At 68.7% G+C, this 57,671-nt stretch carries 48 protein-coding genes, 1 tRNA gene and 1 pseudogene (1 of these 50 running past the window's edge); 19 read left to right on the forward strand and 31 right to left on the reverse strand.

Annotated elements, in window-relative coordinates; translation table 11 throughout:
- Positions 1 to 554, forward strand: a pseudogene (locus tag C3E87_RS11980) (hypothetical protein); the annotation flags it as partial.
- Here the strand turns inward: C3E87_RS11980 and C3E87_RS11985 are convergent.
- On the reverse strand, positions 547 to 1,245 hold the full coding sequence (locus C3E87_RS11985) for an SOS response-associated peptidase (protein ID WP_076063208.1): 699 nt from the start codon (positions 1,243 to 1,245) through the stop codon (positions 547 to 549). The pseudogene C3E87_RS11980 and the gene C3E87_RS11985 overlap by 8 nt on opposite strands.
- A gap of 26 nt (positions 1,246 to 1,271) precedes the next feature.
- Here C3E87_RS11985 and C3E87_RS11990 point away from each other — a divergent pair, with 26 nt between their 5' ends.
- The 4 genes from C3E87_RS11990 to C3E87_RS12005 are packed head-to-tail and all read left to right on the forward strand — an operon-like array spanning position 1,272 to position 4,876.
- Positions 1,272 to 1,832 carry a DoxX family protein gene (locus C3E87_RS11990; RefSeq protein ID WP_076063210.1) on the forward strand — a complete coding sequence of 187 codons (561 nt, stop codon included), beginning with the start codon at positions 1,272 to 1,274 and terminating at the stop codon, positions 1,830 to 1,832.
- Entirely contained in the window at positions 1,829 to 3,085 is a 1,257-nt protein-coding gene (aroA, locus tag C3E87_RS11995) for a 3-phosphoshikimate 1-carboxyvinyltransferase (RefSeq protein WP_076063213.1), read from the forward strand. The genes C3E87_RS11990 and aroA overlap by 4 nt, the downstream gene beginning before the upstream one ends.
- Positions 3,082 to 4,065: a ribosome small subunit-dependent GTPase A gene (gene rsgA, locus C3E87_RS12000; RefSeq protein ID WP_076063215.1), complete on the forward strand. Its 984-nt coding sequence runs from the start codon at positions 3,082 to 3,084 to the stop codon at positions 4,063 to 4,065. Before aroA ends, rsgA begins: the two co-directional genes overlap by 4 nt.
- A 22-nt stretch (positions 4,066 to 4,087) precedes the next feature.
- Complete coding sequence (locus tag C3E87_RS12005) at positions 4,088 to 4,876, forward strand: inositol monophosphatase family protein (RefSeq protein WP_076063217.1); 789 nt, start codon at positions 4,088 to 4,090, stop codon at positions 4,874 to 4,876.
- Here the strand turns inward: C3E87_RS12005 and serA are convergent, their stop codons facing one another.
- From serA to C3E87_RS12045, 8 genes are all read right to left on the reverse strand, one after another.
- Positions 4,877 to 6,067: a phosphoglycerate dehydrogenase gene (gene serA, locus C3E87_RS12010; protein ID WP_076063219.1), complete on the reverse strand. Its 1,191-nt coding sequence runs from the start codon at positions 6,065 to 6,067 to the stop codon at positions 4,877 to 4,879.
- 90 nt (positions 6,068 to 6,157) lie between these two features.
- Entirely contained in the window at positions 6,158 to 6,931 is a 774-nt protein-coding gene (locus C3E87_RS12015; RefSeq protein ID WP_143571030.1) for an ABC transporter ATP-binding protein, read from the reverse strand.
- Positions 6,928 to 7,755 carry an ABC transporter ATP-binding protein gene (locus C3E87_RS12020; protein WP_076063222.1) on the reverse strand — a complete coding sequence of 276 codons (828 nt, stop codon included), beginning with the start codon at positions 7,753 to 7,755 and terminating at the stop codon, positions 6,928 to 6,930. Before C3E87_RS12020 ends, C3E87_RS12015 begins: the two co-directional genes overlap by 4 nt.
- The gene (locus C3E87_RS12025) at positions 7,752 to 8,561 is read right to left on the reverse strand and encodes an ABC transporter permease (protein WP_076063224.1); all 810 of its coding nucleotides are present in this window, start codon (positions 8,559 to 8,561) and stop codon (positions 7,752 to 7,754) included. Before C3E87_RS12025 ends, C3E87_RS12020 begins: the two co-directional genes overlap by 4 nt.
- On the reverse strand, positions 8,558 to 9,517 hold the full coding sequence (locus tag C3E87_RS12030; RefSeq protein WP_076063226.1) for an ABC transporter permease: 960 nt from the start codon (positions 9,515 to 9,517) through the stop codon (positions 8,558 to 8,560). Before C3E87_RS12030 ends, C3E87_RS12025 begins: the two co-directional genes overlap by 4 nt.
- 6 nt (positions 9,518 to 9,523) lie before the next feature.
- Positions 9,524 to 11,029, reverse strand: a complete 1,506-nt coding sequence (locus tag C3E87_RS12035; RefSeq protein ID WP_076063228.1) for an ABC transporter substrate-binding protein — start codon at positions 11,027 to 11,029, stop codon at positions 9,524 to 9,526.
- A 66-nt stretch (positions 11,030 to 11,095) separates the two neighbouring features.
- Positions 11,096 to 12,094: a LacI family DNA-binding transcriptional regulator gene (locus tag C3E87_RS12040; protein ID WP_076063230.1), complete on the reverse strand. Its 999-nt coding sequence runs from the start codon at positions 12,092 to 12,094 to the stop codon at positions 11,096 to 11,098.
- 177 nt (positions 12,095 to 12,271) lie between these two features.
- A tRNA-Met gene (locus C3E87_RS12045) sits at positions 12,272 to 12,345 on the reverse strand.
- 160 nt (positions 12,346 to 12,505) lie between these two features.
- Between C3E87_RS12045 and C3E87_RS12050 the strand changes: the two genes are divergently transcribed.
- Complete coding sequence (locus C3E87_RS12050) at positions 12,506 to 13,390, forward strand: alpha/beta hydrolase (RefSeq protein ID WP_076063232.1); 885 nt, start codon at positions 12,506 to 12,508, stop codon at positions 13,388 to 13,390.
- A gap of 89 nt (positions 13,391 to 13,479) precedes the next feature.
- On the opposite strand, the gene C3E87_RS12055 is transcribed toward C3E87_RS12050, so the two are convergent.
- Complete coding sequence (locus C3E87_RS12055; RefSeq protein ID WP_076063234.1) at positions 13,480 to 14,481, reverse strand: aldo/keto reductase family protein; 1,002 nt, start codon at positions 14,479 to 14,481, stop codon at positions 13,480 to 13,482.
- Between the two features lie 53 nt (positions 14,482 to 14,534).
- Here C3E87_RS12055 and C3E87_RS12060 point away from each other — a divergent pair, with 53 nt between their 5' ends.
- Together C3E87_RS12060 and C3E87_RS12065 are read left to right on the forward strand one after the other, a co-directional pair.
- Complete coding sequence (locus C3E87_RS12060; RefSeq protein ID WP_076063237.1) at positions 14,535 to 15,809, forward strand: pitrilysin family protein; 1,275 nt, start codon at positions 14,535 to 14,537, stop codon at positions 15,807 to 15,809.
- Positions 15,806 to 17,119, forward strand: a complete 1,314-nt coding sequence (locus C3E87_RS12065; RefSeq protein WP_076063240.1) for a pitrilysin family protein — start codon at positions 15,806 to 15,808, stop codon at positions 17,117 to 17,119. Before C3E87_RS12060 ends, C3E87_RS12065 begins: the two co-directional genes overlap by 4 nt.
- On the opposite strand, the gene C3E87_RS12070 is transcribed toward C3E87_RS12065, so the two are convergent.
- From C3E87_RS12070 to C3E87_RS12080, 3 genes are read right to left on the reverse strand one after another with little or no spacing between them, the layout of a single operon-like run.
- A complete protein-coding gene (locus C3E87_RS12070; protein WP_076063242.1) occupies positions 17,116 to 20,034 on the reverse strand; it encodes a UPF0182 family protein in 2,919 nt (972 codons plus the stop codon). The two genes, C3E87_RS12065 and C3E87_RS12070, sit on opposite strands and share 4 nt — an antisense overlap.
- Entirely contained in the window at positions 20,031 to 20,543 is a 513-nt protein-coding gene (locus C3E87_RS12075) for a PPA1309 family protein (RefSeq protein ID WP_233120798.1), read from the reverse strand. Before C3E87_RS12075 ends, C3E87_RS12070 begins: the two co-directional genes overlap by 4 nt.
- Entirely contained in the window at positions 20,536 to 21,582 is a 1,047-nt protein-coding gene (locus C3E87_RS12080) for a PDZ domain-containing protein (protein ID WP_076063245.1), read from the reverse strand. Before C3E87_RS12080 ends, C3E87_RS12075 begins: the two co-directional genes overlap by 8 nt.
- Positions 21,583 to 21,693: 111 nt before the next feature.
- Here C3E87_RS12080 and C3E87_RS12085 point away from each other — a divergent pair, with 111 nt between their 5' ends.
- The 3 genes from C3E87_RS12085 (at position 21,694) to C3E87_RS12095 (ending at position 24,103) form a co-directional block, all read left to right on the forward strand.
- Complete coding sequence (locus C3E87_RS12085) at positions 21,694 to 23,031, forward strand: zinc-dependent metalloprotease (RefSeq protein ID WP_076063247.1); 1,338 nt, start codon at positions 21,694 to 21,696, stop codon at positions 23,029 to 23,031.
- Positions 23,032 to 23,231: 200 nt separating this feature from the next.
- Positions 23,232 to 23,393 (forward strand): DUF5679 domain-containing protein, encoded by a 162-nt coding sequence (locus tag C3E87_RS12090; protein WP_182764892.1) that lies wholly within the window; start codon positions 23,232 to 23,234, stop codon positions 23,391 to 23,393.
- Between the two features lie 185 nt (positions 23,394 to 23,578).
- Positions 23,579 to 24,103 (forward strand): hypothetical protein, encoded by a 525-nt coding sequence (locus C3E87_RS12095; RefSeq protein ID WP_076063249.1) that lies wholly within the window; start codon positions 23,579 to 23,581, stop codon positions 24,101 to 24,103.
- Here the strand turns inward: C3E87_RS12095 and C3E87_RS12100 are convergent.
- On the reverse strand, positions 24,091 to 26,181 hold the full coding sequence (locus C3E87_RS12100) for an ATP-dependent DNA helicase UvrD2 (protein WP_369819272.1): 2,091 nt from the start codon (positions 26,179 to 26,181) through the stop codon (positions 24,091 to 24,093). The genes C3E87_RS12095 and C3E87_RS12100 overlap by 13 nt on opposite strands.
- On the opposite strand from C3E87_RS12100, the gene C3E87_RS12105 reads away from it, so the two are divergent.
- The 3 genes from C3E87_RS12105 to recD are packed head-to-tail and all read left to right on the forward strand — an operon-like array spanning position 26,180 to position 34,030.
- Positions 26,180 to 29,185, forward strand: a complete 3,006-nt coding sequence (locus C3E87_RS12105) for an exodeoxyribonuclease V subunit gamma (protein WP_076063253.1) — start codon at positions 26,180 to 26,182, stop codon at positions 29,183 to 29,185. The genes C3E87_RS12100 and C3E87_RS12105 overlap by 2 nt on opposite strands.
- Positions 29,182 to 32,292: a UvrD-helicase domain-containing protein gene (locus tag C3E87_RS12110; protein WP_143571032.1), complete on the forward strand. Its 3,111-nt coding sequence runs from the start codon at positions 29,182 to 29,184 to the stop codon at positions 32,290 to 32,292. Before C3E87_RS12105 ends, C3E87_RS12110 begins: the two co-directional genes overlap by 4 nt.
- Positions 32,285 to 34,030, forward strand: a complete 1,746-nt coding sequence (gene recD, locus C3E87_RS12115; protein WP_076063255.1) for an exodeoxyribonuclease V subunit alpha — start codon at positions 32,285 to 32,287, stop codon at positions 34,028 to 34,030. The genes C3E87_RS12110 and recD overlap by 8 nt, the downstream gene beginning before the upstream one ends.
- A gap of 6 nt (positions 34,031 to 34,036) precedes the next feature.
- Here the strand turns inward: recD and C3E87_RS12120 are convergent, their stop codons facing one another.
- Positions 34,037 to 35,230 (reverse strand): amino acid aminotransferase, encoded by a 1,194-nt coding sequence (locus C3E87_RS12120; protein WP_076063257.1) that lies wholly within the window; start codon positions 35,228 to 35,230, stop codon positions 34,037 to 34,039.
- 112 nt (positions 35,231 to 35,342) lie between these two features.
- Between C3E87_RS12120 and C3E87_RS12125 the strand changes: the two genes are divergently transcribed.
- The 3 genes from C3E87_RS12125 to C3E87_RS12135 all read left to right on the forward strand — a co-directional run bounded on the left by C3E87_RS12125 (position 35,343) and on the right by C3E87_RS12135 (position 38,290).
- Positions 35,343 to 36,485 (forward strand): YbdK family carboxylate-amine ligase, encoded by a 1,143-nt coding sequence (locus C3E87_RS12125; protein ID WP_076063259.1) that lies wholly within the window; start codon positions 35,343 to 35,345, stop codon positions 36,483 to 36,485.
- Positions 36,482 to 37,225 carry a glutamine amidotransferase gene (locus tag C3E87_RS12130; RefSeq protein ID WP_076063261.1) on the forward strand — a complete coding sequence of 248 codons (744 nt, stop codon included), beginning with the start codon at positions 36,482 to 36,484 and terminating at the stop codon, positions 37,223 to 37,225. Before C3E87_RS12125 ends, C3E87_RS12130 begins: the two co-directional genes overlap by 4 nt.
- A 75-nt stretch (positions 37,226 to 37,300) precedes the next feature.
- Complete coding sequence (locus tag C3E87_RS12135; RefSeq protein WP_076063263.1) at positions 37,301 to 38,290, forward strand: hypothetical protein; 990 nt, start codon at positions 37,301 to 37,303, stop codon at positions 38,288 to 38,290.
- Between the two features lie 59 nt (positions 38,291 to 38,349).
- On the opposite strand, the gene C3E87_RS12140 is transcribed toward C3E87_RS12135, so the two are convergent.
- Positions 38,350 to 39,723, reverse strand: coding sequence for an RNA polymerase sigma factor (locus tag C3E87_RS12140; protein ID WP_076063266.1), 1,374 nt, complete (start codon positions 39,721 to 39,723; stop codon positions 38,350 to 38,352).
- Between the two features lie 219 nt (positions 39,724 to 39,942).
- On the opposite strand from C3E87_RS12140, the gene C3E87_RS12145 reads away from it, so the two are divergent.
- Entirely contained in the window at positions 39,943 to 40,875 is a 933-nt protein-coding gene (locus C3E87_RS12145; RefSeq protein WP_076063267.1) for an RNA polymerase sigma factor RpoD/SigA, read from the forward strand.
- Between the two features lie 63 nt (positions 40,876 to 40,938).
- On the opposite strand, the gene C3E87_RS12150 is transcribed toward C3E87_RS12145, so the two are convergent.
- From C3E87_RS12150 to C3E87_RS12195, 10 genes are read right to left on the reverse strand one after another with little or no spacing between them, the layout of a single operon-like run.
- On the reverse strand, positions 40,939 to 41,787 hold the full coding sequence (locus C3E87_RS12150; RefSeq protein ID WP_255698367.1) for an acyl-CoA thioesterase II: 849 nt from the start codon (positions 41,785 to 41,787) through the stop codon (positions 40,939 to 40,941).
- 15 nt (positions 41,788 to 41,802) lie between these two features.
- On the reverse strand, positions 41,803 to 45,603 hold the full coding sequence (hrpA, locus tag C3E87_RS12155) for an ATP-dependent RNA helicase HrpA (RefSeq protein WP_076063269.1): 3,801 nt from the start codon (positions 45,601 to 45,603) through the stop codon (positions 41,803 to 41,805).
- Positions 45,600 to 46,475: a universal stress protein gene (locus tag C3E87_RS12160; RefSeq protein ID WP_076063271.1), complete on the reverse strand. Its 876-nt coding sequence runs from the start codon at positions 46,473 to 46,475 to the stop codon at positions 45,600 to 45,602. Before C3E87_RS12160 ends, hrpA begins: the two co-directional genes overlap by 4 nt.
- A gap of 3 nt (positions 46,476 to 46,478) precedes the next feature.
- Positions 46,479 to 46,880, reverse strand: coding sequence for a pyridoxamine 5'-phosphate oxidase family protein (locus C3E87_RS12165; protein ID WP_076063273.1), 402 nt, complete (start codon positions 46,878 to 46,880; stop codon positions 46,479 to 46,481).
- Between the two features lie 20 nt (positions 46,881 to 46,900).
- A complete protein-coding gene (locus C3E87_RS12170) occupies positions 46,901 to 47,815 on the reverse strand; it encodes a hypothetical protein (RefSeq protein WP_076063275.1) in 915 nt (304 codons plus the stop codon).
- Positions 47,816 to 47,868: 53 nt separating this feature from the next.
- Positions 47,869 to 48,621 (reverse strand): pseudouridine synthase, encoded by a 753-nt coding sequence (locus C3E87_RS12175; protein WP_076063277.1) that lies wholly within the window; start codon positions 48,619 to 48,621, stop codon positions 47,869 to 47,871.
- Positions 48,605 to 49,207: an SMC-Scp complex subunit ScpB gene (locus C3E87_RS12180; protein ID WP_076063279.1), complete on the reverse strand. Its 603-nt coding sequence runs from the start codon at positions 49,205 to 49,207 to the stop codon at positions 48,605 to 48,607. Before C3E87_RS12180 ends, C3E87_RS12175 begins: the two co-directional genes overlap by 17 nt.
- Positions 49,204 to 50,034 (reverse strand): ScpA family protein, encoded by an 831-nt coding sequence (locus tag C3E87_RS12185; protein WP_076063281.1) that lies wholly within the window; start codon positions 50,032 to 50,034, stop codon positions 49,204 to 49,206. Before C3E87_RS12185 ends, C3E87_RS12180 begins: the two co-directional genes overlap by 4 nt.
- Entirely contained in the window at positions 50,031 to 50,408 is a 378-nt protein-coding gene (locus C3E87_RS12190) for a hypothetical protein (protein ID WP_076063284.1), read from the reverse strand. The genes C3E87_RS12185 and C3E87_RS12190 overlap by 4 nt, the downstream gene beginning before the upstream one ends.
- Positions 50,405 to 51,328, reverse strand: coding sequence for a ParA family protein (locus tag C3E87_RS12195; protein WP_369819273.1), 924 nt, complete (start codon positions 51,326 to 51,328; stop codon positions 50,405 to 50,407). Before C3E87_RS12195 ends, C3E87_RS12190 begins: the two co-directional genes overlap by 4 nt.
- Before the next feature lie 460 nt (positions 51,329 to 51,788).
- On the opposite strand from C3E87_RS12195, the gene C3E87_RS12200 reads away from it, so the two are divergent.
- Positions 51,789 to 53,057, forward strand: coding sequence for a GNAT family N-acetyltransferase (locus tag C3E87_RS12200; protein ID WP_076063286.1), 1,269 nt, complete (start codon positions 51,789 to 51,791; stop codon positions 53,055 to 53,057).
- 11 nt (positions 53,058 to 53,068) lie between these two features.
- Here the strand turns inward: C3E87_RS12200 and xerD are convergent, their stop codons facing one another.
- The 5 genes in view from xerD to recN are tightly spaced (at most 47 nt apart) and all read right to left on the reverse strand, a layout consistent with a single transcriptional unit that may run on beyond the window.
- Positions 53,069 to 53,983: a site-specific tyrosine recombinase XerD gene (xerD, locus tag C3E87_RS12205; protein WP_076063288.1), complete on the reverse strand. Its 915-nt coding sequence runs from the start codon at positions 53,981 to 53,983 to the stop codon at positions 53,069 to 53,071.
- On the reverse strand, positions 53,980 to 54,603 hold the full coding sequence (locus C3E87_RS12210; protein ID WP_076063290.1) for an NUDIX domain-containing protein: 624 nt from the start codon (positions 54,601 to 54,603) through the stop codon (positions 53,980 to 53,982). The genes xerD and C3E87_RS12210 overlap by 4 nt, the downstream gene beginning before the upstream one ends.
- Positions 54,604 to 54,606: 3 nt before the next feature.
- On the reverse strand, positions 54,607 to 56,244 hold the full coding sequence (locus tag C3E87_RS12215) for a CTP synthase (protein WP_076063293.1): 1,638 nt from the start codon (positions 56,242 to 56,244) through the stop codon (positions 54,607 to 54,609).
- Positions 56,245 to 56,291: 47 nt separating this feature from the next.
- Positions 56,292 to 56,732 carry a hypothetical protein gene (locus C3E87_RS12220; protein ID WP_076063295.1) on the reverse strand — a complete coding sequence of 147 codons (441 nt, stop codon included), beginning with the start codon at positions 56,730 to 56,732 and terminating at the stop codon, positions 56,292 to 56,294.
- An 11-nt stretch (positions 56,733 to 56,743) separates the two neighbouring features.
- Positions 56,744 to 57,671: the 3' portion of a DNA repair protein RecN gene (gene recN / locus C3E87_RS12225; RefSeq protein WP_076063297.1), read on the reverse strand. It continues 743 nt past the right edge of the window; the window shows 928 of its 1,671 coding nt (coding positions 744-1,671); its start codon lies beyond the right edge, outside the window; it ends in the stop codon at positions 56,744 to 56,746.

The raw sequence follows: 57,671 nt of genomic DNA on the forward strand, positions 1-57,671 counted from the left end.
CCGTGACCCCGACCCCCAGCTCGTCGCCAACGCCTCCGGCGGAGCCCAGCCCAGCGCCCTCCGTCGTGCAGAGCCCCCCGTCGACCGCTCCGAAGCCCCCCGCGACCACCCCGCCGGCGAAGAAGCCGTTCCTGCGCACCGCCCCCTACACCCAGGCGGGCACGCACCTCTTCAACGGCCGCCGGTGGTTCACCTCGTGTGAGCCCTATTCCGCGACCGAGCGCTGCCGCACCGACATCTGGGCCACCGTGGTGGTCATCGAGGACGGGGAGTTCGTCAGGAGGGACGGCTGGGCGTTCAACAACCTGACGTACCTGCCGCTCATGACGCGCGCGGCCTGGGGAGCCAACCCGCTGGCCCACTACGACATGGAGGGTTTCGCCTCCGGCGGCCGACAGTGGCGCACCGAGTGCGACACCGCCCGCACGGGCCGCGGCGCCTGCCGTTCGTACACGCTGACGACGGTGTACGCAGCCACTCCCGGAGCAACCGGCGGTTACGCGTTCACGCAGAGCAGCCAGTGGGTGTTCAACAACATCGTCATGTTCAGCTGACCGGCTCGATCAGTTCGGGACCCTCGGTCCCCACCTTGTTCACCGCCCGCGACACCTTCCGGTGCCCCATGTCCAGCGGTGCGGTCAGCATCGCGACGGCGGCCTGCGCATCTGTGAAACCGGGGTCGAGCCAGTCGTCCCAGCTGTCGCGCGGCACCACCATGGGCATCCGGTCGTGCACCCACCCCAACTCGTCCGTCGCCTCGGTGGTGATGATGGTGGTCGTCGAGAGCCAGCCGTCCGGCCCCTTCCAGAACTCGTAGAGGCCGGCCATCACCATCAGCCCGGACGGCGGGCTGAGGAAGTACGGCTGCTTGACGGGCTTCTTCTCCCCCGCCACGTCCTCGGAGCGCCATTCGTAGTAGCCCAGGGCCGGGAGGAGGCAGCGGCGAGCGGCGGCGGCCTTCCGGAACGACGGCTTCTCGGCGACCGTCTCCACCCTGGCGTTGATCAGCCTCGCGCCGCCGTCGGGCGACTTCGACCAACTCGGCACCAGTCCCCACTTCAGCGGCACCAGCTTCCTGGTGACCCCGTCGTCCTCCGCCCTGTCGACGACGGCGGGCACCACGTCGGTGGGTGCGATGTTGAAACGGGGCGTGGCCACCTCGGCCATCTCCTCGTCGATGAAGGAGATCTCGAACTCCTCCACCAGCTCACTGGGATGAGCCGTCGCTGCATACCGTCCACACATGACAGCAAGGCTAGTAGGGTTGCTCCATGAGTCTCTTGCGATTCGTAGCCCGAAGCCTGTTCGCCAGCTACTTCATCTCAGAAGGTGTCAAGGCGGTCACCAAGCCTGCCGACACCGCGCCAGATGCCGAAGCGTTCACCCACACCTTCACCCCGCTCGTGCAGCGCATCGTGCCGGCCGACCTTGCGTCCTACGTGCCCGAGAAGGCCGAGACGTGGGTGCGCATCTCCGGCGTGGTCCAGATCGTGGGCGGCGCCATGTTCGCCACCGGTATCGGCCGTCGTCTCGGCGCAGCCATGCTCGCCAAGGCCAGCGTCCTGAACCTCGCCATCTCCATGCCCGGCAAGCAGGCCACCCAGGAGGCCAAGGAGCATGCGCGCCCGGAGATGCTGCGCAACGCGGCCCTCCTCGGAGCCGCGGTGCTCGCCACGCAGGACCTGCAGGGCAGGCCCAGCCTCGGCTGGCGTTCCGCGCACGCCGCCAAGGTCACGGAGAAGAAGGTCTCCGCCCTGAGCAACGACGTGAGCCGGAAGGCCCGGAAGCAGGCGAAGAGGATTGGTAAGAAGCTCGAGGCTGTCACTCCTTGACCAGCCATTCGCTTCCCTCCGCCTCCTCCCCCGTCATCGGGGAACTGATCGTTCCCGGTTCCAAGTCGGAAACCAACCGCGCCCTGGTTCTTGCTGCCCTCGCAGACGGGCCCAGCACGCTTCGCGGCGTGCTCGACTCGCGTGACTCGCAGCTGATGATCGACGCGCTGCGCGCGCTCGGCGTTTCCCTCGAGGCCCGGGGCGACGCGCTGCGCGTCACCCCACCGGTCCGTTTCCGCGGTGCAGCCGACATCGACTGCGGCCTGGCAGGAACCGTCATGCGCTTCGTGCCGCCCATCGCGTTGTTGGCGGACGGGCCCAGCTCCTTCGTGGGAGACCCGCACGCCTCGGAGCGCCCCATGGGGCCCCTACTTGACGGTCTGCGCCAGCTCGGCGCCATCATCTCGGCGGATGCCATCCCGTTCCGGATGGTGCCGCCCGCGTCGCTGGGGTCAGAGGCGGTGATCGACTCCTCCGGGTCCAGCCAGTTCGTCTCCGGCCTGATGTTGATCGGCGCGCTGCTGCCGCAGGGGCTGACCATCCGCCACACCGGGAGCACGCTGCCGTCACGTCCGCACATCGCCATGACCGCGCAGATGCTGCGCGACCGGGGTGTCGCCGTCAGCGAGCCTGACGAGCGCACCTGGGTGGTGGCACCGGGCAGCATCCAGGCCCGCGACACCACCATCGAGCCGGATCTCACCAACGCCTCGGTGTTCCTCGCGGCGGCCGCGGCCACCGGCGGGCAGGTGACCGTGCCCGGCTGGCCGCAGCAGTCGCTGCAACCGGGTGCCCTGTTCCTGGAGGTCGCCGAACGCATGGGCGCCACCGTCGAGCGTCACGGGGACAAGGTCACCGTGACCGGCCCCTCGCAGCTGCAGGGGATCGACGTTGACCTCACCACCGCGTCGGAGCTGACACCGTCCATCGCCGCGCTGGGGGCCCTGGCAGAGGGCACCACCCGCGTACGCGGCGTGGCGCACATCCGGGGCCACGAGACGGACCGCCTCGCTGCGCTGGTTTCGGAACTCCGCAAGCTCGGCATCCGGGCCGAGGAGACCGACGACGGCCTCACCATAGAGGGCGGCACCGGGCTCAACCGGGCCGAGATCGAGACCTACGCCGACCACCGGATGGTCCACTTCGCCGCCCTGGTCGCGCTGAAGCAGCCCGGCATCACCGTGACGGACCTGCAGTGTGTCTCCAAGACGATGCCGGCCTTCCCGCAGGACTGGGCGAGGCTGGTCGGTTGAGCAGCCGCTGGGACAAACACGACCGCGACGTCGAGGACTTCGACAGGCCTCGTCGCCGCACCCGTCCCCGCACCAAGGAGCACCCGGACTACTCGGCGCTCCCCGTCGCCCGGGTGATCTCCGTGGACCGCGGGCGCTACCGCTGCCTGCTGGAGGGCCGTCCCGTCACCGCGGTGCGTGGCCGCCTCATCAACCGCAAGGGCGGCATCATCGTCGGCGACAACGTCCGCCTCGACGGCGATGTCACCGGCGACGAGGGCAGCCTCAGCCGCATCGTCGAGGTGATCGAGCGCTCCACGGTGTTGCGCCGCAGCGCCGACGACGCGGATTCCTTCGAGCGGCCCATCGTCGCCAACGCCGATCAACTGTTCATCGTGACCGCGCTGGCTGATCCGCCTCCGCGGACGGGCATGATCGACCGCATCCTGGTGGCGGCCTTCGACGCCAAGATCAGGCCGGTCCTGTGCCTGACGAAATCAGATCTCGCCTCGCCGGACGAACTGAAGCGTGCCTACGAGCCGCTCGGCGTGCCCATCGTCGTCACGGAGCCGGACGCGGACCTGACGCAGATCCGGGAGGCCATCCAGGGCAGGGTGACTGTGTTCGTGGGCCACTCGGGCGTGGGGAAGTCGACGCTGGTGAACCGGCTCATTCCTGACGCGAACCGCGCCACGGCAGAGGTCAGCGAACTCACAGGCAAGGGCCGCCACACCTCCACCTCCGCGGTGGCGATGGAGGTCCCCGGCGGCGGCTGGATCATCGACACCCCCGGCGTGCGCTCGTTCGGCATCATGCACGTCTCCCCGGAGTCGCTGGTGGGCGCCTTCACGGACCTCAGGGAGTTCGCCGAGGACTGTGCGCGGGGCTGCAAGCACGAGACAGGGGCCGTGGACTGCGCGTTCGACGATGCCGTGGCCGACGGTCGGCTCTCCCAGGAGCGGCTCGCGTCCTTCCGCCGGATGGAAGCGGCGTTCATCTAGCGGTTGCCGCTACGGTGGTGCCATGGCACAGACTAAGGACCTCACGGACGACGTGCGCCTCGCGCATCTCATGGCCGACGACGCCGACTCGCTCTCGATGAGCAGGTTCAAGGCGCTGGACCTCCAGGTCCGGTCCAAGCCGGACGCGACCCCGGTCACAGAGGCGGACACCGCCGTCGAGGAATCCATCCGCCGCACCCTGGCACGCACCCGGCCCCGCGACGCGGTGCACGGCGAAGAGTTCGCCGACAGCGGCGACTCGCCGCGGCGCTGGATCATCGACCCCATCGACGGCACCAAGAACTACCTGCGCGGCGTACCGGTCTGGGCCACGCTCATCGCGCTCGAGGTCGAGGGTCACATCGTCGCCTCCGTCGTGTCGGCGCCCGCCCTGGGGCGGCGCTGGTGGGCGACGCTGGGTGGGGGCGCCTACACCGGCCGCTCCATCCTCAACGCCACCGAACTGCGGGTGAGCAAGGTGGAGGACATCGCGGACTCGTCGTTGTCCTACTCGGACATCGCGGAGTGGGTCGATTCAGGCAAGGGCCAGGGATTCATCGACCTCATGCGCGAGTCATGGCGCACCCGCGCCTACGGCGACTTCTGGAGCTACATGCTGGTGGCCGAGGGGTGCGTCGACGTGGCGGCGGAGCCGGATCTGGAACTGTACGACATGGCGGCGCTCGACATCATCGTGCGCGAGGCCGGCGGCCGCTTCACGAACCTGAGTGGCGAGGACGGCGTGAAGGGCCCTGGTGCACTCGCCACCAACGGGCTCCTCCACGACGCCGTCCTCAGCTACCTCAGCTGATCAGAGCACGCGGACGCGCAGCGTCTCGTCGAGCGCCTCGAGTTCGGAGAGCAGCCCGTTGACATCCGCCGCGGCGATGTCGGTGATGGCGTAGCCCAGCGCACCCTTCGTCGACAACGTCTGCGACAGGATGTTGATGTCGTGCTTGGCCAGCAGGGAGTTCAGGCGGGCCATCACGCCGGGCACGTTGTGGTGCAGGTGCACGATGCGACGCTCGCGCACCGGACCTGCCGCGACCTCCGGCAGGTTGACGCTCATCGACGTGGAGCCGGCGTTCTGGTAGTCGTTGATCTTGCCGGCCACGTAACGGCCGATGTCCTCCTGCGCCTCCTGCGTGGAGCCACCGACGTGCGGGGTCAAGATCACGTTGCTGAGGCCCTGCAGCTTCGAGACGAAAGGCTCGTCCTTGCTCTTGGGTTCCGTCGGGTAGACATCGACGGCAGCGCCGGCCAGATGCCCGGAGACCAGCGAGTCGTGGAGCGCGTCGAGGTCGACGACGTGACCGCGGCACAGGTTCAGGAACAGCGAGCGGGGGCGCATCTTGGCGAACTCCTGCGCGCCGAACAGGTCCTTGTTCTCCGAACGGCCGTCCACGTGCACCGAGATCGTCTCGGCCTGGGCCAGCAGGGCGTCGAGGCTCTCGACGCGCCGGGCGTTGCCCAGCGCGAGCCTGTCGGCGACATCGTAGAAGAGGACCCGCATGCCCAGCGCCTCCGCGACGATCGACAGCTGCGAGCCGATGTTGCCGTAGCCCACGATGCCCAGAGTGCGGCCACGCACCTCGTGCGAACCGATGGCGGACTTGTCCCAGACACCGTTGTGCATGTCGCGGTTGCGGTCCGTCAGCCTCCGCGCCATCGCGATGATCTCGCTGATGGCGAGTTCGACGACCGAGCGGGTGTTGGAGTAGGGCGCGTTGAACACGGCGACACCGAGCTCCGTGGCGGCCTCGAGGTCGATCTGGTTGGTGCCGATGCAGAAGGCGCCGATCGACTTCAGCTGGGGCGCCGCGTCGAGCACCTTCCGGGTGACATGGGTGCGCGATCGGATGCCGAGGTAGTCAACGCCGTCGAGCGCCGCGACAAGGTCGCGCTCTGCGAGGGCGCCGGGGCGGAGCTCCACCTCAAAGCCCTTGGCTTCGAGGGACTTCACGGCGTCTTCATGGATGTTCTCAAGGAGGAGTGCCTTCACGATGGGACACTTTACGCGCCCGCACCCGTGGAGGTCGCGCCCGTCCAATCAGCCATGAGCGAATCGCCCCGTCCTGAGCGGCGGAAACCCTTACAACGTCAGGGTGGCGTCCACCAGCGCCCGGGTGTACGGCTGCTGCGGGTGGTCCAGCACGTCGGCGACAGCGCCCTCCTCGACGATGTGGCCGCGCTCCACCACCAGAACCCGGTCACACATGTGGCGCACGATCGCCAGGTCGTGCGAGACCAGCACCAACGCCAGCGAGCGTTCCCGCACTTCGTCGGTGAGCAGGTTGAGCACCTGGGCCCGCACCGAGACGTCCAGCGCCGACACCGGCTCATCCGCCACGAGGAACGCGGGATCAGAGATCAGCGCGCGGGCGATCGCCACCCGCTGGCGCTGACCGCCGGAGAGCTGGTGCGGGAACCGGTCCAACGTGTCCGCGCTCAACCCGACGCCCTCCAGCGCCCGGGCCACCACCTCGACGGAGGGTTCAGGCACATCGCCCCTCCCCCGCAGCACCGGTGAACGCAACGGTTCGGCGACGATGTCGCGCAGCTTCATCCGCGGGTTGAGCGAGGAGTTCGGATCCTGGAACACCATGGAGGCGGAGGCCCGCAGCCAGCCGCGTTTCCGTTCCGGGAGGCCGACGATGGAGCGGCCGTCGAACAGCACGTCCCCCTCCGACGGCGGCACCAGGCCGAGCATCAGCCTGGCCATGGTCGTCTTGCCGGAACCGGACCCGCCGACGATCCCGACGCGCTCGCCCGGCGCCACCACGACGTCCGACGGGTGCAGCGCGACGAACGGCCGCCGGGCCCTGCGGTAGGTCACGGCTGCGCCACGGAGTTCGACGATGTTCATGCCTCCTCCACCCGGTAGAAATCCGCCACTGAGGGGAGCCGCTCGCCGGGCGGCACCGCGTCGATGCGCGCAGAGGCGATGAGGCCCTGGGTGTAGGGATGCTGCGGCTGGGCGATCACGGAGTTGATGGGCCCCTCCTCGACAATGCGTCCGTCCAGCATGACGATCACGCGGGCGGCGATCTGCCGCACGACGGCGAGGTCATGGGAGACGAAGAGCGCGGAGCGGCCCTCGAGTTGCTCGGCGAGCAGGGCGAGGATCTGGCGCTGGACGAGCACGTCGAGGGCGGTTGTGGGCTCGTCGCAGAGCACCAGACCGGGCCGGTTGGCCAGCGCCATGGCGATCAGCGCCCGCTGGCGCTGGCCACCGCTGAGCTCGTGCGGGAACGAGTCGGCGATGCGTTCGGGATCCGTGATGCCCACCCGACCGAGCCAGGCGAGGACTTCGGGGCGGATCCGGCCACGGCGGTCGCCGTGGTGCAGTGCGACGACCTCACCGATCTGGCGGCCCACCCGCATCGTCGGGTCCAGCGCGGTCATGGGTTCCTGGAAGATCATCGCGATGTCGTCGCCGCGCAACGCCCGGTATTCCCGTTCGGGCAGGCCCACCAGTTCACGGTCGTCCAGCCGGATGGAGCCGGTGACCTGGGCATGGTCCGGCAGCAGGCCCATGATGGCCAGTGCGGTGACGGACTTGCCGGACCCGGACTGGCCGATGATGCCGAGGCTTTCGGCGGCGTCGACGGTGAACGACACGCCGTCGACCGCCTTCCGCTGGTGTCGCCCGAACGTGACCGTCAGGTCCGTGACCTCGAGGTAACTCACCGGATCTCCGTCAGCCGCGGGTCGAGGAGGTCGCGGAGACCGTCTCCCAGCAGGTTGAAGCCCAGCGTTGCGACCGCGATCGCCAGGCCGGGCCACAGCGCCTGGATGGGCTCGCTGAAGATGTAGTCCTGGGCCTCCCGCAGCATGCGGCCCCACGTGGGCTCGGAGGCCCGTGAACCGAGCCCCAGGTAGGAGAGGCCGGCCTCCGCGAGGATCGCCACGCCGAAGCTCACTGACGCCTGCACCCCGAGCACCGGTGCGATGTTCGGCAGCACGTGGCGCACGGCCACGGCCGTGCCTGGGGTGCCGCTGAGGCGGGCGGCCTCGACGTAGCCCTGCGACATCACCTGCAACGTCGCCGCCCGTGCGATGCGCACGAAGGCGGGGATGGTGGCGATGGAGATCGCGAGCATCGCCGTCCAGGTCGATCCGCCCAGGGCGGCCGCGAACAGGATGGCCAGCAGCAGCGCCGGAAAGCCGTAGAGGATGTCTGCCAGGCGGGCGGGGATCTCCCCCATCCAGCCGCGCTTCATGCCGGCGAAGATCCCGGCCGGCACTCCCACGACAGCCGCCCCGGCCACCGACACGATGCCCACCAGGAGCACGATCTTGGCGCCGTTGATGATGCGCGAGAAGATGTCGGCGCCGAACCCGTCCGTGCCCAGCAGGTGCGGCCAGCCGGGGTCGGCCAGGCGCTTGCCCACCATCGCCGTGGGGTTGTACGGCGTCCAGAAGACGCCGACCACGGCGAGGACCACCACCGCGCCGATGAGGATGAGACCCGTGTAGAGGGTGGCGCGCTTCATGCTGCGTCCGCCGCGCGTCGGAGCCGGGGATCGATGAGCTGATAGGCGACGTCCACCACGAAGTTGATCACCAGCACGCTCCACACCAACAGCAACACGATGGCCTGGACGACGGCGAGGTCTCGCTGCGATACAGCCAGCAGCAGCGCGGAGCCCAGGCCGGGCAGCGCGAAGACCTGCTCGATGATGATGGCGCCCACCAGCAGGGTCGCCAACTGGAGGCCGATGACGGTCAGCAGCGAGATGGCGATGTTGCGCAGCCCGTGCCTGAACAGTGCCCCTGCCCTGGACCAGCCGACGGCGCGCGCAGTGCGGAAGTAGTCCTCCTGCATGACCTCGATCACCGACGAGCGCACGTAGCGCGAGATGACGCTGCCCTGCACGAGTGCAAGCGAGACGACGGGCAGGACGAGCCGCGTGAGCCACTCGCCGATGGAGTCCCAGTACGACACGTAACCGCCGGCGGGTAGCCAGCGCAGCTGGATCGCGAAGATGATCACCAGCCAGATGCCCGCCCAGAAGGCGGGCACGGCCAGCCCCACCTGCGACAGGGCGGAAACGGCCGCTCCGTCGGCGTGCCGCCGTCGGACCGCCGCGTACGCCCCCACCGGAACCGCCACCAGCACGGCGACGAGCATGCCCAGGATGGCCAGCGACAGCGTCACCTCCAGGCGCGCGGCGATCAGGGGTGCCACCGCGCGGCCACTGATGTAGGAGGCGCCGAAGTCGAACCGGAGCACGCCCCAGAGCCACTCGACGTACCGCAGACCGAACGGCCGGTTGAGGCCGAGCCGTTCCCGCAGCGCCTCCGCTTCACCCGGCGCCGCGTTGGAGCCGAGGATGATCTGGGCCATGTCACCCGGGAGGGCGTTGGCCACCACGAAGATCAGGAACGAGGCCAGCAGCAGGCTGGCGAACAGCCACGCCGCCCGCACCAGCACCCGTCGCAGGGCCACGCCCGATCAGCCCCTGGCGAGCATCGTCAGGTCGAACGACAGAGAGATCTGGTTGACCTGGACGCCCGAGATGTCGGGTGTGGTGATGATGATGCTGGGCAGCAGGAACAGCCAGTCGGCGGCCGCGTCGTCGGACAGGAGACGGGCGGCTTCCTTCAGCTTCTCGGTCTGCTCCTCCGGGGTGAGTGAGGCGTCGGCCTCCTTCAACAGCTCGTTGTACTCGGGGTTGTTGTAGGCCCAGTAGTTGCCCTCGAACGAGAACGCCGTCATGTCGCGCGGTTCCACGTGGGCCACGATCGTCATGTCGTAGTCGTGGTTGCCGTAGACCTGCTCGAGCCAGCGGCCCCATTCGAGTTCCTCCACCACGACGTCGATGCCCACGGCCTTGAGCTGTTCGGCGATGAACCGGGCCGAAGGCGGCGCGTAGGGCAGCACCGGGACGCGCAGGCGCAGCGTGAGTCCGGTCTCGTGTCCCGCTTCCTTGAGCAGTTCGCGCGCCTTGGCCGGGTCGAACGGGTAGGCCTGCGAGAGATCCTCGTACCAGGGGTCTGTGGGCGGCACGTGCGAGCCGATCAGCGGGCCCATGCCCGCCCAGACGGCTTCGACGAGGGCTTCGCGGTCGATGGCGTGGTTGATGGCCTGGCGGACCTTGAGGTCCTTCAGCGGTTCGGATCCGTGGTTGAAGCCGAGCACCACCTCGCCCGTGGTGGTGCCCTCATGGATGGTGTAGCGCGACTCGTCGCGGAACTGCTCGATCGACTGGGGCACGGTCAGGTTCGAGATGATGTCGAGCTGTCCCGAGAGCATCGCCGCGTTCATGGCGTTGGGGTCCGAGTAGTAGCGGAAGTACACGTCGGAGAAGCGGCCGGGGGTGCCCCAGTAGTTCGTGTTGGGCTTGAGCTGGATGTAGGAGCCCTCTTCCCACGCGCCGAAGACATAGGAGCCGGAGCCCACGGGCACGGTGTTGATGGTGCCGAAGCCTGCGGGATCGGCCACGATCCCCATCGGGCCGCTCAGGTCGTACAGCCAGGCATGCGACGGCTGCTTCAGCGTGATCTCGACGGTGGACTCGTCGATGGCCTCGATGGTGTCGACAGGTCCCCACTTGTCCCGGATCTGCGCCGTGGCGGTGTCGCCGCGGTTGCGCTCGAAGTTGGCCACGACCGCCTCCGCGTCCAGCGCAGCACCGGAGGCGAACTGGGCGCCGGACTCCAGCGTGAAGGTGTACACGAGCGAGTCTTCGGAGATCCGCCACTCGTTGGCCAGCAGCGGCTTGATGTTGCCGTCCGAGTCCACCTTCACCAGCGTCTCGTAGACGTTGTACAGCAGCACGAACGGCGTGCCGGCACCGGCCACGGTGATCGGGTCGAGGCCGTCCGGCCGGGTGGTGACGCCGATGTTGAGCGTCGACTCGGCTGTCTCGGGGGCAGGGTCTGGGCGGGCGCAGGCGCTCAGCACCACCGACGCCACGAGGGCCAGGATGACGGCCACCGACAGTCTGCTACGGCGCATGAGGGGTTCCCTTCGAGGGTCTGTCTAAAGCGTCATCAGTGTAACCAGTAGGTTTTCGGTGCGTGCTCACCCGATCGCTCCAGAGCCGTCGCGGGCGATCAGGACCGGGGGGATGGTGACGCCCGTGAGGTCCACCCCGGGGTCTGCGATCTGCGCCAGCACCATGTCCAGCACCGTCGCCGCCACCTCTTCCACGGGTTGCACCATGCTGGAGATGCCGAGTTCACGCGCCACCGGGGTGTTGTCGAAACCGATGATCCACCGGCCGGATTCCCCGCGTCGGCGCAGCACGGTGAACGCGCCCAGCGAGAGGGTGTCCGAGGCACAGACCACCGCGGTCGCCCCCCTGGCCAGCAGTTCCTTCATGCCGGCTGCACCGTCGTCGACGGTGTCCTCCACCTCGACGGCCAGTTCGTGCTCCGCTTCGGGCGTGAGCCCAAGGGCCTCAGCCCAGCCGGCACGCCGGTCCTTGCCCACCGGGGAGCCGTCGGACCAGCCCAGGTAACCGATGCGCTCGTGCCCCTGGCTGCGCAGGTGGGCGGCCGCCTCGGCTGCGCCGGCGCGGCCGTCGACATCTGCCCAACGGCCGTGATCGGGCGCGCCCCAGGGCCTGCCGAAGGCCGCGAAAGGCACGCCGGCCTCCATCAGTTGTTCCGGACGACGGTCGTCGAGCCAGGTGTCGGTGAGGATGCAGGCGTCGATGGCCAGCGTGCGGCGCAGCTCGACGAGCTTGTCCACCTCCTCGTCGTTGGTGCGGGCCGGGAACAGCACGACCCGGTAGCCGCTCTGATCGGCCCGTTCGACGAGTGAGTGGGTGAAGGCGTCCATGATGGATCCGCTGATGCCGTTGCGCGGGTTGCTCAACCTGAGGCCCAGCGACATGGCCCGCTGGTTGCGCAGCGCGCGGGCCGCGGCCGACGGACGGTACCCGGAGCGTTCGATCGCCTCCTGGACCCTTGCCCGCGTCTCCGGGCGCACCCTGTCTGGGAAGTTGAGAACGTTGGAAACCGTCTGCCGTGACAGGTTCAGCTCGGCGGCCAGGCTCGCAAGCGTCGGCTTGTTCATCTAACCCCCTGGATCGTTCAAGTTGCAGCAATCGTGCTCTGCAAAGACGCGCGGGTCAAGCGACGCGGCCAAGGCTTCAGCGTCCGACTGGTTGAGTAGGGATCCCACATCGTCGGCGGTGCGGTTCGGACATGAAAAGACTCCCGGCCAGATACCTGGCCGGGAGTCTTCCGGTAGTAGCGGGGACAGGATTTGAACCTGTGACCTCTGGGTTATGAGCCCAGCGAGCTACCGAGCTGCTCCACCCCGCGTCGCTTCGATAACTATACGGAAGCCCTTCCCAGAACACAAATCGAGGTCGGTGTTCGAGTTGGGGCATGGGTTCTGGGGTGGTTCGTGTCACCCCTGACACCGGCAACGCCGCCTGGGCGAGATGTGCTGGGCGGGCGCTGTGCGGGTATGAATGGACTCATGAAATGGTTGCGGAACGCGGGCTGGGTGGCAGCGGGCATCGGCCTGGCTGGGACCGCTCTCGGAGTTTTCGGTGCACGGTCCCTGAACGGGCCGAGGCGCGAGTGGCCGCCCTACGGCTTCACACCGTTCGAGGTGGGGCTGCAAGCCGACAACGTCACCTTCACCGCCGACGACGGGGTGCGGATCGCCGGCTGGTGGTTCGACGTGCCGGGGTCGCGCAGCGTCGTCGTCATCGCCCACGGGCACCGGGGCAACAAGTCAGACCTGCTCGGCATCGGGCCGGGCCTGGTGCGCCGGGGCCACAGCGTGCTGCTCTTCGATTTCCGGGGCTCCAGCGACTCCGGCGACGGCGCTCTTTCGCTGGCGTTCCACGAGCAACGCGACCTGCTCGCGGCCCTGGACCATGCAGCGGCACGCCGTCCGGACGCCCGGCTGGCCGTCGTGGGCTTCTCCGGGGGTGCAGCCACCGCCATCCTCGCGGCCGCCAAGGATTCCCGCGTCGGGGCTCTGGTGCTGGACTCCCCCTTCGCCACGCTGACGGACGTGGTGGCCCAGGCCTTCCGGGGCCACAGGCTCCCTGCCGCGCCGTTCGTGCCGCTGGTGGCTCTCGCCAACCGGGTGCTGCACGGCTACAGGTTGCACGACGTGCGCCCCATCGACGCCATCGCCGAGCTTCCGCCCCGGCCGATCCTGCTGCTGCACGGCACCCGGGACGAGGTCATCCCGTACCGGCACGCGCTGGACCTGAGGGACGCGGCAGGGCGCGACGCCGTCGAACTGGTGACCTTTGAAGGTGCGTACCACTGCGGCGGCTACTTCTCCGACAGGCCCGGCTACATCGCGCTGGTCGACGACTTCTTGCAGCGTTGGCTCAACAGCTGAGCCGCTGATCACACCACGCCGTGAAGCCATCCCGCCGAAGGAATTCGGCGGGACGGCTCCAGGAACTGCAGGGGCACCGGCCCCCGGGGTCAGGGGCGCTGCGGAAGCGGCTGGGTCTTCGCCGGATCCCGCTGGACGAAGCCACCGAGGACTGCGTCGATCCGGGACATGACGTCAGCGGGTAGTTCGACGCCGCTGGCCTTGACGTTCTCGGCCACCTGCTCCGGGCGCGAGGCACCGATGATCGCCGCCGCCACGTTCTCGTTCTGCAGCACCCATGCCACGGCGAGCTGGGCCATGGTCAGGTCCACCTCTTCGGCGATGGGGCGGAGGTCCTGGACCGCGGCGAGCAGGTCGTCCTGCATCCACCGGCTGATCATCTGTTGGCCGCCCTTGGCGTCGGTGGCACGCGAACCCTCCGGCGCACCCTGGCCGGGCAGGTACTTGCCGGTCAGGACGCCCTGGGCGACCGGGGACCACACGATCTGTGACAGACCCGCCTCCTGCGAGGCCGGGATCACCTCGTCTTCGATGACCCGCCACAGCATGCTGTACTGCGGCTGGTTCGACACGAGCGGAATGCGCAACTCCCTGGCGTACCTGGCAGCCTCCAGTATCTGCTCACCGCGCCATTCGGACACGCCGATGTAGAGCGCTTTGCCCTGGCGCACGATGTCGCCGAAAGCAACCATCGTCTCCTCGAGCGGTGTCTCCACATCGAAGCGGTGCGCCTGGTAGACGTCCACGTAGTCCATCTGGAGCCGCTTCAACGAGCCGTCGATGCCTTCCATGATGTGCTTGCGGGAGAGGCCTGCGTCGTTGGCGCCCTTGGGCCCGATCGGCCAGTAGACCTTCGTCAGGATCTCCAGAGACTCGCGGCGCTCACCCTTCAACGCCTCGCCCAGCACCTGCTCCGCGACGGTGTTCGCGTAGGTGTCCGCGGTGTCGAACGTGGTGATGCCGTTGTCCAGGGCGGCGCGCACGCACGCGCTCGCCGCGTCGTTCTCCACCTGCGAGCCGTGGGTGAGCCAGTTGCCGTAGATGATCTCCGTGACCTTGAGACCCGAATTGCCGAGATAGCGGTATTTCATGGCCCACAACCTACTCTCCGGAGCACCGCGGCGGGCACGCTAGGCTCGCCGGTATGACCCAGGCGGACCTCCACTACGAACTGAGCCAACACGAACTCGACAACGGATTCCGGGTCGTCGTGGCGCCCGACGATGCGGCACCCGGCGTCGCGGTCAACATCTGGGTGGAAGTGGGCTCCGCCGACGAGGTCGCCGGCCGCACCGGTTTCGCCCACCTCTTCGAGCACCTCATGTTCCAGGGTTCCGCCAACGTCGCCAGCGGTGAGCACATGGCCACCGTCGAGGCCCTCGGCGGCACCGTCAACGCCACCACGTCGTCGGACCGCACCAACTACTTCGAGACCGTCCCTCGCGGCGCCCTGGACCTGGCCCTCTGGCTGGAGGCGGACCGGTTCGCGTCGCTCGCCATCACGCCGGAGAACTTCGAGGCCCAGCGCCAGGTGGTCAAGGAGGAGAAGCGCCAGCGCTACGACAACCAGCCCTACGGCGACCTCCTCGAACTCCTCACCGCTCAGCACTTCGAGGCCGAGCACCCGTACGGGCACCTCACCATCGGGTCCATGGAAGATCTCGACGCCGCCTCGCTCAGCGACGTGGCCGCGTTCTTCAGCGCCTGGTACCCGGCGAGCAACCTCCGCCTGGTGTTGTGCGGCCCCGTCGGCGTCGACGAAGGGCTGAGCCTCGTGGAGCGCCACTTCGGTCACCTCCCTGCGCTGCCGAAGCCTGCCCGTGGGGCGATGCCTGTCGGCGGTCTCGTTGCGCCGCAGACCGACGTCGTGACCCGTCAGGTCCCCCACTCGCTCAGCTACCTTTCCTGGGCCACCCCGGACGCGGCGCACCCCGACGTACCCGCCCTCGACATGGCGCTGGCGGTGCTCGCCGACGGGAACACCAGCCGCCTGCACCGGGCCCTGGTCAAGCGCTCCGATGTCGCCTATGAGGTGCACAGCGGCATGTTCACCAACCGCTCCGCAGCGTCGCTGACGACGTTGGTGGGACGCCCTGCAGACGACGTGTCGCTGGAGCAGCTCTCCGACGCGGTCACCGGGGAACTCGCCACGTTCCTGGTGGAGGGACCGACGGAGGCGGAACTGGCCCGCGCCGTGGCGCAGTTCGAGCGCGACTGGCTGTGGGATCTGGCCACCACGAGCGGCCGGGCCGACGCCATCAATGAGGCCTGGCTCCTGCACGGCTCCCCGAAGTACGTGAACAAGTATCTCGGCGAGGTCCTCGCCCTCACGCCTGACGACGTCCGTGCCGCCGCCGCAAGATGGCTCCAGCCCGACGCGTGCCACACACTCCTCTACCGTGCGGAGAACGCCCGATGAAAAGACCAGCCGTCCAACTCGCCACGCCCTGGCACTTCCCCACCCCCACCGTCGTGCGCCTGGACTCGGGCCTCAGCGTGTGGCATTTCCACCTGCCGGGCCAGCACGTGGCCACGTTCGAAGTGGTCCTGCCCACCCAGCTCACCTATGAGCCCCGCGACAAGGAGGGCGTGGCCAACGTCGCGCTGCACGCCATTGACGAGGGCACCCACCTGCACCCCGACGGCGGGATCGGCGAACTGCTGGAGGCGCAGGGGGCGACCCTCCACGGCGGCACGCATCACCGCTACACCACCTTCGGTGGGCAGGCCCCCTCGCGGCGGCTGACTGCCGTGCTGCCACTGTTCTCCGAGGTACTGACGCAGCCCGCCTACAGCGAACGCGACGTCGCCCACCATGTGGAGGCCCAGATCGCCTCCCACGAGTCGCGGCTCGCCTCGCCCGGTGCCGCGAACCGGCTCGCACTGCGCGCAGCGCTGTACGACCCGACCCACCGCGATTCCCGGCCCACGAGCGGCCTCCCGGAGACACTTCAGCGCATCACGGCCGCCGATGCGGCGCAGTGGCACCGGAGCCACTTCTCCCAGGTCGGCGCCACCCTCGTCATCGCCGGTGCCGTCACCCTTGCCGAAGTGCTGGAGGGCATCGGAAGCTGGCAGTCGGGACAGCCCGCGGCGCAGGGGCTCCGGCCCGCGTCGCCGCTGCAGGAGCCCACCGTGGTCGTCGTCGACCACCCGGACTCCGTGCAGGCCACCGTCACGCTGGCCAGCCGCACCGTGACGCGCAACGACCCCAGGTGGCCGTCCCTGCGCGTCGCCGGTCATGCCGTGGCAGGAGCCTTCGCGAGCCGCCTCAACCTCGAACTGCGCGAGCGGCTCGGCTACACCTACGGCATCCGCGGAGGCTTCTCCCCCGGCGTCGACGAGGGCCAGTTCAGCGTCGGCGGGAGCGTGCGCACAGAGGTCGCCGGCGACGCGGTCGCAAGGATGCTCGACGGTCTGGCGCTGGGTGAGCCCCTGTCGGCCGCGGAGACGGACGATGCCCGGGACTTCCTGGTCGGGATCGCGCCGCTGGCCAACGAAACCTCTGCGGACATCGTCGCCCAAGGCTCCGCGTTGGCAGGCTCAGGCATCGGCCCGGACTACCTCAATGAGCACTTCGCGGCGCTCAAGCTCGTGACGGCCGAGGGCGCGACGGCCGCGTTCCGCGAGGTCGTTGACCCCACACACCTGACGATCGCCGTCACCGGGGCCGCGGCCGAGTTGGTCCCCGCTCTGGAGCTACTCGGCCTGCGGCCGCAGGTGGTTTAGCCCCCGTCGAGCGCCTTGATCGCCTCGTCGACCTTCTCCTCGGCGCTCTTGGTCTTGGCCTGGAATTCGCCCAGGTTGCCTTCCTTCAGTGCGACGTCGGCGCCCTCGTAGAGCGCCTGCGCCTCAGTCAGCAACTGCCTGGCCCGCGCCTCGGCACCCGTGGCGGGCGTGACGCTCGGCGCCGGCGTCGGCTCTTCTCCCTCGACCTCGCCTCCGGGCTCGACGACGGGCGGCACGCCCTCCGCGCCACCCTCTCCCGTTTCAGCGCCGGCGTCGCCCTGGAACACCTGGTCCAGCGCGGCCTGCAGGGTGTCGCCGATGCCGATGTGTTCACCGAAGCGCACCACGATGAAGCGCAGCGCCGGGTAGGAACCTGACGTGACGGCCTGGGTGTAGATGGGCTGGACGTAGAGGAGTCCGCCGCCCAAGGGCAGCGTCAGCAGGTTTCCGTGAATGGCGGTGGCCGAGGCGCCCTGGCGGTTGAACGGCAGAAGACGTTCTGCCACCACCGGATTGGTCGAGATGAAGTTGAACGTCTGGCCGGGGCCGGCGATCTGCTCCGCATCAGAGAGTTTCAGCACCCGCATGCGGCCGTAGTCGTCAGAGTCGGCATCCGAGTTGACCGCCAGGTAGACCGACAGGTTCTCCCGGTCCTTGGGCACGAACACCGTGGTGTTCGAGTAGACCGGCTCATCGTCGCCGGGCCAGCGGATCGTGAGGAAGTACGGCGGCTGCTTCTGCCGGGACTCCGAGCCGCGGATGGGGTCGTTGGGAACCTGCCACACGTCTGACTGCTGGTACCAGGTACCGGGGTTGGTGGTGTGGTAGCGCCCCAGGATCTCCCGCTGCGCCTTAAACAGGTCCTGCGGGTAACGCAGATGGGCCAACAGTTCCGGCGAGATCTCGTCTTTCGGCGTGATGGCGCCAGGGAAGGCCTTCGACCAGGTCTGCAGCAGCGGGTCCTCTTCGTCCCACTCGTAGAGCGTCACGGAGCCGTCGTAGGCATCCACGATTGCCTTCACGGAGTTGCGGGCGTAGTTGACCTGCTGCCCCAGCAGCAGGCGGTCCGCCGACGTGTGCGAATCCGAGATGGCCTGGGTCCAGTCCAGCCGGGTGGCGTTGGGGTACGAATCCGTGGTGGTGTAGCCGTCGATGATCCACACCATGCGGCCGTCGACCATGCTGGGGAACGGATCCGAGTCGATGGTCAACCAGGGTGCCGCCTCGTGCACGCGCTGCACCGGGATGCGGTCGTGGAGTACCCGGGACTGCTCGTTGACCCGGTCCGACAGCATCAGGTTGATGTCGCCGAAGCGGATCGCGAACGCTGCCTTGGTGAACCAGTTGCCGATGGGGACACCACCGGAGCCGGTGTAGGTGTACAGGGACTCCGAGCGGCCCTCACCACCGGACGGGGTGTCCAGCTCCACCGGGTCGCTGCCCTCAGGGGCTCCCACGACGACGTAGTAGTCCGTGCGCTCACCGAAGTAGATGCGCGGTTCGTGCTCCTCGAGCTTGCCCATCGTGGGAATGCCGCCGGAGAAGAACACCGGCTCGCCGTTGGCTTCGCGCTGGTTGCCGTAGGCGGCCACCATGCCGTAGCCGTGGGTGTAGACAGTGCGACGGTTGTTCCACGTGTCGCCGCCCTCGATGGATTCGAGGTTGAGTTCCCGCACCGCCACGACGGAATCCGTGGGCTTGCCATCGATCACATAGCGGTCGACGTCGAGCGTGCGCGGGAAGGCGTAGTAGCCACGCACCTGCTGCAACTGCTCGAAGGTGGGCGGCACCACCGTGGGGTCGATCAGGCGGATGGCCGGCAGCGCCGCGGCATCCTGGCGCAACTGGCCGGCGCTGGCGCTGGTGGTCGCCTCGTAGTCCTCGATCTCGACTTTCTCGATGCCGAAGGCGTAGCGCGTCGCCTCGATGTTGTTGGCGATGTAGGGACGTTCCTTGTCCTGCGGGCTGGGATCCACCTCGAAGGTCTGGATCATCCACGGGTAGGCCATGGACAGCAGGAGTCCCGAGACGATCAGCAGGGCGATCGAGGCGCCGGGCACGCTCCAACGCACCCGCCACGCGTTGAAGAAGCTGGCCAGCGCCGTGATGACCGCGATCGCCGCCATGATGATGGCGACGGGCATGCGGGTGTTGGCGTCGGTGTAACCGATACCGGTGAAGAGCGTTGACGGTGTCACGCTCAGCGAGTACCGCTCCAAAAGCGTGTTCACCGCGATGACGAGCAGTACGAGGCCGAGCATGATCGACAGGTGCCGCTGGGCACCCACCATGGCGGGGCTGTTGCCACGCCCGCGGAACGCCGCTGTGTTCAGCGCTCCCGTCATGAAGTGCACGGACGCTGCGGCGATGCCGCCCACGATGAAGGAGAACAGCACAAAACCGGTGACGAACTGCAGCCACGGCAGCGTGAACACGAAGAAGCTGGCGTCCATGCCGAAGTACGGGTCGGCCTTCCCGAACGGCGTGCGGTGCCACCAGGCGAGGAAGGTTGGCGTGACGCCCGCGGCGGTGAGCCCGCCCAGGATGCCGAGGACGCCGGCCGGGACGGCCATCAGCGCCTTGGAACGCCGGTCCAGCGCGTCGCGCAGCTGCACCAGGAACTCGGAATCGAGGTTGGCCCGACGGACCTTGGGCCGCAGCTTGTAGGCGATCAGCTGGCTGAAGAACACCACGGCGAACAGGAACAGCCCGAAGACCAGCAGCAGGCCGATGCGGGCCGCGAGCTGCGTGGTGAACACCGTCTGGAAGTCGATGCTTCGGAACCACAGGTAGTCGGTGCCCACGCGGGCAGCGATGACCGTGAGGAAGATCAGGCCGCCGACGATGAGGACCGTCCACAGGAGGGGTCCTCGTCGGGGCTCGGCGTGGGTATCGGTCCGTGTCTCGGTGCTCACGAGTCCTCACTCCTGAAGGTATCGAGCAGTGCGTCGGCGAGTCCGGGCACCAGGTCTTCGGCGCCCAGCAGATCCTCCGGGTTGTCCTGGAGCCGGGCGAGCCCATGCCGGGCTCCGTCGCGGAGCACGCCCACCACGACGCGCACGTCGGTCTTGGCGGGGTGCTTCATCACGAACATGGCCGCCTCATCCGGATCGTCAGGGATGTCCTTCTCATACTCCGGCGGCAGGAAGGCCCGCTCGAGTGCCAGGGCGCAGCCCTCGACGGTATCGGGCCAGTAGATGCCCGCCAGCCTGGTGAACAGGTCGTCGGTGGCATGGAACTCGTCCTGCTCGATGGCGGTGAGCGCGTCCGGTGCCGTGTCCGGCACCCTTCCCCGGAGATGTGGTTCCACATCCAGCAGCGTGCCGGTGGTCACCAGCGCGAACAGCCGCGCCGGCTGGTCCCATCCGGCGCCCGAGACGTGTCTTTCGACGTCCATGAGGCAGGCGATAAGTCGGTCAGCCACAGGTAGGCACCTCCGCAGTGTTTCCTTCATTGATGAGTTGCAGGGCGGCCACCGCGTCCTTGAACGTGGCCACCTTGATCAGGGTCAGTTCAGTCCTGAGGTCCCCGATGTCCTGACAGTTGCGCTCCGGGACCAGGAAGATCTCGGCACCACCGCGCTCGGCGCCGGTGATCTTCTCGCGGATGCCGCCGATGGGCCCCACCCGGCCGTCCGCGTCGATGGATCCTGTGGCGGCGACCACACGGCCGCCGAGCAGGTCGCCTTCGGTGATGCGGTCGTAGATGCCCAGCGCGAAGACGAGGCCGGCACTGGGGCCGGTCACGGCCGCATCGATCCCGAACGTGATCGTCGGTGAGTACTGGTAGCCGATGGCCCAGCGCACGCCGAGATCCGGCAGGCGCGGGTTGGTGGTGTTCGGCTTGGTGGTGACGGTCTCATTGCGCTGCTGCCCGTCGCGCAGGATGGCGAAGGTGAGGGTGTCCCCCACTGAGCGCCCCGCGATCAGGTTCGCCAACTCGTCGATGTTCTCGACCGGTTGGTTGTCCACCTGGCGGATGATGTCGCCAGGCAACAGCTTCTCTGCGGCAGGGCCGGTGAGCGACACGGCACCGACGCTGGGCACCTCTGAGACGGGTACCCCCTCAGCGCGGAGCGCAGCGACGATGGCGAGGGTGCGGGAGTTGTCCATCTGGAGGGTGGCCTCTGCGCGCACCTGCTCGATGGTCTTGCCCGGGGGGTAGTAGATCTCGCGCGGAATCGCGTCGGAGCCGGTGGCCATGTGCACATACAGGGCTTCGGGGAGACTGATCGTTGACTCCACCCTCGTCGCCGACACCGTCGTCATCAGGAGGCGACCTTCTGACGGGTAGGTGGGAAGACCCCCGGAGATTTCGATGACCGGCCCGGAATCCGTGTTGCCCAGCACGTCCACGGTCTGGCCTGGCCGCCAGGCCACGTAGGGCACCGGAGTGAGCACCAACAGGGCTGCCAGCGCGGCGAAGAGCAGGGAACTGACAATGGCGACGGCATTGCGTGACATGGCGGCTCCCTTCTGCGCGACTGCCGTCACACTACCAACCGTCGGCAAGCGGTCGCGCGGCGCTTGCCCCATGCGGAACAATGGCCTGTATCGGTGCACAGGAGGAAACTGATGTCCAACCCCTCGTTCGGTCCTTTCGACTTCGAGCAGCTGCGCAAGATGCTGGAGCAACTCGGGCTGGGTGATGCCGACAACCTGAATCTTGAAGACCTGGTGGCGCACGTTCAGAAGATGCAGGCTTCCGGCGGTGGCTTCATGTTCGGCATGACCGCCGCGGACCGCGATCCGGACGCCGCCTGGCGCACCACGCTCACCGCGGCCAAGCACCTGGCTGCGGAGGCGGGCGGGGACCCGGAGCTGCGGCCGGAGGAGCGCTCCGCCATCGTCGACGCTGAGCGGCTCGCCCAGAACTGGCTCTCGCCCATCACCACCTTCTCCGAGACGGGCCGCCCTGCCCGGGCGCTGACCAAGGGCGCGTGGCTCGACGAGACCGGTGACGGCTGGCGTGCGGTGATAGATCCCATCATCGACGGCCTGGCGGATGCCCTGCGCCGCGGTAGCGGGGCCGAGCAGGACGAAGACCTCCAGCCGCTCGCCCAGATGATGGGCCCCATGATGAAGCAGTCGGCCTCCCTGATCTACCGCGACCGCCTGAAGCGGGAACTGGCCCGAGTAGCCGGCGACATCCTCACCGGCACGGAGATCGGCTTCAACCTTCTGGGCTCCAACGACGTGGTGATGGTGCCGGTCAACGTCGCCCAGTTCACCCAGGACCTCGACGCCAGCGACACCGACGTGACGCTGTACCTGCTGCTCCGTGAGGCAGCCAGGCAGCGGCTCTTCCACGCCGTCGGCTGGTTGTCACCCCAGCTCAGCGCGCTGCTCGCCCACTACGCGCGCGAGATCACCATCGACTTCGACGCGATCGCGGAATCCCTGCGGCCGGAGAGCCTGGAGCAACTGACCATGGAGGACATGGTGGCAGTGGGCGAACAGGTCCGCGGTTCCTTCTTCCAGCCGGCCAGCACGGCCATCCAGGTGGAGATCCTCGAGCGGCTCGAGGTCCTGCTCGCACTGGTCGAGGGATGGGTGGACCACGTGGCCGGACGCGCCGCCGCGCCCTGGATGCCGAACGCGCCGCAACTGGAAGAGGTGCTGCACCGCCGTCGCGGTTCCGCCGCACCCGTCACCGGTGTCTTCACCGAGCTGTTGGGCCTGGATCTCCGCCCCCGGCTCGTCCGGGACGCGAAGAACCTGTGGGCCGCCGTCGAACATGCACGGGGCATGGACGGGCGCGACGCGGTCTGGGGCCATCCCGATCTGCTGCCCACGCGGGCGCATCTGGAGGACCCGCTCTCCTTCACGGCCGGCACCGCTCACGCAGAGCCGGAAGAGGACGAGATGGACGCGGAATTGCGCAAGTTGCTGGGCGGGGACTCCCCGCGCTGACACTTGCTCCTTGACGCGGCTCACCGTCGCACGGTTAACTCAGCACAGGAGTCCCGGGGTCGAATTCGCAGGGGAAGGCGGATCACGAACCCGGGATTCCGCTTCTACAGGCGCGGTGTGTCATACCAACAGAGCTTGTCGCCCCGCTACAGTGATCAGGGTTGCTGAACCCATCAGCGCCCCAAACAAGGAGGAAATTCATGGCTGCAGAGACCTGGGAAGGTTCTTTCTACTGCGTCAAGTGCAAGGACAAGCGCGACGCGAAGGGCGAGGTCGTCGTCAACGCCAAGGGCACCAAGATGGCCAAGGGCAAGTGCCCGGTGTGTGGCACCAACCTGAACCGCATCCTCGGCAAGGCCTGAGCCCGAACACAGCTTGACGGGGCGGCAGCGTGACGCTGCCGCCCCGTAGCTTTGCCCCCGGGTGTTGTCCGTCGGCGTCCAGGTGTTGTCCGACGGGGTCCAGGTGTTGTCCGTTGCCTCCCCGGTGTTGTCCGTTGGCACCGACGCCAGGGTGATGGCCGCTGCCGGCCACCAGAGTGTCCTCCATGACCTTCAGCACCCCTGTCCTCACCGTCCTCGGGTCCCCCACCCGGACCGCCGCGATCGCCGCCGGGCTCCAGCGCGCGGGCCTGTTCACCCGGACCGTCACCCCCAAGGCAGCCCACCGGTCGCCCGGCACCACGTCCGCCTCCGCACTGGCGATCCTCACCTGGGCACCGGGCCGCCATCCGGTTCTCGAGTCAGAGATCTATGGCGCCGAGACGGGGGCCCTGCATGTGTGGTGGCACGCGAGAGGGGCCGCGGTGGGGCCATACGTCGCACCTGGCTTCGGCCCGTGCCCCGCCTGTCTGTCCTCTGCGGAGCGCACACCATCCGAGCGGGGGGCCCTGACGGAGTTGACCGCCTGGGCTTCGGCATGGACCGCCCTGCAGGCCGTGGCGCTGCTGCGGCACGGCACGACGGACCTCATGGGCTCCACGTGGATGTGGAACATCGACGAGCCGGGTCTCAGCCTGTTCACCTGGCCTTGGCGGGCCGAGTGCCGCACCCGCGGCTGTCACGACTCCTGATGTTGGCGCACGATGGTCAGGGCGCCCTCGCCGTACTTGGTGAGCTTGGACTGGCCGATCCCCGGCAGCTTCAACAACTGCGCAGGGCTTGTGGGTGCCGCTTCCGCGATCGCCTGCAGCGTCGCGTCGGTGAAGATCACGAAGGCCGGCATGCGTGTCTCCTCCGCTACCTGCTTGCGCCAGGTGCGCAACGCCTCGAAGAGGGCCTCGTCGTAGGACACCTCGCAGTCGGTGTGACGGTTCAGTTTCCGCTCCGCCGCTGTGTGGAGCGGATTGCCGCACACACGGCAGGTCCGGGAGCGCACGGAGGTGGTCTTGCGCGCGGTGGTCGTCTCCACGGGGCCGCTCACCTGGTCTCCGATGAAGCGGGAGCGGGTGGCCTTGCCCCTCGACGCCGCCCAGCTGATGCGCAGGTCGCGCCTGGCGCGGGTGAACCCGACGTAGAGCAGACGACGTTCCTCTGACAGCGCAGGTTCCTCCTGGGCGAGCACGAACGGGATCATGCCCTCGCGGACTCCGACGATGGCCACGGCGTCCCACTCGAGACCCTTGGCTGCGTGCAGCGTGGAGAGCGTGACGGCATCCGCCACCGGTGCGGCCTGCCAACTGGCCCTCTCCTGCAACCAGGTGGCGGCATCTGCCCCGGACCAGGCCTCCCGCTTGCCCGTCTCCTCCGCCACCATCGTGCGCAGCGCCGTCAACGACTCCCACCGCTCGCGCTGTCTGCCCTGTCCGGACGGGGCCTCCGGCTTCCATCCCAGCCCGCGCAGAACGGTGTCCATGATCGCGCCGGGCGGGGCTTCCTCGTCGCGCTGGGAGGAGCGACCGAACTCCACGATGGCCTGGCGAACCTCCGCCCTGTCGTAGAACCGCTCCGTGCCGCGCACCGTGTAGGGGATGCCGCGTTCGGTGAGCGCCGCTTCCAGTGAAGGCGACTGTGCGTTGATGCGGTACAACACCGCCATCTCCGCCCACCTCGTGCCGGCGCCGTGACGGACCTTCAGCCAATCGGCGACATCGGCCGCCTCAGTCGCCTCATCCGGTGCCGCATGGAACGACGGCGCCGGCCCGGTGTCCCTGGTGGCCTTGAGCGCCCCGGGCGCGCCGCCGCTCACCCGGAGGATCTTGTTGGCCGACGCCACCACCTCAGGGCTGGAGCGGTAGTTGCGCACGAGGCGCACCGTCCGGGCGGAGGGGTACTCATTGGCGAACCGGAGCAGGTAGCCGGCATCGGCACCCGCGAAGGAGTGGATGGCCTGGTTCGCGTCGCCCACCACGCACACGTCCGGCCTGCCGTCCACCCACAACTGGATGAGGCGGTGTTGCAGTGCGGAGACGTCCTGGTACTCGTCCACGACGAAGTGGCGGTAGGTGGCGCGGATGGTCTCTGCGATCTCCGCATGCTCGCTGAGGAGCACCGCGTTGCACAGCAGGATGTCGTTGAAGTCCACGGTGCCCTCGGTGAGCTTGGCCTTCTCGTACAGCGTCATCACGTTGGCCACCTGGGACGGGGCGGCGCCGTTGACGGAACGTCCCTCTGCCATGTCCACGTACTGCGCCGGGGCGACATTGCTCGTCTTGGCCCAGCTGATCTCCGCGTCGAGGTCTCGCACCAGCGCCGTGTCCGAGCTGCCCAGCACCTGGTGGGCGGCGCGCGCCACCAGACCGAACGTGTTCTGTGCGACGGAGGGGAAGGCGACACCGTAGGCCTGCGGCCAGAAGAACTGGCACTGCCGCAGCGCCGCCGAGTGGATGGTGCGCGCCTGCGCACCCCGGACCCCGAGCCCTGCCAGACGGGAACGCATCTCGCCGGCCGCCCGGGTGGTGAACGTGACTGCGAGCGTGGCCGTGGGCGAATAGCGGCCCTCGCTCACCGCGTGCGCGATGCGATGCGTGATGGCGCGGGTCTTGCCGGTGCCGGCTCCGGCGAGCACCACCACCGGTGAATCCAGCAGAGTCGCGACGGTGCGCTGCTCGGGATCAAGGGCGTCGAGGATGTGGTTGCTCACGGCGTCATTCATACCGTCCCGGGCGGACAAAACGGAATTGTCGGGAGCCGCCAGTAGGGTGAACGACATGACGGTGAGACTGGTGAGAGGCGCCCGGTGGGCAACCCTGGTGGACCATCTCGCACGGGAAATCTCGGCGGTGGCAACAGATCCTTTCATCACCCTGCGCGTCGTGGTTTCCACTCGGGCCACGGGTCGCGTCCTCGGCCAGGAGGTGGCGGCCCGCCTGGGCATCTCGGCAGGCATCAGCTACCTCTCCCCCGCAGATCTCATGCGGCAACTGGCCCAGCAGGCCAGCGAAGAGCGCAACCGTTCCCGCTGGCTGGGCACCCCGCTGGATCTGGCGGTGGCAGAGGCGCTCGCGCAGGTGCAGCACCCGCTGGTGGCACGTGCCCTCGCCCCAGATGACACGCGCCCCGGGCGGCGTCGGGCCACCGCCATCCGCATCGCGCGCCTGCTGCGCGGCTATCTGGACCACACGCCCCAGCTCCTTGCCAGCTGGACAGCCGGGGCGGACACGGGCCTCGGAGGGGCCACCATCCCGGACGCGTTGTCCTGGCAGCCCGCACTGTTCCGCGCCGTGACCGACGCGCTGGAACTGGACCCGCTCGTCACGCTCGAGAAGACCTACGAGGCGGCCCGGGCCGACACGGTGCCCACCTTCGTGATCGCGGTGGACGACCTGACCAGGCCGCAGCTGCAGGCCCTCCGCGCACTGGGGGACGGCCCCGGGCTCACCGTCCTGCAACCGGCGGGCTCCGCGGGCGACGGCTGGGCAACCGAGCTCGCCGACGCCGTGGAATCCCTCCCGGACGGAGCCGCTCCCCCGCCCATCGTCTCGGTCCATGATTCCCACGGTGAGGCCAGGCAGGTAGAGGTGCTGCGCGACGAGCTCACGCGCGCCTTCGCCGAAGACCCCTCTCTCGAACCCAGGGAGGTGGCCATCCTCTGCCCACAGCCGGAGCGCTACTCCGCGCTGCTGGATTCCGCCTTCGCCGCCGTCGACGACAAGGCCCATCCCGGCCGCACTCTGCGGGTACAGCCCATCGGCTCGCTGGACGCCAACCCCGTCCTCACCCTCCTCGTCGCGTTGCTGCGCCTGGGCAGGTCCCGGGCCACCGCCAGACAGATCGTGGGGCTGCTCCTCAGCCCTCCCATCGCGCACCGCTGGCATCTGACGGAGCGCCGCGCCGTGGTCGAACTGATCGCCGGTGCGGGCATCCGCTGGGGTCTGGACACCGAACACCGTGCCCTATTCGAGCTGTCCGGCGTCGAACAGAACACGTGGGTGCGCGGCATCGACAGGCTCCTCATCGGTCTCGCCGTCGCGCCCGGGACCGACGTGGGGCTCGGCCTGTCCGGGTCCGAAGCGGTCACCGCGTCGGATCTGTCTGTCGTGGGCGCGCTCGTGGAGGTGTTGGCGCGCCTCCGGCGCATCGTCGCAGCCACTGCGTCGCCGGCCACGGTGCCGGAGTGGGTTACGCGGTCCAGGGACGCCCTCGGCTCGCTGGTCGGGCTTCCCCGCACGGAGCAATGGCAACTGCTCCACGCGCTGGCGGTGCTCGCCCGTTTCGAGTCGGACCACCAGGGCAACGCCACCGTGCTCACGCCCCACGAGTTCGCCCACCTCCTTGAAGACGCCGCCCGCCCGCCGCGCGCCCGTGTCGCGGCGGGCAACGGCACCCTGCAGGTGATCCCCCTGGGTGAACTGCAGCACGTCGAATTCCGGGTGCTCGCCATGCTGGGCGTCACAGACGACGTGGTGCCCGGGCGCGGCGGCGTCCTGCCTGATTCCGTGGACCTCGGTGATCACGCGCCGGACGTGCGCGCCAGGCGGCTGCGCCAACTCCTCACCCATGCCCGGTCCACGGAGAAACTCCTGATCGTCAGGCAGGCCTCCTCGCAGCGCACCAACCGCAGCACGGCCAAGCCGGTGGCGGTCAGCTGGCTGCTCGAACAGCTCGGCGGGTCCGCCGCGGCGTTCACGCATCCACCCACGGCCACGTCGGAGGCCAACTTCCTCAGCCGGCCCAGCTTCGACCTGCCGGCCCTCGGAGGGGCCGAGTCCCGGCGTGCCAGTGGCTCTGGGGCGCTCACCATCACGGCCCGCCGCCGAACGGAGGCGCGCTCACGGGAGGTGGGCCCTTCCCCGGCCCAGCTCACCCTCACGCAGCTGGAGCGGTTCCTTCTGGACCCCGCGAAGACCTTCCTGCGCTCGGCCGGTGGGATCACGCTCTACGCAGAGCCACAGGTGACGGACGAGATGCCGCTGGAGGCGGGGGGCCTGGAGAAGTGGCAGGTCGTCAACGCGCTGGTGGATTCCTGGAAGAGCGGCACAACCCTTGAATCGGTGGAAAGCTACTTCCGGCAACGGGAAGACCTTCCGCCCCAGCGCATCGGTGACGCGCTGTTCCAGGCCGCAAAGGCGGATGCGGTCCTCCTGTGGAAGAGCGCGTGGGGCGAATGGTCCGGTCCCGTCGCCCGGCACGCGGTGGACCTCGAGCTGGATCTCGGTGGCGCCGGCACGGTCAGGGTGGTGGACGAGGTGTGCACCCGCAGCGGCTTCGCTCTCGTCGCCACGCCCAGCAGGGGCGACCAGAACATCCTGCGGCCATGGCTGGACAGCCTGGCCCTGGCCGCCCAGGGGATCGCCGCCCCCGCCAGATTCCACCGGTTCGTCAAGACGCAGGCCACCCGGTACGCCATTGCTGCAGAAGCCACCCAGGTTGATCCGCCCACGGCACAGGATGCGCTCACCCACCTCACCACCCTGGCCGGTGCCTATGCGCAGGGCCAGCACCGGCTCGTCACCGTGCCCTGCGGGCCGGCCCTCACCTACGCACGCGAGTTCATCGCCGGCAAGTTCCGGGCCGCAGACTGGGGTGGTCCCGTCGGCCACTGGAAGTCCAAGTGGGCGAAGCCCGGCGAGGCCTGGCCGCTGTTCTACGCGGACGACGTGCGCGAACTCCTCACAGACGAGTTGCTCCCGGGAGACCCGGTCAACGGGCAGGTCAGCCCGTTCCAGGCCTGGGCCTGGGAACTGTATGCCCCGCTCGCGAAAGGCTGGTCGTGACCACCTTCGACATCACCGCACCCCTGCCCACCGGCACCGTGCTGCTGGAGGCCAGCGCGGGCACCGGCAAGACGTACACCATCGCCGCGCTCACGGCCCGCTACCTGGCCGAGGAGGGGCTTGACGTCGCTGATCTGCTCCTGATCACCTTCGGCAACCACGCCGCCGGGGAGATGCGTACCAGGGTGTTCGCCCGCCTGCAGCAGGTCATCGCCGACATGGACCGCATCGAGGCCGGGCTGCCGCTCTCCGGAGAGGCCGCCGAAGATCCGGTCGCCCGCCTCCTGAGCACGGCCGACGCGGCGCTCCACCGCGCACGACTGGTGGCCGCCGTCGCCCGCTTCAACGAAGCCACCATCCTGACCACCCACTCCTTCTGTCAGGCCATGCTCCTCGAGCTCGGCATCCTCGGAGACTGGGACCCGGCTGAGACGGTGGGCGCAGACCCGGTGGACCTCGCCCGGGAATGCGCCACGGACATCTACCTGAAGCTCTACCGCGACGAGGAGACGCCGCCCATCACAGCGCAGCAGGCGCTCCTCATCGGGGAGGCCGTCTGCACCAAGAGCCTGCCGCTGCTGCCCACCTCCGGGCCGTACTTCGACTATGCGGAGGCGGTGCGCGAGCTGTATGCCCGCCGCAAGGCCGTCCTGGGCCTCTGCTCCTTCGACGACGTCACCACCCGGTTGCGCTGCCTCCTCTCGGATACCGTGACCGGGGCGGCCGTCGCCTCGGAGTTGCAGCGCCGTTTCCGGGTGGTCCTGGTGGACGAGTTCCAAGACACAGACCCGGACCAGTGGGCCATCCTCAAGGCCGCTTTCGTGGGCCCGGACCGGCCCACCATCCTCATCGGTGACCCCAAGCAGTCCATCTACGGGTTCCGAGGAGCAGACCTGGGCAGTTACCTCGCCGCCCGCGGGCACGCTGAGTTGGCCAGTCTCGGCACCAACTACCGCACGGACCGGCCGCTGGTGGAGGGGGTGGTCGAGCTGTTCGGCACCACCACGCTCGGCGAGGAGACCGTGACGGTGACCCCTGTGGGCGCCCACCACGGCCCCCGGCATGATGAACTGCCCGCGCACGCCCGCCTCTGGCTCCGAACCGCCGTCTCGGACCAGCTCGGCGACATCGCGGCAGACAGCGCCATCGAGCACGACGTCATCCGGCAGGTGCGCCAGATCCTGGCCCGGGGTTTCGACCCGGCGGACATCGCCATCCTGGTGCGCACCACCGCCCGCGGCAGGGCCATCCGCACCGCGCTCGGGGACGCGGGCCACCCCGCGGTGCTCACCGGCACCCAGTCGGTGTGGTCCCAGCCCGCCAACCGGCACTGGATCACCCTCCTCCGGGCGATGGACGACCCCACCCAGGCCCACATCAGGCTCGCCGCCATGACGCCCCTGATCGGCTCGCCGCTGACGGACCTCCTCTCGGACCGTCCGGAGGAGGCAGCCCGTGTGAGCACCCTGGTGCGGGAACTCGCGCAGCGCTGGCGCGACGGTGGGGTGGCCGCCGTCCGCACCCACCTGCGCACGCACACCGCCCTCGACAGCCGGCTACTGGCAGAACCGGACGGCGACAGGCTGTTGGCAGACGTGGCCCATCTGGCCGAACTGTTCGACGCGGCCGGAGAAACCACGTTGAGTGCGTTGATCGCCCTCGGCGAGGCGCGCGGCATCCCGGACGACGAATCGGATTCGTTGAGGGTGGCCACCGACGAGCCGGCCATCCGGGTGATGACGATGCATGCCGCGAAGGGTCTCGAGTTCCCCATCGTGCTGCTGCCGGAGACCGGAGGCGCCCAGGCCCAGCGGCACCGGCCCTTCAGCATCGTCGAACAGGGTCGTCGCCACCTGTACATCGGCCCCAAGCCGCAGTGGAACGACGAGATCACCAGGGATCTCCAGGCGCAGCACCGCGACGAAGAGTTGCGTCTCCTGTACGTCGGGTTCACGCGCGCAGAGCATCTCGCCATCGCGTGGCACATCGCCAAGCCTAAGGGCGCCCGTTCCGACAGCCCGTTGGACGTGCTCCTCACCCGGCTGCCCGCCATCGGCACCGGACGCATCCTGACCACCCCGCTGGATCCGGCGCATCCCGGTCGCGTGGCGGCCCCGGCCCCGTCGAACGCCACGCTGGCGGCAGCCAGATTGCGCCGCAGCATCGACCAGACGTGGCGCCGCACGTCGTACTCGGGTCTCACCCAGGGTCTGCACGAGACGGCGGTGCGCGTCATCACGGATGAAGCCGTTGAGCTCGACGTGGCCCCGCCAGCGGCGTCAGACCCGGCGCTCAGCGCGCCGTCGCCCATGTCCGGCCTTCCCGCGGGTGCAGCCTTCGGCACGTTGGTGCATGAAGTGCTCGAACTCCTGGACTGGACCCCCGGTCGGCTGGAGCCCCACGCTGCGGAACTCCTCCGCGTCATGGGCCCTGCGCACAACCTCGATGAGCAGCAGTCCGCGCAACTGGCGGCGTCGCTCGTGCAGTTGTGCCGCACCCCGCTGCTGCCCCTGTCGCCAGCCGCACTGACGGACGTTCCGCTGGCCAAGCGGCTCCCAGAGCTCGACTTCGACCTGCCTCTGGCAGATGGGGGCACCCCCGCCACGCTGCGTGAACTGGCCGCGTTGATGGCTGAGCACCTGGCTCCTGAAGACCCACTGGCGGCCTACCCGGAGAGGCTGGCCACTTCGGAAGCCGCGGGCGCCGTGCTCAACGGGTTCCTCACCGGATCCATCGACGGTGTCCTCCAACTCGGCGACAGGTTCGTCGTCGTGGACTACAAGACCAACCGGCTCGCACCCACGGCCGGCGACGAGTTGACCCTGGGCCACTACACAGGGCCCGCCATGGCGGAGGCCATGATGCAGGCCCACTACCCGCTCCAGGCCATCCTGTACTGCGCCGCCCTCCACCGCTACCTCGGTCAACGCCTCCCCGGCTATTCCCCCCACACCCATCTGGGCGGCGTGGGCTACCTGTTCGTCCGTGGCATGGCAGGGCAGGACACGCCGGTGGTCGACGGCGCCTCCTGCGGGGTCTTCGGCTGGTTCCCTCCGGCAGAACTGGTCATCGCGGTTTCTGATCTGCTCGGAGGTGCCCATGCGTGAAGTCCCCGTGGCCGCCACCGGCCTGCTGCGCACCTTCTGCGAGGCTGGTTGGCTGGGGTTGATCGATTTCCACCTGGCCAAGCGGCTGGGCGCTCTCAGCGGCGAAGCCGAACCGCAGGTCCTCCTGGCGTTCGCGCTGGCCGCCCGCGAGTTGCGGCTCGGTTCGGTGTGCCTCGATCTGGCGACGGCCGCCTCTGATCTGCGTCCCGAGTCGGACGACGACTCAAACGCCGAAGCCGGGGAGGCGGTCGCCCTCCCCTGGCCCGAGCGCGAGCACTGGATCGAGGCGGTGGCCGGCTCCGCAGCGGTTGCTGACGCCGAGGGTGACGAGAACCGGCCCTTCCGGTTGGATGGCACGTTGCTCTACCTGGACCGGTACTGGCGGCAGGAACGCAGGCTGGCCCAGATCCTGCGACGCCGCAGCTCCCTGCCTGCGCTCGCCTCGCACTCGGAGCCCCCCGCCCCGTTGCCCCGCCCGGACGGCACGGAGCAGGAGGCCGACGCGCACCAGAACGCGGCGGTGCTCGCGGCCCTCAACCACGGCACCACGGTGATCACCGGCGGCCCCGGCACGGGCAAGACCACCATCGTTTCGCGCATCCTGCACGCCTTGGCGCCGCAATCCCCCCGGATCGCGCTCGTGGCGCCCACGGGGAAGGCCGCAGCAAGGCTCCAGCAGGCGGTCCGCGAGCAGGGGCAGGAGCACGGCAGGCTGTGGGGTGGCACCATCCACAAGTTGCTCGGCGCCCGCCCCCGCACCACCCAGATGGAGTTCAACGCGCACAATCCGGTTCCCTATGATCTGGTGGTCGTCGACGAGACCTCCATGGTGTCCCTCGAGCTCATGACGTCGCTCCTGGAGGCAGTGGCGCCCACCACCCGGCTGGTGATGCTGGGAGACCCGCACCAGTTGCGCTCCGTGGAGGCCGGCGCCGTGCTGGCAGACATCGAGCGTGCCCATGATCTGGTGACCGCACCTGGCGGCGCCATCGTCCGGCTGGTGCACAACTACCGCTCGAGGGCGGACATCAACGAGCTTGCAGATGCCATCCTCACCGGCGACTCTGCCCGGGCGCGCCACCTCGTGGAAGAATCTGAGTCCCTGCGTTTCGTCGAGTTCAGCGGTTCGGCAGACCCGGCGACGCTGACGGAGGTCCGGCACGACGCGCTCGCCACGGCGACGCTCGTCCAGGCGGCAGCCAGGAAGGGCGAGGGCACCGTCGCGAACCGTGCGCTGGAGCGCCACCGGATCCTCTGCGGCCACCGCGAGGGCCCGTTCGGGGTGTCCCACTGGGCGCGTTCCGTGCGCACCTGGCTGGCCACCCAATTGGAGGAGTACGGCTTCGACACGCGTCCCTACGTGGGGCAGCCGCTCCTCATCCAGCGCAACACAGACCTGTTCAGCAACGGCGACACCGCTGTGGTCGTGCAGGACGACGGCGGCCTCATGGCGGTGGTGGACCTGCCGGAGGCGGCGCTGAGGGTGGCGCCGTCGCTCCTCGACGACGCGGCGGATCTGCACGCGATGACCATCCACAAGTCGCAGGGCAGCCAGTTCGCGGAGGTGTCGGTGGTGCTGCCCCCGCCGGGCTCTCCCCTGCTGACGAGGGAGTTGCTCTACACCGCTGTCACCAGGGCGCAGGAACGTGTCACGCTGTATGGCTCGTGGGAGGCACTGGCCACGGCGGTGGAAACGCCCGCTCGCCGGGCCAGCGGCCTCGCCCGCACTGCGGGGTGACGGCGCTCAGCGCACCGCGGCGATCGCGTCGGCAACCTTGCCGAGGTTGCCCTCGTTCAACGCCGCCACGCACATCCGGCCCGAATCGGTGCCGTAGACGCCGTGATCTTCGCGCATCGCGACCATCTGCTGCTTGGTCAGCCCGGAGTAGCTGAACATGCCGATCTGCTCGGCGATGAACCCCATGTCCGTGATGCCGCGTGCCTCGAGTTGCTGCACCAGGTCCTGACGCAGGCGCTTGATCCGCTCGCGCATCTCGCCGAGTTCCTCGCCCCACTTGGCGCGGAGCGCTGGATCCGACAACACCGCCGCGACGATGGCGGCGCCGTGGGTGGCGGGGTTCGAGTAGTTGGTGCGGATGCAGATCTTGACCTGCGACAGCGTCCGCTTGGCCGCGTCTGCGTCAACGGTCACGATCGACAGTGAGCCGACGCGCTCGCCGTACAGGCTGAGCGACTTCGAGAACGAGGTCGACAGGAAGAACTCCAGACCCGCGTCGACGAAACGGCCGACGACCGCGCCGTCGCGCTCCAGACCGAACCCGAAGCCCTGGTAGGCCATGTCGAGGAACGGCACAAGGTTGCGCTCACGTAGCACCTCGATGACCTGGTCCCACTGTTCCTCGACGAGGTCGTAGCCCGTCGGGTTGTGGCAGCAGGCGTGCAGCACCACGATGGTGCCGGCATCGGCACGTCGGAGGTCTGCGAGCATCCCCTCGAAGTTGAGGCCCTTGGCCTCGGCGTCGTAGTACCGGTAAGTGTCGACGCGGAACCCGGCGCGGCTGAACAGCGCGCGATGGTTCTCCCAGCTGGGGTCTGACAGCAGCACAGTGGCCGACGGGTTCATCTGCTTCAGCAGGTCCGCGCCCACCTTGAGCGCTCCCGTGCCGCCCAGCGACTCCACCGTCACGACGCGGTTCTCAGCCAGCGCGGTGGATTCGGTACCGAAGACGAGTTCCCGCACAGCGTCGCGGTAGGCGGGCATGCCGTCGATGGGGAGGTAGGCCTTGGGCTTGCCCTCCTCCGCGAGACGCTGCTCGGCGATGCGCACACACTCCAGGAGCGGCAGCTTGCCGTGCTCGTTGAGGTAGACGCCCACGCCCAGGTTCACCTTGTCCGGCTTGGTATCGGCGTTGTAGGCCTCGGTCAGTCCGAGGATGGGATCTGCGGGGGCGAGTTCAACGGCATCGAACAACGACATGGGAGACCTCTCTTTCTTGGCGCGTCCCCAAGCCTAACGCCGATGCGCGAAACGACCGGGGGCAATCCACCGCCGTAGACTAATCTGCGCACTAACCGTCCGGGGAGGCCCGATGAAGATCAAGTTCGGCCAGTCGAAGCAGTCCACCATCGGCATCGAGTGGGAACTCGCCATCGTCGACACCACCACCTTTGAGCAGGTGCCGGGCGCGCCGCTACTGCTGGAGAAGGTCGAAGACCCCGTCGACGGCCCCATCCGGGGTGAGTATCTGCAGTCCATGGTGGAGTTCGTCACCGGCGTCCACCCGACGGTGGCCTCTGCCGTGGCGGAGATGGAGCGCCTGCGCGACTGGGCACTCTCCGTCCTCGAACCCCGCGGCATGACCCTGCTGGGGGCGGGTGCCCACCCGTTCGGCAACCCTGCCCACCAGCGTCCCTACGAGAAGCCGCAGTACCGCCGCGTGACGGACCGCAACGGCTGGTGGGGCCAGCAGATGGCCATCAACGGGCTCCACATCCACGTCGGCATCGACAAGAGGGACAAGGCGCTCCCCATCGTCTACGGCCTGTCGCGTTTCACTCCCTACTTCATCGCGCTGTCTGCTTCGTCGCCGTTCTGGCAGGGCGAGGACACGAAGTTCGCCTCGCAGCGCACCATGGTCTTCCAGCAGTTGCCCACCAACGGTCTGCCGTACCACATGGCCGACTGGAAGGAACTCGAAACCTTCGCCTCCCAACTCGAAGGCGCGGGCATGATCCAGAACCCCTCCGAGATCCGATGGGACGTGCGTCCCTCGCAGTGGGGCACGGTCGAGAACCGCATCATGGATTCGGTGCCCACCCTGATGGAGATCGGGGCGTTGGCGGCCCTCAGCCAGACGCTCGTCGAGCGGATGTCGCGGATCCTGGCCAGCGGCGAGGTCCTCGACAGGCTCCCCCACTGGTTCATGCGGGAGAACAAATGGCGGGCTGCCCGCTACGGGCTCTCGGCAGACATCATCAGCGTCCGCAAGGACGAGCACATCATCCATGCCACCGACGGGATCCTCTACTGGCTCGACAAGTTGGGGCCGGTCGCGGAGGATCTGGGCTGTCACGCCCAGTTCGAGCACGTCCGCGAACTGGTCGAGAAGGGCCCCGGCTACCTGCGGCAGCGCCGGGTGGCCGCGGCCACCGATGGCGACATGCGTGCCGTCACCAGATCCATCGTCGACGAACTGCGCGCGGGGAAGCCGCATTTCAAGGAGGCCACGTGAAACCGTTCCTGCTGCTCAGCACCCGGCCGGAGGACGACGCGGCGGAGGGCGAACGCGAGGCGGTGGTGCGGCTCTCCGAACTGACCGACGCAGACCTCGTCCAACTGCGGGTGGAGGATGAGCCCCTGCCCGAACTGGATCTCGACGACTACGCCGGCATCTTCCTCGGCGGAGGTCCCTTCAACGCGAGCGACACTGAGAAGTCGCCACTGCAGCGGCGGGTCGAGGCCGACCTCAACGGGATCATCGACGAGGTGGTGGAGCGCGACTTCCCGTTCCTGGGGCTGTGTTACGGCGTCGGTACCCTCACTGACCGGTTGGGCGGGGTGGTGGACCGCACCTTCGGTGAAGCGGTGGGCACCACGGTGGCCACGGTCACGTCCGAGGGCCACAAGGACCCCATCTTCGACGGCGTCCCGAACCAGTTCGAAGCCTTCGTGGGTCACAAGGAGGCGTGCAGGAGGCTCCCACCCGGCGCCACCCTGCTCGCCACCGGCACCGCGTGCCCCGTGCAGGCGTTCCGGGTGGGGCGCAACGTCTACGCCACCCAGTTCCATCCCGAGCTCGATTCCCGGGGCCTCGCAGACCGGATCCGGATCTACCGTGACGCCGGCTACTTCGAGCCCGCCGAAACCGACACGCTGGTCCACTACGCGCTCACCACGCAGCCGACTCCTGCGGTGCACCGGATGCTGACGAACTTCGTCGCGATCGCCAGGATGAGAGATCTCTCATCCTGAACCCATCCACGCTTCAGTGACGCCCGGTTGAGTGGTTCCCACGGCGATCAACGCCGACCGACGAAAGGAACCCCGATGAAGCGACTCCTGAGCGTGGCAGCATCAGCCGCCCTCGCCCTCACCGGCCTGGCGGTCACCGCCCAGACGGCCGCCGCCGACGTCACCTGCACCGGCACACTCTCCGGCCGGAATGTGGGCGACGACAACGTCATCATCCCCGGCGGCGCCTCCTGCACCCTCACGGACGTGACCACACAGGGCAACGTCATCCTGGGCGCGGGAAGTTCCGTCACCATCAACGGCGGCTACGTCGACGGGAGCGTGCAGGCCGAGAGCAAGTCGCCGGTCTCCGTCGTGGTGCGTTCCGGTGCCCGCGTGAACGGCAACATCCAGGTCAAGTACGCCACCGGCGCCGTCACGATCAACGGCGCCCGCGTGGGTGGGGACGTGCAGCTCCTCGAGAACCGCGCCGCCATCAGCGTCAACAACAACGTCGTCGACGGCAACCTGCAGTGCAAGGAGAACCTCCCGGCCCCGACCGGCGCAGGCAACGTCGTGAAGGGTTCGGCAGAGGACCAGTGCCGCGGCCTCACCGGCACCGCCCCTGCTCCGAGCCCCTCCCCGAGCGCGCCTGCCGTCGACATCTACATCACGCCCGGTGAGCACCTGGTCAACGGCCGCCGCTGGCGCACGGTCTGCGAGCCGTACTCCGCCACTGAGCGCTGCCGCACCGAGATCCAGGCCACCATCGTCACGTGGGATGACGGCGATGACGACGACCGCGGCCGCTTCGTTCAGGTGAACGGCTGGGCGTTCAACAACCTGACGTACAAGGACACCGCGCGCTCGACGTGGAAGAACAACCCGCTCGCCGCCAACGGTGTGGTGGGCGGCAGGTACACGTGGACCGACGGTGGCCGCACCTGGCGCACCGAGTGCGACACCGCCCTCACCGGCCGCAACGGCTGCCGCACCTACGCCAGCGCAGACGTCGTTGAGAACCGGGGCGGCCGCTACGTCTGGGTGGAGAAGGAGATCCTCAACAACATGGTCCGCTTCAGCTGATCCCCCACAACGCAGAGAAGGCCACCCGCTCCGGGTGGCCTTCTTGTTTTCGTCTGCGGTCAGTCGAGGTAGTCGCGCAGAACCTGCGAGCGCGACGGGTGGCGCAGCTTCGACATGGTCTTGGACTCGATCTGGCGGATGCGCTCGCGCGTGACGCCGTAGACCTTGCCGATCTCGTCCAGGGTCTTGGGCTGCCCGTCGGTGAGGCCGAAGCGCATCTGGACGACGCCCGCCTCGCGCTCGCTGAGCGTGTCGAGAACGTCGTTGAGCTGTTCCTGCAGCAGCGTGAAGTTGACCGCGTCCGCCGGGACGATGGCCTCGGAGTCTTCGATGAGGTCGCCGAACTCAGAGTCGCCGTCCTCGCCGAGCGGCGTGTGCAGCGAGATGGGTTCGCGCCCGTACTTCTGGACCTCGACCACCTTCTCCGGCGTCATGTCCAGCTCGACGGCGAGCTCTTCGGGGGTTGGTTCGCGACCCAGGTCCTGCAGCATCTGGCGCTGGACGCGGGCGAGCTTGTTGATGACCTCCACCATGTGCACCGGGATGCGGATGGTGCGGGCCTGGTCTGCCATGGCGCGCGTGATGGCCTGCTTGATCCACCAGGTGGCGTAGGTGGAGAACTTGTAGCCCTTGGTGTAGTCGAACTTCTCGACCGCGCGGATCAGGCCGAGGTTGCCCTCCTGGATCAGGTCGAGGAAGAGCATGCCGCGGCCGGTGTAACGCTTGGCCAGCGACACCACCAGGCGGAGGTTGGCCTCGAGGAGGTGGTTCTTGGCGCGGCGGCCGTCTTCGGCGATCCACTGGAAGTCTTCGACGTCCTGGCTCGTGGGGGGCGGGGTGTCCGACGAGAGCTGTTCCTCGGCGAAGAGGCCGGCCTCGATGCGCTTGGCGAGTTCGACTTCCTGGACGGCGTTGAGCAGCGCCACCTTGCCGATCTGCTTGAGGTAGTCCTTGACGGGGTCAGCGGTGGCTCCGGCGGAGACGACCTGCTGTTCGGGTTCGTCCGCGTCGTCCGAATCCGAGAGGGCGAAGCCCTGCTCCTCCTCGACGAGTTCCTTCTCGTCCTTGGCCACTTCGACCTCGTTGAACGTCGCCTCGTCCACGTCGTCGAGCGTGCGCTTCTTTCCGCCCACGGTGAGCACCACGTCGTCTCCATCTCGCTGGAACTGAACCTCGACCTCGCCGGTGGAGGCCTCCGCGATGGTCGGCTCCTTCTTGGCGGAGGCGGCCTTCGCCGCGGTGGTGCGGCGGGTGGCCGTCGTCTTGGTGGCGGCAGCAGTCTTGGCTGCAGCAGGCTTACGCGTGGTGGTCCGCTTCACGGCCGGCGTTTCCTCAGCGGCGGCGCTCTTCGTGCTCCGGCGGGTACGGGGTGTCTTGCCGGTGCCTTCAGCGTTCTCGGTCACTGTGGTCCTCTCGAGGCCGTCGACTGCAATTTGCGCATGCGCCGCCCCGCCTCAGTCAAGGGTGACGCACCGTCCATTCTTGCACGGTGGATGTTCCCCTTCAAACCAATCGGTGGACCCGTCCCCCTGGCGCCCTCAGGGATCCGCTGGTACTTGAGGATGATTTCTGTTCCCTGCGGAAAACCGATGGAACCAACTCCGCGCCGCTTTCGTTGATATGGGTGACGACTGGCGAAAGGTCTGAAGAATATGAATCGTACTGCGCGCATGCGAAGCACCGAAGGTATCGAGGGCAAGGACTCCGTTGGCCTGTACCTCGACGCAATTGCCAAGACTCCCCTGCTCTCCGCTGTGGAAGAGGTTGAACTCGCCCGCGCCATCGAGGCCGGGCTCTACGCGCAGAAAATCCTCGACGGTGAGATCGACACCACGGTTAAGGCCACCGAGGACGAACTGCGCGAACTCGCCGCGGAGGGTGAACGTACCGTCCAGCGTTTCGTGAAGGCCAACCTGAGGCTCGTGGTCTCCGTGGCACGCCGCTACGGACGCGCCCAGATGCCGTTGCTCGACCTCGTGCAGGAGGGCAACACCGGCCTGATCCGCGCCGTCGAGAAGTTCGACTACGCCAAGGGCTTCAAGTTCTCTACGTACGCCACCTGGTGGGTACGCCAGGCCATCTCGCGCGGCATCGCCCAGCAGAGCCGCATCGTGCGCCTCCCGGTGCACGTCGCCGAGCAGGTCAACCAGGTCTCGGCCACGCGTCGCAACCTTGAGCGCGAACTGGGCCGGGAACCGGAGATCACTGAGATCGCCGCAGAACTGGGCCTCGAGGAGAGCCGCATCGTGGACCTCCTGCGCTACTCCCGAGACCACGTCTCGCTCGACGCCCCGGTCGAGGCTGACGGCGACACCGCTCTGGGTGACCTGATCGCCCGCGAGACCGCCCCCGGCCCCGACGAGATGGTGCTCGACGCTGAAGAGCGCGCGCGCCTCGAAGGGATGCTTTCAGACCTCGACGAGCGTTCGCAGGACGTGGTGCGCCGCCGCTACGGGCTGCTGGACGGCCGGCAGGCCAAGCTGGCAGACATCGGCAGCCACTGGGGCATCACCGCGGAACGCGTGCGCCAAATCGAGCGTGCCGCGTTGGCGACGATGCGTGAGTCGCACGGTATCGCCGCCTGACCGAGCAGGTCACCTCTGAACCGGACACGGTCTGTGCCTTTCCCCCAGGGCACGGGCCGTGTCCTATGTCACGACCCGGATGAGCCCCTCCTGGGCGCAACTGGCCACCGCCTGACCGTCCTGGAACAGCCTGCCGGTGGCGAACCCGCGAGCGTGTGAGGCCGAAGGCGAGAGCATGTCGTACAGCAGCCATTCATCCACCCGCACGGGGCGGTGGAACCACATCACGTGGTCGATGGAGGCCGCCTGCATCTGCGGCGACAGGAACTCCACCTCGTGGGGGACGGTGGTGACGCTGAGCAGCGTGATGTCGCTGAGGTAGGCCAGCACCGCCGCATGCAGCACCGGGTCGTCGGGCATGGGCTGGCGGGTGCGTACCCACGCCTTCATGGAGCCACCGGAATCCGTGCGGTCCGGCCGCGCGGCCAGCCGCACGTCGAGCGCGTCCCATTCGGCCAGCAGCTTGAACGGCGCCCCGAAGCGACGCTCGAGGACCTCGCGCAGCGGCGGGCTGGCGTCAGGCACGGCGACATCGTGAGGTGGGGAGGCGGAGTGGTCCAGGCCCTCCTCGGGTTCTTGGAACGAGGCCGTCATCATGAAGATTTCCCGATCGCCCTGCCGGGTCACGACACGGCGGTTGCTGAACGTGTTCCCGTCGCGCACCAGTTCGACCTCGAAGTCGAGCGGGGCGTCGTTGGCCCCCGGGCGCAGGAAGTAGGCGTTCAGGGAGTGGATCCGCCGGCTGGGTGGGACGGTGCGTGCGGCCGCCACCAGGGTCTGGCCGAGCACCTGCCCCCCGAAGAGCCGCTGAAGATAGGTCTGGGGGTGCGGCCCGCGGAAACTCGACTGCCCGATCTCTCTGAGATCGAACAGGGCAATGAGTTCAGCGACGTCTTTAGGCACGGGTTCCATCGTGCCACAACGGGTTCAGCCAGCCTGCCGGATGGCCTGACGGATGCGTTTGGCCGAGACGGGAACGGCGGTGCGCAACTGCTGGGCGAACAGGCTGACCCGGAACTCCTCGATGAGGAACGCGATCTCCTCCACGTCACGGCTGAGGGGGCCGGGCGGCTGCCGTTCGGTGAGCTCCGCGTAGGCGTCCTCGACGTCATACAACTCGACGGCGACCTTGTCGTCGCGGGCGCGATTGGCCGCCGCAGCCTGCAGCCGAACGACGGCGGCCTGGGCATAGCGCGGAAGGTGCGCGAACCAGGGATCCGGCGTGGCCGAGATGAAGCGGTTGAAGAACAGGTTGTCCAGCTGCGCGCTCACGTCGGAACGTAAAGCATCGCTGGCAGGGAGTGCGCCCAAAAGGATCCGTGCCTGCGTCACCGCCGTCAGCGCATGCGCGGCGGTGTTGACCACCTGCAGCGTCTGGCCGGGGCATTCCTGCCGCACCTCCAGCGCCACCTGACGGTAGTCGGCCTCGGTGCGCACGCCGTCGAGCGGACCCTGCTGGAGGGCCAGTTGTTCGCCGGCCTTGAGCCACGCGTCGGCCAGCAGCTCCGGCACCTTCGGGTAGGCGGAGTCCGCCAACGCCAACTTCTCGACGCGCCCCAGGTGGGAGACGACCCACTTGGTGGGATCCGGGTTGGTGAGGGTCAGCAGGCGCCGGACGCCCTGGGCGTGCGAAACCTCTGCCCGAGCCGCCGAGTCGAAGACCCGCAGCCCGACGGCGGTGGCCTCGTCCACGAGCGCCGGGTACCCCACGACTCCCTTGCCCACGGTCGCCTCGCGCGGCACGTCGCCGAACGTCCACGCCTTCTGTCCGGTGGCGGCCTTGTCTCCCGCGGAGGCGGTCAGCTTCGCGGCCACCTTGGGCGACAGTTTCCGCCGCAGCCCCTCGAGATCGACGTCCCGGGCCACCTCCCGGTCCTCGTCGAGGACCACGTAGGTGGGACGCAGGTGCTTGCCCACGGCCTCCGGCGCGAACTGCCGGCCCTCGACGACGACTCCGGTGAGCGCGGTCAGCGCCCGGGCCAGCGCGTCGGGGAAGGCGCCCTCCCCCACCTGGCCACGCTCCTCGAGCCAGGCCAGCGCCCTCGCAGCGAAATCCGGCGCGGGCACGAAGTTGGTGCGCACCGACTTGGGCAGCGACCTGATCAGTTCGGTGGCCAACTCCCGACGCAGGCCCGGCACCTGCCAGGAGAACTCGTCGGCGTCGAGCTGGCCGAGGAGCTCCAAGCGCAGCTTGAGCGTCACGCCGTCGCTGCCAGCCCCCGGGTCGAACGTGTAGTCGATGGGCAGCTTGTGTTCGCCGAACGTCCACCTGTCGGGGAAGTCGCTGGGGCGCAACTGGGTGGCGTCGACGATGGCGTCGTCGATCATCAGCAACGGCCAGTCACTCTTCGGCGTCGAGCGCAACCACTTGTCGAAGGTCGCCCCGGAGACCACGTCGCTGGGCACCCGTGCGTCGTAGAAGGCGTAGAGCGCCTCGTCGGAGATGAGGAGGTCCGGCCGGCGCATCCGGTCGGTCATCTTCTCCGCCTCCTGGATCACCGCGCGGTTGTCCCGGACGACGGGGTTGCGGGTGTCCCACTCCCCTTCGACGAGCGCGGTGCGCAGGAAGATCTCGCGCGCCTCCTCGGGGTGGTCCTTGGCGTAGTCGGTGCGGCGACCCGCCACGATCGGTACGCCGAAGAGCGTCAGCCGTTCGTTGGCCACCACGCTGGCCGAGCGCTGCGACCACACCGGTTCAGACACGGTGCGGGTCAGCAGTGGGCCGGCCACCTCCTCTACCCATTCCGGCTTGATCCCGGCCACGGTGCGGGCCCACAGGCGGGAGGTCTCCACCAGTTCGAAGGCCATCACGAGCGGCGGGGTGGACTTGGCCAGCGCGGAGCCCGGCTGGATGGCGAACCGCGCGCCGCGGGTGCCCTGGTACTCCTGGAGCGGCCGACGCTTGCCCGGCTCGCGCTTGCCCCGTTGCTCCTCGGCCACGCCCACGTTGGAGAGCAGCCCGCTCAACAGGCTGCTGAGCACCTGGTCGGTCGGCCCGTGGCCGCGGGTGTCGAGGTCCAGTTCCTTGGCTGCCTCCCGGAGCTGGGAGACGAGGTCCTCCCACTCGCGGAACCGCACGAAGTTGAGGTGTTCGGCGCGGCACATCCGGCGGAACTGGTTGCCCGAGAGCTCTCGTCGACGCTCGTGCAGGTAGTTCCAGATGTTGAGGAGGGCTTCGAAGTCGCCGCCCTCCAGCGACGGCCTGGGCGCGGTTTCCTTGCGTGTGCCGGTATGGGCCGTGTGGCGCTTGGGCGCCTCGCCCTCGGCGTCCGGCTTCGCCTCGATGCCCCAGAAGCGGCGGTGCAGCTGGTCCGCCTGGTTCTGGAACTCCGCCGGGCGTTCCCGGATGTCGGGCACCGTGAGGCCTGCTACGAGCACCAGCACGGTGGCCAGCGTCCTGCGGCGGGCGCCCTCGATGATCATGCGCCCCAGCCGGGGGTCCACCGGCATCCGGGCCAGCATGCGGCCCGTGCGCGTGAGCCGCACCTGGGCGTGCCGGGGGCGGGGGTGGATCGCGCCGAGTTCGCTGAGCACGCGGACGCCGTCATTGATCTGGCCCAGCACGGGGGCCTCGACGAACGGGAAGCTCTCGACGTCACCGAGGCCCGCCTGGGCCATCAGCAGGATCACGGTGGCGAGGTTGGTGCGCAGGATCTCCGGATCTGAGTATTTGGGCCGCGACTCGAAGTCCTCCTCCGAGTAGAGCCGGATCGCGATCCCGGGGCCGAGACGACCACACCGGCCGGCGCGCTGGTTCGCGGATGCCTGCGACACCGGTTCGATGGGGAGCCGCTGCACCTTGGTGCGCGTCGAGTAGCGCGAGATGCGGGCCAGGCCGGTGTCGATGACGTAGCGGATGCGCGGCACGGTGATGGAGGTCTCGGCCACGTTGGTGGCCAGCACGACCCGGCGTCGGCTGTGTCCTGAGAACACCTTCTGCTGGTCAGCCGCCGACAGCCGCGCGAACAGCGGCAGCACCTCGAGCCCGGACCCGAGCCCCTCGATGGCCTCCGCCGCGTCACGGATCTCGCGCTCCCCGCTGAGGAACACGAGGATGTCGCCGCCGCCCGGCTCGGTGAGGATCTCCTCGACGGCCCCCACGATGCCGTCGATCTCGTCCTGGCCCTCGTCCAGCGGCCGGTACCTGGTGTCGACGGGGTAGGTGCGGCCGGAGACCTCGACGACCGGGGCGTCGCCGAAGTGTTCTGAGAAGCGGGCCGTGTCGATGGTGGCCGAGGTCACGATCACCCGCAGCTCCGGGCGCTTCGGCAGCAACTGTTTGAGGTAGCCCAGGAGGAAATCGATGTTGAGGCTGCGCTCGTGCGCCTCGTCGATGATGATCGTGTCGTACCGGCTGAGCAGCCTGTCGTGGGTGAGTTCCGACAGCAGGATGCCGTCGGTCATCACCTTGATGCGGGTGGCCGCCGTCACCTTGCGGGTGAAGCGGACCTGGTACCCGACGAAGTCGCCCAACTCGACGCCGCACTCATCGGCGATGCGCTGCGCCACGGTGCGCGCAGCGATCCGACGGGGCTGCGTGTGCGCGATGTGCGTGCGCCCAGCCATGAGGCAGATCTTGGGCAGCTGCGTGGTCTTGCCGGAACCTGTTTCGCCCGCCACGACGACCACCTGGTGCCGGCGGATCAGTTCAGCGATGTGCTCGGTCTCTGCAGCGATGGGTAGCTGCGGATCGACCTCGACGGTGGGCTCGGTGGGGGCCTCAGTCATCCGCGCGCGACGAACAGCGGACACTCCGCGTGGGCCAACAGGCCACGCATGAGGCCGCCCAGGGAGAAGCCCGGGATGTGTGAATCGCCCACGCCGACCACCAGCAGGTCGTAGCCCGCACTGCGGCTGACCAACTCGTTGATGGGGCTGTCTGCCGCCACCTCGACGCGGTACTCGACGTCGGGGTAGGACTGGGCGACCTCGTTGGCGATCGCCTCGATGCCACCCTTCGCGAAGCGCACCTGCTCGTCGAGTTCGTTCGGCGAGAGCTTACGGGCGAATAGGCCCACCGGGGGCTGGATGGCGTGCACGATCTCGAGGCGCGCACCGAGACGCTGGGCCTGCTGGAAGCCGGCCTCCAGTGTCTTCTCGGATCCCGGGCTGGTCTGCAGCCCGACGCCGACGATGCCACGGCCACCGATGGGGTCAGGGTGGGCCGCGGCGGAGATGACGACCACGGGGCACGAGGCGTTGGCCACCACGGCCACGGAGGTGGAGCCGACGAACATGCGCTCGAGGCCGGACGCCGCGCGGCGCCCGACGACGACCAGCTCGGCGACCTCGCTCAGCCTGGTCATCACGCCGCCCGGCGAGCCCATCACGACCTCAGTCTTGATGCGGTGCTCCGGCAGCCCCATGCTCAGTGCCACGTCCCGGGCCTGTTCGTTGGCGGTGATTCCGGCGGACTGGAGCACCTCGGGGTCGTAGACGACACCCCAGGCGCCGGCCATGAGCGTGTCGTCGACGGCGTTGACCAGCAGCAGTTCGCCGTTGATCCGGAGTGCGGCACCGGTGCCGAACCGCACGGCCCGCAAGCCGTCATCACTGCCGTCGACGCCGACGACAACCAGCGGAGCTGTCTTTTCGTTCATGACTCAGCCCTTCTTCGTTCCGGAGACAACACGCCCGTCGATCGACGCGGCGGTCACGGCGATACCGACGGCGAGGTCACCGTCGAGCCAGCTCTTGTTCGTCACGGCCGGGTCCGCCGCCCCTGCGGAGCCCTGCACCAGGACGGACCAACCGATGGCCGAATCCGGGTCGATCTCGTCCACCTGGAACGAGACCTTCCTGCCATCGGCGAGCTTCGCCAGGCTGGAATCGGTGTCGGTGTGGAAGATGATGGTGCGATCCACGACCTGGTAGTTCACGGGGACCACGATGATGCCGTCGTTGCCCTGCCATGCGATGCGACCGATCACGGTCTCACCCAGCAACGCCCAACATTCGTCGCCATCGAGCCGGGAGAAGTAGGTCACCTGATGCGGATCGGTCATATCTCAAACTGTATCGCTTGTCAGCCGCTGAACGTGGTGCGGCCGCCCAGCTTGGTGGCCAACGCGTCGTCGATGCCGTCGGCGATCTGGCTGAGGTGCAGCAACGCCTGGTGCAGGTGGGCCGCGACGAAGGGCTTCGCGGCCACCGAGATCTGCACGAACACCCGGTCACGGTGGAGCGCGAAGCGGCCGTAACGGGCCTCGACGTTGAGGTCGTTGAGCACCTCACACGCCCGCGAACGGCCGCCCACCTCATGCACGAGCGCCGAGAACAGCACGAGCTCCGCCGCGTCCGGGGTGGAACGGAGGAAGACCATGGTGGACCCCAAGCGGATGGCGACGTCACCCTGGTCATTGCGCAGCGGCGGATGCCCGTAGGCCTTGGCCAACTCGTGGTCCACGAGGTGGTCCAGGTCCGTCCGGTTGGCCGGCATCACGGCCATCTGGTCCCTGCTGAGCGGCTTGGGCGTCAGCGGCACCCAGTCGGTCTGTCCCTTCAAAATCTCGGCCAGTTGGTCCGGCTCCAGGAAGATGGGGTGCAGCACACCGAACACCTCCGCCAGGGTCTCGGTGGCGAGTTGCGCCAGGGCCGCCGAGTTCTCCTGGTCCACCACGGTGTGGAACGTGTCCCACTCGTCATTGGGCTGGTCCCATGCCAGGCGGTGCAGGCCCTCGGCCTGCGCCTCTGTGGGCGCCCCGCCGTCGGGCCCCTTGACGGAGGCGGCGATCACCCCGGGTTCAATCACGGAGAACCGGATGCCGGGGGGCTCGTCAGCCTCCCCGTCGCCGGGCTTCCTGGCCGACGCCACCGAAATCGTCAGGTCCGCGGTGGAATCCATCACCGACAACACCTCGTCGAGGCGGGTGGTGAACTCCTCCCAGGCGCCCTGTTGGGTCGCGTCGAAGTCGAAGTCAAAGTCCTCGTACCCGGCCATGGGCCACCTCCTTGACCTTCAACCTAGCGCACCCGTCTGTTGGCCCGGCCAGGTCACATGCCCACGAGGTCGAGCAGTTCGCCCAGTTCCTCCCTGGTCAGTTCCCGGATCTCACCCACCGGCAGGTTGCCGAGCCGGACGGGACCGATCGCGGTCCTGGCCAGGCGGTCGACGGGGTGGCCGACCGTGTCGAACATCCTGCGGACGATGCGGTTGCGGCCCTCGTGCAGGGAGACCTCGATCAGCGTCCTGTTGGCGGCACGGGAGACGAGCTTGACCTTGTCCGGCTTGACGGGGCCGTCCTCGAGCGTGACGCCCTTCTCCAGGCGCTTGATGGTGCGGTTGTCCATCACTCCCGCAGCCTGCACGGTGTAGGTCTTGGTGACCTTGTAGCTGGGGTGCGCCATGCGGTGGGCGAACTCGCCGTCGTTGGTCAGCAGGATCAGCCCTTCGGTCTCTGTGTCGAGGCGGCCGACGTGGAAGATCCGCTCCCGCAGCCTGGGCAGGCAGTCGAGCAGCGTCTTGCGCCCCTCCGGGTCCTCCATCGTGGAGACGACACCCCGCGGCTTGTTCATCACGAGGTACAGGTTGTGGCGCGGCGGCGGGATGCGCGAGCCGTCCACCCGGATGTGGTCCGTCTCGGGATTGACGCGCATGCCCTGCTCAGTGACGATCTTGCCGTTGACCTCCACCCGTCCCTCCTCGATGAGGAGTTCACTGGCACGCCGCGATGCGAGGCCGGCCGAGGCCAGCACCTTCTGCAAGCGGATGCCCTCGGTCTTTTCGTTGTCAGGCTGGTCGTTCATCTTCGCGTTCCTCCTCGGGCCGGGCCTCAGGCGCCATCGCGGCGGCGAGTTGTCCCAGCTCAGCTTCCAAGGCTACGGCGTCAGGCAGCATGGGCGCCAAGTCCGGCAATTCCTTCAATGAATTCAGGCCGAGTTTCTGCAGGAACAGCGGCGTCGTCGCGAACGTCATGGCTCCGGTGACGGGGTCCTCCCCCGCCTCCGTGATCAGCCCGCGCACGAGCAGCGTCTTGACCACGCCGTCGACGCCCACGCCGCGCACGCCCGAGATCCGGCCGCGGGTCACCGGCTGCAGATAGGCGATGACGGACAGGGTTTCGAGGGCCGCCTGGGTCAGCCGGGAGCGCTGGTCCGAGACCAGCCAGGCCTCCAGGACGTCCGCCAGCGCCGGGTCCGTCGCGAAGCGCCAGCCGCCGGCGATGCGTCGCAGCCGGATACCGCGTCCGTTCTCCTCGTAGAAGGCGGCGATCTCGTCCAGCGAACGGTCGGCCTCATCGACGGTCAGGTCGAGCGCTGCGGCCAACTCCTGCGTGGTAGTCGGCTCAGTGGCCATCAGCAGGATGGCCTCGAGGGCGCCGTGGGTGCTCATGCATCCTCCAGTTCGGGTTGTGGTCCGTAATCGTCGGTGACCTCGACGGCGGCCTCATCGCCGGCGGTCCACCGCACCGTCAGTTCGGCGAGCGGTTCGAGCTGTTCGAGGGCCACTTGTTGTGCCCGGAACAACTCCAGGATGGCCAGGAAGCGCACCACGATGGTGAGCCGGTCTGCGCCCGAGATGAGCGACCTGAACGTGGCCGCCCCCTCGCGGCGCAGTCTCTCGGCGATGAGCGTAACCTGCTCCGGGACGCTGACCGTGTTGCCGTGCAGGTGGCCCAGCTCGACGACGGGGGCAGGCTTCGGGACCATCGCGGCCGCCGCGAGCCGGGCGACGTCGTCGGGGGTCAGCGTCAGTTCCACCTCCGGCAGGAGACCGCGGAACTGCTCCTCGATGCCGCCGGGCCGCCAATGCGTGGACTCGGCCCCGTTCATCGACTCCGCCACCCACTCGGCGAGTTTCTTGAACGCGCGGTACTGCAGGAGGCGGGCGAACAGGAGGTCGCGGGCCTCCAGCGCCGCGATGTCCTCGGGATCGCTCACCTCACCTCCGGGCAGGAGGCGGGCCGCCTTGAGGTCGAGCAGGGTGGCGGCCACGACGAGGAAGGAACTGGTCCTGTCGAGGTCCCAGACCTCCCCGCCCAACTTCACGTAGGCGATGAACTCATCCGTCACGGCGCTGAGCGCCACCTCGGTGATGTCCAGTTCACGGCGGGAGATGAGGTCGAGCAGCAGGTCGAAGGGTCCTTCGAAGTTGCTCAACCGCAACTCGAAGCCCGGCAGCTCGTCGCGCTGCTCCGACTGTGCCCGTCCTCTGCTCACTGCTGTCTGAGCTCGGCCACGAGGTCGCTGGCGCCGCCGCGCGCCGCGAGGTCTGCCACCGCGTGCGCGACGGCCACGCGCACGATGCGCCCCCGGTCGACACGGATGCCATGCGTGCGCCGCAGGTCGAGGTTGGCGTCCTCGAGGGCGAGCAGCTCGTCCTCGCTGAAGTAGACGGTGATCTTGTGGTCGTGCCGGACGCGGCCGGTGGGCGCGGGTGCGGCCGCGTCAGCGGCGAGCTCTGCCACCGGCTGCACGGCAGGGGCGGCCTGGGCCTCTGCAGGTGGTGCCTCCGGCGTCGCCTCGCGCGGCTGCCTCGTCGGCCGGAACAGCTCCGAGGCCCCGGGGAGTTCGGCGCGCTTGGGCTTGCTCACACCTCGCTCCTCAACAACACCTCTCGCGCCAGCTGCCGGTAGGCGTCAGCGCCGGGGGAAGCCGAGGCGTAGGTGGTGATGGGCTCGCCGGCCACCGTCGTCTCCGGGAACTTGATGGTGCGACGGATGACCGTGTGGAACACGTCGTCGCCGAAGGCCTGGACCACGCGCTCCAGCACCTCGCGGCTGTGCAGGGTGCGGGCGTCGTACATGGTGCCGAGAATGCCCATGACCTCGAGCTCCGGGTTCAGCCGGTCCTGCACCTTGGCGATCGTGTCGGTCAGCAGCGCCACGCCGCGCAGCGCGAAGAACTCGCACTCCAGCGGCACGACGACATAGTCGCTGGCGGTGAGCGCGTTGATCGTGAGCAGCCCCAGGCTGGGAGCGCAGTCGATGAGGATGTAGTCGTAGCTGGAGCGCACCTTGGTCAGGACGCGCTGGAGCGTCTGCTCCCGGGCCACTTCGCTGACGAGCTGCACTTCGGCCGCAGAGAGGTCGATGTTGCTGGGCAGGATGTCGAGGCCGGCCACGGTGGTCTCCATGATGACCTCGCGCGGTTCGTATTCGCGGCTCAGCAGCAGGTTGTAGATGGAGCGGTCCAGGGTGTGCGGATTCACGCCGAGGCCCACCGACAGGGACCCCTGCGGGTCGAAGTCGACGAGGAGAATCTTGCGGCCCGTTTCCGCCAACGCGGCACCCAGGTTGATGGCCGTGGTGGTCTTCCCGACGCCGCCCTTCTGGTTGGTCATCGACATGATGATGGCGTTCTTCGGGGCGCCGGGGGCGGGTCGCTCAGGCTCCGGGAAGGTTGGGAGGGGTCGGCCCGTGGGACCGATCACACCGGTATCGATGAGGGTCGACTCCCCCGGTGCATCCGGTACCTGGAACTCGGGCTTTTCAAACAGGCCGCTATCCGCCACCGCATTGCCTCCTACTTCTCTGCAAGTGGGGACCAGCCTAGTGGACGCACCCCTGGTCTATTTCTTCCGAGCGGCCCTGAACAGGGCGGTGGCCTGACCAAGTATGAGTTGGTCAGGCCACCTGGGTGTGGCGGGTGGTGGCGGCCCACCTGCCTGGAAGGGCATCCGGATTTTCTCACCCACCTCGCCGGGTGGGGTGCTACTGGATCAAACCTGCAGCAATCGAAAGTAGGACTTTCCCTTCCCGCTCTTCCCCGAAAGGAAGTGCGTATGGACATGTCTACACCGCTCTTCGCCCCGTGTCAGCAGAATGACCGGAATTCACCGGAAGTTTGCCGATTCGTCGGCGTGTCGTCGCCCGGTAGCCACTTCGAACCGATAGAAGTGACGCGAGCCCGGACCACGTATGAGGTGGTCCGGGCATATCTGTCCCCGGATACCGGGCACTAGAGTCGAAGGCGTGCAAGCACCCTACGAATACGATCTGATGCCGCTCGACACCCCGGACGACAGCCCCGCCTGGGCGGACTATCTCGATGTGTTCCGCTTCAGTTTCCTGGAGCAGCGCGCCTCTGACGAGGGGCTGGCCACCTACCGGAAGCACCGCCGCGAAGACCGTGCGTGGTTGGGCAGGGTGACGACGGAGGGGCCCGGCCTGACGGGCAGGGAGGCGGTCGCGGCCTTCGCTGCGGCACCCACCACGATCAACTGCGGACGCGGCCTCGTCGACGCCCTGGTGATCAACACCGTCGCGGTCCGGCCGAGCCACCGCCGCCGCGGCCTGCTGAAGCACATGATGCGCCAACAACTCGACGCGGCACGCGGGCACGGCATGCCGCTCGCCACCTTGACGGCTTCAGAAGCGACCATCTACGGCCGTTTCGGATTCGGCATCACCACCCACACCCACCCCATCGAGGTCGACACCAGGCGCTTCTCGCTCAGGGCCGACGTGCCGGCCGCACCAGGCACCGTCGAGTTCGTCCCGCCGTCCTTCCTGCGCGACCACTGGGAGCGCCTGGTCACCGCGCACCAGGCGCGTTTCCGGGGCGCCGTCGGGCACCTGCACGGCCACTTCCTGGTGGACACCGGCCTCTGGGATTCCGGGGAGAACGGCCCCGCGCGCTCGCTGCGGTGCGCGGTGCACTTCTCCCCCACCGGCGAGGTGGACGGATTCGCGTTGTTCACGCCCAAGGGCTGGGACGAGACCCCCATCACCACGGCCGTGCGCAAGGTGTGCGCTGCGGACCAGGCCGTCAACCGGGCGCTCTGGCGCACCTTGGCGGAGATGGACCTGGTCGAGCGGCTGACCTATCCCCTCTCCCCTCCTGGAGATCCGCTGGCGGCGTCCCTCGTCGACCCGTGGGCGGTCACCGCCAAGGAAGGCGACGACCCCGTGTGGTTGCGCCTCCTCGACCTCCCATCGGCCACCGCCCAGCGCGGCTTCGACGGTGAGGGCGACGTGGTCGTCGAGATCTCCGACGCCATGGGTTACGGCCAGGGCACCTGGCGGGTCAGCGCGCGGGACGGGCGCGGCGCCGCTGCACCCTCGGAGCAGGCAGCGGAGGTGAAGCTGCCCATCGACGTGCTCGCGTCGATGTGGCACGGTGACCGCTCCGCGTCGGAGTTGGCCCTGTCCGGGCTGGTGCAGGGTGAGCCCGCCGCCATCAGCCGGCTCTCACGCCTGTTCCAGGTGGAAGAGCCGCCGATGAACCTGGCCGCCTTCTAGGAACCGGTGGCTCAGCGGGCCCGCGGGTGGGCCGCTGCGTGCACCTCGCGGAGGTGCTCGATGGTCACCAGGGTGTAGATCTGGGTGGTGGCCACCGACGAGTGGCCCAACAACTCCTGCACCACCCTGAGGTCTGCTCCCCCGTCGAGCAGGTGCGTCGCGAAGGAGTGGCGCAGCGAGTGCGGCGACACGTCCACGTCGAGGCCGGCGCCTTCCGCAGCGCGCTGGATGACGGACCACGCGGACTGGCGGCTGAGCCGCATGCCGCGCTGGTTGAGCAGCAGCGCCGGCGTGTGCTTCTTCGCGGTCTGCGCCAGCGCCGGCCGCGCGCGCACCAGGTAGGCGGACAACGCCTTGGCCGCGTAGCTGCCCAGGGGGACGAACCGCTCCTTGCCACCCTTGCCGAGCAGGCGGATGCCGACGTCAGGTTCGGACAGCGCGGCGGTCACGTCGTCGACGTCCAGCCCGCACACCTCCGAGACCCGGGCACCGGTGCCGTAGAGCAACTCCAACAGGGCGGCGTCCCGAAGGCCGACGACCTCCGTGCGGTCCGGTGCGTCCAGGATCCGTGAGACCTCCGCGACGGTGAGCGCCTTCGGCAGCCGCTGCTCGAGCTTCGGCGGAGACACCTCCGCCGCCGGGTTCTGCGGCGCCAGGCCCTCCTCGGCGCAGAACTGGTGGAACGTGCGCACGCTGACGACGTGTCTGGCCACCGAGGACCTCGCCTGGGAGGTGCTCAACTCGCGGACGAACTCGGTCACCTCCACGGCTGTCACCTCCGCCACCGACAGGATGCCCCGTTCGGACAGGAAGGTGACGTAGCGGGCCAGGTCGCGGCGGTAGGCCGCCACCGTGTTGGCGGCGAGCCCCCGCTCGACGCGGACGTGGTTGAGGTAGTCGTCGCGCGCCCGCGCCAGCGCGCTCACTCCTGGCGGGCGAGCCACGCGGCGTCCGCCGGCCGCAGGTCCTCGAGACGACCGGACAGCCGGGCGGTCTCGAAGGCGAGCACCCCGGCCACCAGCGACGGCGACTGGCAGCGCCCAGCCAGGATCTCGTCGACCAGGTGCTGCCTGGGCACCCAGGACCAGGTCATGTGCGCCTCCTCGCCCTCGAGCACGAAGCCTTCGGGGCGTGCGGCGGTGCGCACGTCCCTGGCCAGATAGATCCGGAGCGACTCCTCCGACGAGCCCGGCGTGGTGAGGATGTCGACCAGCACGTCCCAGCGGTCTGCTGCCAGCTCGATCTCCTCGGCGAGCTCACGCTGGGCGCTGAGGACCCACGCCTCCCCGTCGACATCCAGCAGACCGGCGGGGATCTCCACCAGTTCCAGACCGACCGGGTGGCGGTACTGGCGCAGCACGGCGATCTCGTCGGTGCTCTCCTCCCATGCCACGACCGCCACCGCGCCGGGATGCGTGATGAACTGCCGGGTGATCTCCTCGCCTGACGGAGTGGCGACTGTCTCCTCCACGAAGGTCGTCACCCTGCCGGACCCCAGCACCTCCCGGCTCCGCACCGGCCACTTCATCGGCTCGTCGACGCGCATGTGCTACCCCTTCCGTGCCGCGAGCGCGGCTCCGATCAGCCCGGCGAACAGCGGATGCGGCTTCGTCGGGCGCGACTTCAGTTCGGGGTGCGCCTGCGTGCCCACGTAGAAGGGATGCACCTCCTCCGGCAGTTCGACGAACTCGACAAGCTGCGAATCCGGCGAGGTGCCCGAGACCACCAGACCCGCCTCTTCGAGACGTGCGCGGTAGGCGTTGTTCACCTCGTAGCGATGGCGATGGCGCTCCTCGACCCTGGCATCACCATAGACCCTGCGCACGACAGTTCCCTCGCGCAGGAGCGCCGGGTAGGAACCCAGCCGCATGGTGCCGCCCAGGTCGCCGTCTCCGGCCACGATGTGGCTCTGCTCGGCCATGGTCGCCACGACCGGCTCTTCGGTGTCGGCATCGAATTCGGTCGACGACGCTCCTCCCAGCCCGGCCAGGTTGCGGGCCGCCTCGACCACCATGCACTGCATCCCCAGGCAGAGGCCGAGCGTGGGAACGCGGTGTTCGCGGGCATACGTCAGCGCCCCGAGCTTGCCTTCCACGCCCCTGATGCCGAAGCCCCCCGGCACGCAGACCGCGTCGGCCCCCTCCAGGGCCCTGGCCGCCCCCTCACGGGTGGCGCAGTCATCGGAGGCGACCCAACGCAGGTCGACGGCCGCGCGGTGCGCGAAACCGCCGGCCCGCAGCGCCTCGGACACGGAAAGGTAGGCGTCGGGAAGGTCGATGTACTTGCCGACCAACGCCACCGTCACCCGCTCGGCGGGCTGCTCGACGCGGCTCAGGAGCTCATCCCAGGCCTTCCAGTTCACGTCGCGGAAGGACAGCTGGAGGCGGCGCACCACGTAGGCGTCGAGCCCCTCGGAGTGCAGCACCCGGGGAATCGCGTAGATGCTCGACGCGTCGGCGCAGCTGATCACGGCCTCTTCGTCCACGTCGCACATGAGCGCGATCTTGCGCTTCATCGCGGCGGGCACCTCCAGCGACGAGCGGCACACGATCGCGTCGGGCTGGATACCTACCTGACGCAACGCGGCCACCGAGTGCTGCGTGGGCTTGGTCTTCAATTCGGCTGCCGGTTTCAGGTACGGCACGAGCGAGACGTGGAGGAAGAAGACCCGGTCACGGCCCACCTCGTGGCGGACCTGGCGGGCGGCCTCCAGGAACGGCAGGGACTCGATGTCGCCGACGGTCCCCCCGATCTCGTGGATGACCACGTCGACGTCCGGCCCGGCCATCGAGAGCATCCGGTCGCGGATCTCGTCGGTGATGTGTGGCACCACCTGCACGGTCTGGCCGAGGTATTCGCCGCGTCGTTCGCGCGCTATCACGGTGGAATAGACTTGGCCCGTGGTGACGTTGGCGCTGCTGGTGAGGTTCACATCCAGGAAGCGCTCGTAGTGGCCGATGTCGAGATCGGTCTCCGCACCGTCGTCGGTGATGAAGACCTCACCGTGCTGGAACGGGTTCATGGTGCCCGGGTCGACATTGAGGTACGGATCCAGCTTCTGCATGGTGACGCGGAGACCGCGCCCTACCAGCAGCGTGCCGAGGCTGGCGGCCGTGAGGCCCTTACCCAGCGAGGAGACGACGCCCCCGGTGACGAAGATATGACGGGTGGTGTTCGGTTCATGCACGGAACTCCATGTTAAGTGGCCCACGTTTCCACTGCGTTACATCTGGGTCACGGCTGTGCAGGCGAGGTTTCCTCCGCCTCCATCCTCGCCCAGCGCCGCGCTCGGGCCTCGCCCCAGGTGGCCCCGAGGACCACCCAGACGTAGAGCGCCACCGCGATCCACCAGCCTGCGTGCAGCGGCTCATGCTCCTCGCCGAGGAACATGACCTGCAGGTCCCAGGCGGCACCGCCGAGGAGCTCGCCGACGACCACCACCAGCGGGTAGGCGAACGCTCCTGCCAACGCGGCACGCACCAGCCCGAAGGCGGCGAGGAGGAGGGGCGGGGCGACGAACAACAGGATCCGGTCGTCCATCCAGGTGGGGACATACCTCTGTGCGCCCCACTCCAGATGGCCCAGGTGCCAGATCCAGAACATCAGCAGCACGCCCAGGCCCACCAGGATCCGGTCCAGGTACCGTTGCACTCCCGCGAGGAGCTGTGCGGCCATCGATATTCCCCCTACCGGGCAGCTTGTGCGAGCAGCTCCTGCGCGTGCTCGATCCCCTTCGTCGATGAGGAGGCGCCGCCCATCATACGGGCGAGTTCCGCGGCGCGCTGGTCCTGGGTGAGTAGACGCACACCCGAAGTGGTCACTTGGCCGTCGGACTCCTTGGCCACCACGAAGTGGGCGTCGGCGAACGCGGCCACCTGGGCCAGGTGGGTCACGACGATCACCTGGCTGTGGCCGGCCAGTCGTTGCAGCCGCCGCCCGATCTCCAGACCGACGGCGCCGCCCACGCCCGCGTCCACCTCGTCGAAGACATAGGTGTGCTGCGCGCCGGCGTCTGCCAGCACGACTTCGAGCGCGAGCCTGACGCGCGACAGTTCGCCGCCGGAGGCCACCTTCCCCAGCGGCGCGGGCTCGGAGCCCGGGTTGGCGGTGAAGAGCAGTTCGATGCGGTCCGCGCCGTGCGGACCGATGGGCGCGTCCGTGACGGCGAAACGGAGTTCGGCATGCGGCATGGCCAGCGCTGCCAGCTCCCCCTTGACGCGTTCCGCGAGGTCGTCTGCCGCCCGGTGCCGGGCCGCCGAGATGGCCGCCGCATCCGCCGCGAGCGCGGCATCCAGTTCCACAACGCGGGCGCGCAGGGTGTCGATGCGCTCGTCGCTGCCGACCAGCTGGCCCAGCCTGGCCGCAGACGTCTGAGCCCAGCTGAGCACCTCGTCGACGGTGGTGCCGTACTTGCGGGTGAGGCCGGCCAGCGCGCCGCGCCGCTGCCCCACTGCTTCGAGGCGGAGCGGGTCCGCCACCAGGTCGTCCACGTAGCCGGCCACGTCCGCGGCGAGGTCTCCCGCCAGCATCGTGAGCTCAACAGCACGGCTCGCCAGCAAGGCGGCGGCCTCGTCGCGTTCAGCCAGGGCCGCGAGCGTCTTGCGTGCCTCCCCG

Source organism: Tessaracoccus sp. ZS01 (assembly GCF_022342445.1).
GTDB lineage: Bacteria > Actinomycetota > Actinomycetes > Propionibacteriales > Propionibacteriaceae > Arachnia.

Coding starts and splice junctions, on each gene's coding strand:
- C3E87_RS12015 (WP_143571030.1), bottom strand. CDS start 6,931: ATGAACATCGTCGAACTCCGTGGCGCAGCCGTGACCTACCGCAGGGCC.
- C3E87_RS12060 (WP_076063237.1), top strand. CDS start 14,535: ATGACCCAGGCGGACCTCCACTACGAACTGAGCCAACACGAACTCGAC.
- C3E87_RS12100 (WP_369819272.1), bottom strand. CDS start 26,181: ATGTCGTTCACCCTACTGGCGGCTCCCGACAATTCCGTTTTGTCCGCC.
- C3E87_RS12170 (WP_076063275.1), bottom strand. CDS start 47,815: ATGGCCGGGTACGAGGACTTTGACTTCGACTTCGACGCGACCCAACAG.
- C3E87_RS12150 (WP_255698367.1), bottom strand. CDS start 41,787: ATGGAACCCGTGCCTAAAGACGTCGCTGAACTCATTGCCCTGTTCGAT.
- C3E87_RS12120 (WP_076063257.1), bottom strand. CDS start 35,230: ATGTCGTTGTTCGATGCCGTTGAACTCGCCCCCGCAGATCCCATCCTC.
- C3E87_RS12050 (WP_076063232.1), top strand. CDS start 12,506: ATGAAATGGTTGCGGAACGCGGGCTGGGTGGCAGCGGGCATCGGCCTG.
- C3E87_RS12090 (WP_182764892.1), top strand. CDS start 23,232: ATGGCTGCAGAGACCTGGGAAGGTTCTTTCTACTGCGTCAAGTGCAAG.
- C3E87_RS12125 (WP_076063259.1), top strand. CDS start 35,343: ATGAAGATCAAGTTCGGCCAGTCGAAGCAGTCCACCATCGGCATCGAG.
- C3E87_RS12055 (WP_076063234.1), bottom strand. CDS start 14,481: ATGAAATACCGCTATCTCGGCAATTCGGGTCTCAAGGTCACGGAGATC.
- C3E87_RS12145 (WP_076063267.1), top strand. CDS start 39,943: ATGAATCGTACTGCGCGCATGCGAAGCACCGAAGGTATCGAGGGCAAG.
- C3E87_RS12180 (WP_076063279.1), bottom strand. CDS start 49,207: ATGAGCACCCACGGCGCCCTCGAGGCCATCCTGCTGATGGCCACTGAG.
- C3E87_RS12105 (WP_076063253.1), top strand. CDS start 26,180: ATGACGGTGAGACTGGTGAGAGGCGCCCGGTGGGCAACCCTGGTGGAC.
- recD (WP_076063255.1), top strand. CDS start 32,285: ATGCGTGAAGTCCCCGTGGCCGCCACCGGCCTGCTGCGCACCTTCTGC.
- C3E87_RS12085 (WP_076063247.1), top strand. CDS start 21,694: ATGTCCAACCCCTCGTTCGGTCCTTTCGACTTCGAGCAGCTGCGCAAG.
- C3E87_RS12220 (WP_076063295.1), bottom strand. CDS start 56,732: ATGGCCGCACAGCTCCTCGCGGGAGTGCAACGGTACCTGGACCGGATC.
- C3E87_RS11985 (WP_076063208.1), bottom strand. CDS start 1,245: ATGTGTGGACGGTATGCAGCGACGGCTCATCCCAGTGAGCTGGTGGAG.
- C3E87_RS12160 (WP_076063271.1), bottom strand. CDS start 46,475: ATGAACGAAAAGACAGCTCCGCTGGTTGTCGTCGGCGTCGACGGCAGT.
- C3E87_RS12175 (WP_076063277.1), bottom strand. CDS start 48,621: ATGAACGACCAGCCTGACAACGAAAAGACCGAGGGCATCCGCTTGCAG.
- C3E87_RS12080 (WP_076063245.1), bottom strand. CDS start 21,582: ATGTCACGCAATGCCGTCGCCATTGTCAGTTCCCTGCTCTTCGCCGCG.
- C3E87_RS12065 (WP_076063240.1), top strand. CDS start 15,806: ATGAAAAGACCAGCCGTCCAACTCGCCACGCCCTGGCACTTCCCCACC.
- C3E87_RS12040 (WP_076063230.1), bottom strand. CDS start 12,094: ATGAACAAGCCGACGCTTGCGAGCCTGGCCGCCGAGCTGAACCTGTCA.
- C3E87_RS12025 (WP_076063224.1), bottom strand. CDS start 8,561: ATGAAGCGCGCCACCCTCTACACGGGTCTCATCCTCATCGGCGCGGTG.
- C3E87_RS12095 (WP_076063249.1), top strand. CDS start 23,579: ATGACCTTCAGCACCCCTGTCCTCACCGTCCTCGGGTCCCCCACCCGG.
- C3E87_RS12035 (WP_076063228.1), bottom strand. CDS start 11,029: ATGCGCCGTAGCAGACTGTCGGTGGCCGTCATCCTGGCCCTCGTGGCG.
- C3E87_RS12165 (WP_076063273.1), bottom strand. CDS start 46,880: ATGACCGATCCGCATCAGGTGACCTACTTCTCCCGGCTCGATGGCGAC.
- C3E87_RS12005 (WP_076063217.1), top strand. CDS start 4,088: ATGGCACAGACTAAGGACCTCACGGACGACGTGCGCCTCGCGCATCTC.
- C3E87_RS12210 (WP_076063290.1), bottom strand. CDS start 54,603: ATGCGCGTCGACGAGCCGATGAAGTGGCCGGTGCGGAGCCGGGAGGTG.
- C3E87_RS12135 (WP_076063263.1), top strand. CDS start 37,301: ATGAAGCGACTCCTGAGCGTGGCAGCATCAGCCGCCCTCGCCCTCACC.
- hrpA (WP_076063269.1), bottom strand. CDS start 45,603: ATGACTGAGGCCCCCACCGAGCCCACCGTCGAGGTCGATCCGCAGCTA.
- C3E87_RS11990 (WP_076063210.1), top strand. CDS start 1,272: ATGAGTCTCTTGCGATTCGTAGCCCGAAGCCTGTTCGCCAGCTACTTC.